The sequence below is a fragment of the Curtobacterium poinsettiae genome, assembly GCF_025677645.1.
Lineage (GTDB): Bacteria > Actinomycetota > Actinomycetes > Actinomycetales > Microbacteriaceae > Curtobacterium > Curtobacterium poinsettiae_A.
Genome location: NZ_CP106879.1, coordinates 909307 through 965096 on the forward strand (window position 1 = coordinate 909307; position 55790 = coordinate 965096).

A 55790-nucleotide genomic window follows, 5' to 3' on the forward strand; every position below is an offset into this window, starting at 1 on the left:
ACCCCCGACGGGCCGTCCAGCCCGGTCAGGACTCCGACGCGACCTCTTCGATGGTCAGCGCGGCCTGGATGAGCGCCAGGTGCGACAGCCCCTGCGGGATGTTGCCCATGAAGTCCCCGTCGACGGCACTGAGCATCTCGCTGAACAGGCCGACGTCGTTCGCCTGCGCGACCATGTCGTCCATCAGCTGCTTCGCGTCGTCGATGCGTCCGACACACGCGAGCGCGGCCGCGAGCCAGAACGAGCACGCCACGAACGGCGACTCCTCGTCCTCCATGCCGGAGTACCGGTAGACGAGCGGCCCGTGCTGCAGCTGCTCCTCGATGGCCCGGATCGTGGACTCCATCCGCGGCCCGCGGTCGAAAGCCGACATCGCGTGCAGCAGGATCGAGCAGTCGAGCGCGTCGGTGCCCGGGTACATGACGTAGTGGCCGAGCTCCTCGTTCCACCCGTTCTCGGCGACCCAGTCCTCGATGAGCTCGCGGTTCTCGATCCACTTCTCGCGTGGGCCGTCGATCATCCCCGCGTCGTGCAGCTCGACTGCCGCGTCGAGCGCCTGCCAGCAGCCGATCTTGCTCGTCGTGTAGTGCTGCGCCTCCTGCAGCTCCCACATGCCCGAGTCGGGCTCCACCCAGCGGTGGCACGCGTCGTCGGCCAGGTCCTGCAACACCGAAGCCGTCTTGCGGTCGAGCACGTTGCCGGCTCGGACGTACTGACGCATGATCTCGAACACGTCGCCCCAGACCCCGAGCTGCAGCTGGTCGCCGGCCCGGTTGCCGATCGTGACCGGCCCGATGCCGTTCCAACCCGGGACGTCGCGCTCCTCGACGGTGTCGCTCTTCGTGCCGTCGAGTCCGTAGAAGATCGGCATCGTCTCGTCGTGCTCGGCGATCGTGCGCATCACCCACGACACGGCGGCGTGCGTCTCCTCGCGCAGGCCGAAGCGGGTGAGTGCGTGCACCGTGTACGCCAGGTCACGCACCCAGGCGAACCGGTAGTCCCAGTTCTTCCCGCCGGTGCGGTCCTCGGGCAGGCTCGTCGTCGGTGCCGCGGCGATGGCGCCGGTGGGGGCGAAGATCAGGAGCTTCAGGGCGAGGGCGCTGCGCTGGACGGCGTCCGACCACGGGCCGTCGTAGCTAAACTCCTTCGACCAGGTCGACCAGTTCTCGATCGTGCGGTCGACCCCTTCGAGCGTGCGCTCCGGCTCGGGCAGGAAGATCGGCTCGTCGTACGTGCCGACGATGGTCAGGATCGACTTCGAGCCCTCGGCCGTCGTGAACCGCCCCGAGAACCGGGGCCCGTCGTCGTGCACCGGTTCGAAGCCCTGCTCGACGATCGCGATGGTCACGCCGTCGACGCCGATCACCGTGCCGTTCGCGGTGTCGAGTCGGCGCGGTTCCGCGGTGTTCAGGATCGTGCCGGGCACGACCGCCCACTCCATCTCGACCGAACCGTCGACCCCCTGCACGCAGCGGCCGATCTCGGCCCAGGGCAGCCGTCCGGCCACCCCGGTGACCATGGCGTCGGTCACGGTGGCCGTGCCGGACGGGGTCGTCCAGGTCGTCACGAGCACGTTCGTGCCCGGCAGGTAGGCGCGGGACGCCTGCGCCTGGTCGTCCACCGGCCGCAGCGCGACGTGCCCGCCGTGCTCCGCGTCGACGATGCTCGCGAACACCGGCGGTGAGTCCATCGACGGGATCGGCAGCCAGTCGATCCGGCCGTCGAGCGCGATGAGGGCGACCGTCCGCCCGTCGCCGATCGCGCCGTACGAACGGAGCGGGACGTACCCGTTGGTCCGTTCCTCGTTCTCGGTCGCGTCGGGGGTGTCTCGCGTGCGCTCGGTCATGCGTCCAGCCTGCCCCGGCCCCGGCGGTGACCATCAGGCGGACGTACCCCTCGTGGCGGACGCACCCCGGGCCTCCAGGCCGACACGCCCGCGCGACTTGCGCATGCCGGGCGTGTCGCACTAGCGTCGTCCTCCTGCCGATCGGCAGACCGCCCGTCCCGGGCGCACCGGAAGGACCGCGCATGCGCGCCGTGCAGCACAACGAGGAACGCGTCGAGCTCCAGCTCGCCGCGACCGCCGTGCTGTCCGAGCAGCAGTGGTCCTCCAGCTATCCCGCGTAGGCACGCGACGTCCCACGACGCCCCGTGCCCACCCGGCCCGGGGCGTTCGTCATCTCCGCCTCCTTCCGTCCGCCACGACTGGCGACGACCAGGAGGCCCGGCGTACGACCGTCTCGGACCGTCACCTCGACCGTCACGAAAGCGAGACGACTCCATGAAGAAGATCAACGACCGATTGCTCAGCTGGGCCTCGATGCTCGAGGACAACACCGAGCAGCAGGCCCGCACGACCGCGCGCATGCCGTTCGTGTTCCCGCACCTGGCCCTCATGCCCGACGCACACCTCGGCCTCGGGGCCACCGTCGGGTCCGTCATCCCGACCCTCGGCGCGATCATGCCGGCGGCCGTCGGCGTGGACATCGGCTGCGGCATGATCGCGGTCCGCACGCAGTTCACCGCCACCGACCTGCCCGCCGACCTGCAGGGGCTGCGCGAGCAGATCGAGCGCGCGATCCCGCTGTCGGCCGGTGCGTCGAACCGGAAGATCGTGGCGACCGCCGCACCCCGGATCGCCGAGCTCGAGGCGATGGCCGAGACCGCCGGGTTCGAGCCCGACGGCGTGCACGGCGGGTGGCGGAACCAGCTCGGCACCCTCGGGTCCGGCAACCACTTCATCGAGGTCTCCCTCGACGAGCAGGACCGGGTCTGGCTCTTCCTGCACTCCGGGTCGCGTGGCGTCGGCAACAAGATCGCGCAGCGGCACATCACGGTCGCCAAGAAGGCGATGGAGCGGTGGTGGATCCAGCTGGCGGACCCCGATCTGGCGTACCTCGTCGAGGGCACGCCGGAGTTCGACCGGTACATCGCCGAGCTCCGGTGGGCCCAGCACTTCGCGCTGCTCAACCGCGAGGAGATGATGGACCGCGTCGTCCGGCAGCTGTCCGAGGCCGTCGGCACGTCCGTCGACGAGCGCGAGCGGATCAACTGCCACCACAACTTCACGCAGCGTGAGACGCACTGGGGCAAGTCCGTGTGGGTGTCGCGCAAGGGTGCGATCCAGGCGAAGGCCGGTCAGCCCGGCCTGATCCCCGGGTCGATGGGCACCGCGTCGTACGTGGTCGAGGGACTCGGCAACAAGCCCTCGCTCGAGTCGTCCCCGCACGGTGCCGGCCGGCTGTTCTCGCGGAGCGCGGCCCGGCGGACCTTCACCCACGAGCAGCTGCGCGAGGCGATGACCGGCATCGAGTACCGCGACACCGACGCGTTCCTCGATGAGATCCCGGCGGCGTACAAGCCGATCGACCAGGTGATGGCCGACGCGTCGGACCTCGTGTCGATCCGGCACACCCTGCGGCAGGTCGTCAACGTGAAGGGCGACTGAGACGCGCCCACCGACGGACGGGAGGCCCGTGGCGGCACCGCCACGGGCCTCCCGTCCGCCGCGTGGCGGACCGCACGGCCCGGCGCGCCCCGGACAGGACGGCACGCGTCGGGCACGCTGGGGCGTGATGAGCGACACGGCGGAGCACGCAGCGAAGGAAACCGGACGACAGGTCCGGCGAGCAGCCGACAGCCGATGGTTCGAGGTCACGGCGCGCGCCGGGTTCGTCGGCAGCGGCATCGTCCACCTGCTGATCGGGTACCTGGCGATCCTGCTCGGGATCGGCAACGCGTCCTCCGGCGGCGAGACGGACCAGTCCGGTGCGTTGCAGCAGATCGCCGCGGTCCCCGGCGGGGTGTTCCTGCTCTGGCTGATCGCCGTCGGCACGGCCGCACTCACCGTGCGCCTGATCGTCGAGGCGATCGTCGGCGGCCGTTCCGACACCACCCGGGGGTGGCTCGCCCGGCTGAAGGACGTCGCGAAGGCCGTGGTCTACGGCGTGATCGCGTACTCGGCGGCCTCGTACGCGCTCGGTGCCGGGTCGAGCTCGAGCAGCTCGTCGCAGAGTGCCGCGGCGAAGACCCTGGCGACGCCCGGCGGGGTGTTCGTGCTGCTCCTCGCCGGGGCGATCGCGGTCGCGGTCGGCATCGGCCTCGTGGTGATCGGTTGCCGTCGGTCCTTCCGCAAGCAGATCACGCGACCGTCGGGCCAGCTCGACCGCGTGGTGACCGTGCTCGGTGTCGTCGGGTACGTCGGCAAGGGCATCGCCGTGGTCATCGTGGGCGTGCTCATCGCCGTCGCGGGGCTGCGGAGCGACCCCGACCAGGCCACCGGCCTCGACGCCGCGTTCGACGCCGTGCGGAGCATGCCCGGTGGGGTGTTCGTCCTCGTCGCGATCGGCATCGGGTTCCTGGCCTTCGGCGTCTACAGCTTCTTCCGCGCGCGGTTCGCCCGCCTCTGACCCGCCCGGCGAGACGGCGGGACCGGCGCGGACCCTCGCGCCGCGCGCCGCCGCCGCGCCGCCACGCCTGAGCGAGCACGGACCGCTCCCGCGGTAGACGGGGTCGATGAGCACCAACGCCACGACCGGCCCCGCGACCGTCTTCGCCGACGCCCGAGCGGTCCTCGCCGAGAGCATCGTCTGGGACCCGTCGGCACAGCTGCTCCGGTGGGCGGACATCACCCTCGGCACCCTCAACACCGCCGAGGCCGACGGCACCGTGCGCTCGAGCGTGCCGCTGCCGCCCCCGCTGGCGAGCTTCCAGCCCCGGGCCTCCGGCGGGTTCGTCGCGGCCCTCGGCGACACCGTCGTGGTGACGGACGAGCAGGGTTCCGTGGAGCGCGAGATCACCCGCGTCACCCACAGCACCTCGGGCAACCGGTTCAACGAGGGCAAGTGCGACCCGTTCGGCCGGTTCCTGGTCGGCAGCATGAACGTGACGACCGGCGAACCCGACGCCGCGCTCTACTCGATCGAGGCCGACGGCACCACCCGGGTGCTCCGCGGCGGCTTCGGCGTGACGAACGGCATGGAGTGGTCGGAGGACGGCAGCACGATGTACGTCACCGACACCAGTGCCTCGACGGTCTTCCGCGGGTCGTACGGCCCGGACGGCGAGCTCGGCGAACTCGAGCCGTTCATCGTCGGCCACGCGCACGACGGCCTGGTCCGCGACGACGAGGGCTGCTTCTGGAGCGCGGTCTACGGCGGCTCCCGCGTCGAGCGCTACGGGCCCGACGGCTCCCACCTGGAGACGGTCGAGCTCCCCGTCGCCAACCCGACGTCGGTGGCGTTCGGCGGGCCGGACATGTCGACGCTCTTCGTCGGGACGGCCCGCGAGAACCTCACCGAGCAGGACCTGGAGCAGGCGCCGCGGTCCGGTGCGGTCTTCGCGGTCCCGACGACGGTGCACGGGTTCCCCGCGAACACCTTCAGCGGCTGAGCACGTCGTCACCGCCCGGGAGGACGGCGGCCGGGTATCCTGGGCGACCGCCCGACCGGAGGAGACCCACGTGGACGACGAACGCCAGGCACCCCGGCCGGACCCGGCCGGCGAGCTCGCCCAGGCCGAGGACGCCGACGTCACGGTGCAGGTCGACCGGGTCGCCGTCGACGGCACCTACGTCCGGGTGAGCTCGATCGGTGCGCCCGGCGCACGGGCCTTCGTGCTGGTCGCGGGCCTGGGCATCGCGTCGACCTACTACGAGCGGCTCGCCCCGCACCTCAACGAGAACGGCCCGGTGCACGCGCTCGACCTGCCGGGGTTCGCCGGCGTCCCGCGGTTCCGCGGGAAGGTCACGATCGAGCGCTACGCCGACGCGGTCGAGCGGGTCGTCGACGACCTCGGGCTCGAGGACCCCGTCCTGGTCGGGCACTCGATGGGGACGCAGGTCGTGACCGAGGTCGCCGCCCGCAGGCCCGGGATCTCCGACCTCGTGCTCATCAGCCCGGTCGTCGACTCCCGTGCGCGGACCGTCCGGCAGTCGGCCTTCCGCTTCCTGCGGTCGGCGCTGCACGAGCCGTCCGCCGTCCGCTGGCACGCCGTCACGGCGTACGCACTGTGCGGCTGGCACTGGTTCCGGAAGGTCCTGCCGCGGATGATCGCGTTCCCGATCGAGGAGCGCGCCGCCCACGTGCAGGCCCGCACCCTGATCGTCCGCGGTGAGCACGACGCGATGGTGCCGCGGGACTGGGTCCGTCGGCTGGCGCGGGTGTTCCCGTACGCGGTCCTCCGCGAGGTCGTCGACGGCGCGCACTCGGTCATGCACGCACAGGCCGACGCGGTCGCGCGGCTCGCGGTGGCGCACGTCGACCGCCGGATCCCCGACCGGGGCGTGTCGTCGCTGCAGCGGGTGCGCGACGACTCCACGTCGTCGGACCTGGCCCGGCTCGGCCCCGGTGACGCCTGGCTGCTGGTGAAGTCGCGGTTCATCGAGCTGTTCGGGATGGCTCGGAACGACGACGAGACGCTCGAGGCAGCCAAGTCCGCGCACGCCGTCGCGATGGCGGACGGCGACGACCTGCCGGTCGACCCGGCGGACCGCCGAGCGGTCGTCGACGAGGTCGCGCCGGAGTCGAAGTAGCGAGCACGGCCGGAGCAGCGAGCACGGTCGGACCAGCGTCCGCCACGGTGTCCGGCTGACCGCCTGGAGGCCCGGTGCCGGTCCGTCGGACCGGCACCGGGCCTCCAGGCGGTCGCGACCACCGCGACGGGCGAACGGTCAGGGCGTGATGCGGCCCGGCAGCATGTCGGGCGTCAGCGCGTTCGCCTCGGCGAGGACCGTGCGTGCCTCGTCGGTCTTGTCCCACACGTTCCAGAGCAGCACGCCCCGGACCGTGTCGTCGTCGTCCAGGTAGTAGACGACGCCGGTCACGGTGGGGTCCTGCCAGTCCTCGACCGTGCGGAGCTTCGCGCTGACCTGCCCCACCGCCTCGTACCCCATGTCGAAGACGTCGGAGTAGAACATCGGCGTGTGGTCGTAGGTCTCGTCGGCGTCGGCCAGGTTGCGGCCTGCCTGCCGACCCTGCTGCTGGGCGTTGTCGACGTGCTCCACCCGGCGGGTGCCGAGGATCCGGTCCGGGTACTCGGCGACGTCACCGGCGGCGAACACGGAGTCGTCGTCGGTCAGCAGGGTGGAGCTGACCACGATGCCGTCGCGGACGGTGAGTCCGGCGTCGGCGGCGAGCTGCGTCGCAGGTTCGATGCCGAGCCCGGCGACGACCGCGTCGGCCTCGACCACGGAGCCGTCGTCGAGCGTCAGCCGCACGCCGTCCGCCGTCTCGGTGCCCTCGGACACCCGGCGGCCGGTGCGGAGCTCGACGCCGTGGTCGACGAAGCGCTGCTGGAACGCCCGGGCCAGGTCCTCCGGGAACATCCGGCCGCCGACGACCTCGTCCGGGTCGACCAGTGTGACGCGTGCGCCGTTCTGCACGATGCCCGCCGTGATCTCCTGGCCGATGTACCCGCCGCCGACGACGGCGACGTGTGCCCCGGCGTCCGCGAGTTCGCGCAGCCGTCGGTAGTCCGACGCGCTGCGGTAGTCGAGCACGCGTGCCGACGGGGGCAGCCCCGGCAACCCGCGGGGCTTCCCGCCGGTCGCGAGCAGGAGCCGCTCGTAGCCGTGGGTCGCGCCGTCGGCCGTCGTGACGGTCTTCGCGGCACGGTCGATCGCGGTCACCGCGGCGCCCAGGACGAACTGTGCCCCGGTCTCCTCGGTGTGCAGGTCGACCTTGTCGTCCCAGCTGAAGTCCGGGTCGGTCCAGAGCTTCTTTGACAGCGCGGGCCGGGCGTACGGCCGGTCGACGTCCTCACTGAGGATGCCGATCGACCCGTCGGTGTCGAGCTCGCGGACGCCACGGGCAGCGGCGTCGGCGACCATCCCGCCGCCGACGATGAGGTAGCGGAAGTCGGTCATGACGCCTCCTGGCGGTGCTGTGGTGCCACGATCAGATCGTGGCGACCGAGCCGGAGTCGACCCGGTAGTTGGCGCCGTTCACGAAGCTGGCCAGGTCCGAGCACAGGAAGGCCACGACGTTCGCGACCTCTTCCGGCTCGCCGCGTCGCTTGAGCTCCATGTACGGCCGCTCCTCGTCGAGGAAGCTGCCGATGGCCTCGTCGAACGAGGTCCCGCGCTGCTTCGCCCGCTTGTCCATCATCGCGTCGGTCATCGGCGTGTGGATGAACGCGGGGGAGACCGTGTTCACCAGCAGACCCTCGGAGGCGTAGGAGCGTGACAGGCCCTTCGCGAACGAGAGCACCCCGGCCTTGGCGGCGCAGTAGGGAAGTTCGTCGTCGTACGGCTGCGAGGCGTCCTCGGACACCAGGTAGACGATGCGTCCCCAGCCGCCCTGTCGCAGGTCGCCGATGAACTCGCGGGTGATCCGCACCGGCCCCATCAGGTCGATGTCGATCGTCTCCGCCCACCCGGCCTCGTCGATCTCGTGGAACATGCCCTGGGCGCCGGTGACACCCGAGGACTGCACCAGGATGTCGATCTCACCGACCGCTGCACGCACCTTCTCGTGCAGGGCAGCGAGGCTCTCGGCGCTCCGGACGTCGGCGGCGAAGGCGTGCAGCTTGCCGAGCGGCGCCTCGAGCTGGTCCGCACTGGTGTCCAGACGGCTCTGGTCGATGTCGGTGACGACCACGGTCGCACCCTCCGCCAGGAGGATGCGTGCCGTGTTCCAGCCGATACCGGAGTCGCCGCCGAAGACGAGTGCGGTCTTGCCCTGGATACCGAGGTCCACCCGGGCCCCTACGCGTGTGCCGACGCGTCGGCGACGGCGGGCGTGGTGGCGGAGGCCAGCGGGGTGCTGGGAGCGCGGTTCTCGGCGGAGACCATCCACGCGAGCTGCTCGAGGCGCTCGATGAAGCCGTGGAGCAGGTCCGCGGTCGTCGGGTCCTCGTCGTCGACCTCGTCGTGGACGTCGCGCATGGTGCCCGTCGCCTGGTACAGCCGGAGCGTGACCTGGTCGATGGCGTCGTGCGTGGTGATCTCGCCCGAGGGGAACGCGTCGAGGTGGCTGCCCGCGGAGACGGTCGCCGAGCGGCCGTCCGGCACGAGGTACAGCGCGCGCATGCGCTCGGCGGTGTCGTCGGCGAACTCACGGGCCGCGTCGACGATCTCGTCGAGCTGCAGGTGGAGGTCGCGGAAGTTGGTGCCCAGGATGTTCCAGTGGGCCTGCTTGCCCTGCAGGTGCAGGTCGATGAGGTCCACGAGGACCGCCTGGAGGTTCTTGGCCATCTTGTCCGAAGCGTGCATGGTTGTGGCTCCTTTCGCGTCGGTGTGACCGTTCCGGTCTACGCGGTGCCGCAGTGCACGTTCTCAGTGCGTTCGGAGGCAGCGTCCCCCGAGGCAGTCCGGCGCGGTGCTGCTCAGTGCGACGGCGCGGGGTCGACCTGGTCGACCGCGTCGCGCATCCGCTCCAGGAATTCGGCGACGATCCGCGCCTCGGACGCGGGGAGCCCCTCGGCGATCGACATCATCCGGCGGTGCATCACGCCGAGTGTGGCGCGGACCTCGTCGTCGGTCTCGGTCGTCGGCGTGATGACGAGGGCCCGGCGGTCGGTGGGGTGCGGGTCGCGACGCACGTGGTTCGACTTGACCAGGCGGTCGATGAGGATGGTCGTCGAGGCCGACGAGATCTTGAGGTACGCGGCGAGGTCCTTCGGGCCCACGGTCGTGCCGGAGCGCTGCGCCTGCAGCAGGAAGCGCACGGCGAGCAGGTCGGTCTCGCCCATGCCCATCGAGTCACGGGTCCGGCGGCGCATGGCCGTCTCGGCGGATCGGTACCGGCGCAGGGCGTTCAGCACGGCGACCCCGCGTTGGGTCGCGTCGTCGTCCGGGAACCAGTACCCGGACGCCTCGGTGATCTCCTGCGTGGACATGGCGTTCAGGGTAACCCGTCTCGTATCTCGGCCGTCTAGCGAACTCCCGGGTTCTGCGGTGACCGATGCGTCCGCACCGTCCGACGCGTCCCCACCTGTCGGACAGGAGGCCCGTGGCGGGGTCGCCACGGGCCTCCTGTCCGACGGTCGGTCGCGTTACGCGGCTGCCTGCTCGTCCGTGCCGGCTGCGGCCTCGGCGAGCGCGGTGAGCGCGCCCTGCACGAGCGTCGTGACCTCGGCGTCCTCGCGCGGGTGGGTCTCCGCGAAGCGGACGACCGACTGCGGGATGGCGACCTTGACGTCCTCCAGGACCTTCGCGCCGGCGATGCCGGCCGCCTTGCGGGCGTCGTCGTGCGCCCAGACGCCGCCGTACTGGCCGAATGCCGAGCCGATCACGGCGAGGGGCTTGCCGGACAGCGGTGAGGCGCCGAACGGACGCGAACCCCAGTCGAGCGCGTTCTTCAGGACGGCGGGGATGGTGCCGTTGTACTCGGGGGTGATCAGCAGGACGGCGTCCGAGGCGGCGACGGCGTCGCGGAAGGAGACGGCAGCGGCGGGCGGGGTGTCGCCGTCGATGTCCTCGTTGTAGAACGGCAGGTCGACGATGCCGTCGAAGGTGCGCAGCTCGATGCCCTCCGGCGCGTGGTGCGCGGCCGCCTCGGCGAGCTTGCGGTTGATGGAGTCGGCGCGCAGGCTGCCGACGAGGACGAGGACGTTCGTCATGGAGCTCCTTCTGTTGCGGGATGCTGTTGCTGGACGGAAAGGTGTCAGCGACAACCAATGCGATCGTACGGGGCGCTATTCCCAGCCCCCTGGGTACGGTGGCGACGTGACCACGCTTCGGACCCCGGCCAGCACGCCACGAACCACCGACCCGACCTGGTGGCGCGATGCCGTCGTCTACCAGGTCTACCCGCGCAGCTTCGCCGACACCGACGGCGACGGACTCGGTGACGTCGCGGGCATCACGAGCCGGGTGCCGTACCTGGCGTCGCTCGGCGTCGACGCGCTGTGGCTCTCCCCGTTCTTCCCGTCGCCGCTCGCCGACGGGGGCTACGACGTCGCCGACTACCGTGCCGTCGACCCGAAACTCGGGTCCCTCGACGACCTGGACGCGCTGGTCCGGGCCGCCCACGAGCACGACCTGAAGGTCATCGTCGACATCGTGCCGAACCACACCTCCGACCAGCACGAGTGGTTCCGGGCCGCACTGGCGTCCGCGCCGGGGTCGGCCGAGCGTGCGCGGTACGTGTTCCGTGAGGGCTCCGGTGCCTCCGGGGAACTGCCGCCCAGCGACTGGGTGTCGAACTTCGGCGGCAGCGCGTGGACCCGGGTGCCCGACGGGCAGTGGTACCTGCACCTGTTCGCACCCGAGCAGCCCGACCTGGACTGGTCGAACCCCGAGGTCCGCGCCGACTTCGAGGACACGCTGCGCTTCTGGTCGGACCGCGGCGTCGACGGGTTCCGGGTGGACGTCGCGCACGGGCTGGCGAAGGACCTGTCGACCCCGTACCGGCCGTCGAACGAGCAGGACCTGCCGCTCGACGGGTCCGATCCGCTGTACGACCGCGACGAGGTGCACGAGATCTTCGCCACCTGGCGCCGGGTGCTCGACGAGTACGACCCGCCCCGTGCCGCGGTCGCCGAGGCCTGGGCCCCGGCACCCCGCCGTGTCCTGTACGCCCGGCCGACGGAGCTCGGGCAGGCCTTCAACTTCGACCTGCTCGAGGCCCCGTTCGAGCCCGATGCCTTCCGTCGGATCATCGAGCGGAACCTGGCCGCCGCGGAGCAGTCGGGTGCGTCGAGCACCTGGGTGCTGTCGAACCACGACGTCGTGCGGCACCCCACCCGGTACGGCCTGCCGGACGGCACCGACACCGACGCCTGGCTCATGACGGACGGCACGACGCCGGAGCTCGACCGTGCACGGGGGCTCCGTCGGGCACACGCGGCGACGCTGCTGGTGCTGGCACTGCCGGGGTCCTCGTACGTCTACCAGGGCGAGGAGCTCGGGCTGCACGAGGCCGCCGCGATCCCGCGCGACCTGCTGCAGGACCCGAAGTGGCTCCGCACCGGGCACACCGTGAAGGGCCGGGACGGCTGCCGCGTGCCGATCCCGTGGACGCGCTCCGGGCCGTCGTTCGGCTTCGGGGACGTCGCACCGCACCTGCCCCAGCCGCAGGACTTCGGGGAGTCGTCGGTCGAGGCCGAGGACGGCGATCCCGGGTCGACCCTGTCGCTGTACCGCCGGGCGTTGGCCGCACGGCGTCGGCTGCAGCAGGGGGAGGCGCTGACGTGGCTGGAGTCCGGCTCCGAGGTCGTGGCGTTCGCCCGGCACGACGGCTGGCGGTCGGTCACGAACTTCGGCACCGCGCCGGTGCCGCTGCCTGCCGGGACGGTCGTCGTCGCGTCCGGGTCGCTCGACGAGGTCGCGGCGGGGCTGCTGCCTGGTGAGACGACGGTGTGGCTGGCCTGAGCGTTCCGCTTGCGTCGTTCTTCCTCCACAGCCCGGAGGCCCGTGGGGGCGTTCCACAGATCGTCCCGCCGCCGCCCGGGGGTGACGTCCCGGTCGCGAGCATCGGGGCATGACAGATCCCACTGCACCTGCACCAGCACCAGCTCCAGCCAAGGCCCCAGCTCCTTCCCGCGACCGGCGGTCGTTCCGGTCGCGGGCCGTCCGCCGCCTCGCTGCGGCCTGCGCCACGCTGACCGCGATCGGTGTGCTCGCGGCGCCCGCGGTCCTGCCGTCCGGGTCGAGTGCGGCATCCCTCGACTTCCCGTACGTCAACCAGTTCTCCAGTGCGTCCGGCGGCGCCCTGCACGGGGACGCCACGGTGTCGGGCGGCCGACTGCGGCTCACCGACGACGTCCGGAACCAGGCGGGAGCGTGGTCGACGAACGACACGTTCCCGTCGGACACCGGGCTCGAGATCGAGTTCACGTACGCGATGCACACCGAGAAGGACGACCCCGGGGCGGACGGGCTGCTGCTGTACCTGGCCGACGGCGCCGCGGCGCAGGGCGTCGGGTCCTTCGGCGCCGGGCTCGGGTACGCCTGCCGGAAAGAGGCCACCGAGGGCGGCGGCCGGGCGTGCGACCTGCCGGGGGTCCCCGGGGGTTTCGCGGCCGTCGCGATCGACCACTACGGCAACTTCTCGTCACGCATCAACGGGTCCGGTCCCGGAGCACAGCCCGACCACGTGGTGGTCCGGGGCTCGGGCAACGGGACCGAGGGCTACCGGTACGTCGCCGGAGCCGCGGCACCCGGGGGCACCGTGACGGCCGGTTCCACGCCCCGCACGGTCCGCATCACCCTGCTGCCCGACGACGACGGCGGGCTCGCGGTCACCGTCCGGCTGCAGGTCGGCTCGACCATGCGCACCGTGCTCGACTCGGTCCCGCTGCACGGCGACGGCCAGGCCTCGCTGCCGAGCACGCTGCGCCTCGGGTTCGCCGGGGCCACCGGCAGCCACGTCGACAAGCACGAGGTCGACGCGCTCCGGGTCTGGAAGCCGGCGGACCTGTCCGTCGAGCACGACCTGCCCGCGACCGCGACGGCGGGCGAACCGCTCCGCTACACCGTGACGGCGCGGAACCCCGGCCCGAACGCCGCCGACCCGAGCCCGCTGCAGGTCGACGTCCCCGACGGCATCGAGGACGTCACCTGGACCTGCGCGGCTGCGGACGGCTCCACCTGCGTCACCGGGTCGGGCACCGGTGACGTCGCGACCGACCTGTCGTTGCCCCGAGGGGGTTCTGCCGTCGTCACGATCGAGGGCCGGGTGGCCGAGGGCACGTCCGGAGCGCTGGAGAGCACGGCGACCATCGCCCCGCCGACCTCGTTGTCCGACACGAACGAGGCCGACAACGCCTCGCGGGCGACCACCACCGTGGCGGCACCGGTGATCACCGCCGACGTCGAGACGGACAAGTCGGTGTCGCCGTCGACCGTACGGCCCGGTGACGAGGTCGAGTACCTCGTGACGGCGAGGAACCGGGGGCCGTCGGTGGCGCAGCAGGTCGGGGCGGTCGACGACCTGCCCCAGGCCATGCGGTTCGTGGGCTCCGACGACGGGTGCACGGCCGAGGGGCAGCGGGTGACGTGCAGCTCGGACGTGGCGCTCGAGGTCGGGGAAACCCTGGACTTCCGGATCCGCGCCGAGCTCGACCCCGCGTACCAGGGGGACGGCTCCGACGTGGTGAACGTGGCGACGGCGACCTCGCCGACCGACCCGGACGGCGGCGACCCGTCGACCGGCGTGGCGATCGTCGTCGGCCCGGACGACGGGGGGCCCGCGCCGAGCCCCGCGCCGACGAGCGACCCCGTGCCGACGACCGGGCCGGCGCCGGACGACGGTGACGCCGGCGGGGACGGCTCCGCAGGCGACGACGGTCCTGGCGTCGACGACGGCGGAGCCGGTGACCCCGCAACCGACCGTCGGGCCGCGGCCCCCGTCGGGGCCCTGGCCTACACCGGCGCCGAAGGGCTCGGCCTCGCCGCCGCGCTCGCCGCCCTGGCCGCCGCCGTCGGATCCGGGTGCTGGTGGCTCGCCCGACGCCGTGCTCGCCGGGACGCGCCGACCGACGATCCCCAGCAGCCCTGACACCGCCGGGACGGCACCGGACGGTGGTGTCGTCCCGGCGCACGGGTGTGGACGTCCACAGGGGGACGAGTCCGCTCCGGTCGGGCGTCCACCCCACCGGCGGTAGGATCGGATCCACGATCCGCATGCCCGAAAGAGGTCTCGTGTCCGACACCGTGGACGACGCCACCACCGTGGAAGACGCGACCCAGCGCGCGCGGTACTGGCCGATCCCGATCCTCCGGGCGGTCCCCGCAGCGGTCGTCGCGATGGTGATCACCTTCTCGACCAACCACGCCGCGGGGTACGGGCTCCTGCTCTTCGGCGGCTTCGCCCTGGTCGAGGGCCTCGTGCTCCTGTTCGCCGGTCTCTCGCGACTGCCCCTCGACGGCCGTTCGAGTCGCACGACCCTGCTGCAGGCCGTCATCACCCTGCTGGCCGCGGTCGCCGCGTTCGCGTGCAACGGGTTCGGGCTGCCGGCCTTCATCACGGTCATCGTCGCCTTCGCGGTGCTGACCGGGGCCCTCGAGCTGTCGCAGGGGCTTCGGGCCCGGCGTCGCTCGCCCTTCGCTCGCGACTGGACCACGATCGGCGGCCTCACGCTGCTGCTCGCGCTCGCGTTCCTCCTCACGCCGCCGGACTACTCCCAGCAGCTCGGTGGCGTGGAGCAGGTCACCGGCACCCTCGACGCCTCGATCGTGCTCGTCGGCCTGCTCGGCGCGTACCTCGCCATCACGGCCGTCTTCCACGTGATCGCCGGCCTCTCGCACAAGTGGGGCACGGCCACGTCGGCCGTCGCCCCGGACGGAGCACCACACGCATGACCACCCCCAGCCGTCGAGACCGTCTGCGCCCGGTCGAGCTCCTCGGGATCTCCGCGATCGTCGCGGTGTTCACCGGGCTCGTCGTGCTGTTCTCGACGCGGGAACTGCAGCTGGCCGTGATCTTCCTCGGCGTCGCGTTCATCGTGGTCGTCGTCGTGCTCGCCATGCTGCAGCTCGCCTCGTCGAGCGAGCAGGACGACAACGACATGCTCGGCGGGCACGAGACGCCGGGCGAGGGCGACGGCGACGACTTCCACTGACGGCTGACGGTCGCGGCAGCGGTGACCGCATCCTGACGACGGACACGCCCGAGATCACGAATCCGGAACGGTCCTGTCAGGATCGCGGGTCCTACCGACACCTCTGGGTGAAGGAGGTGGGATGTGGACGTGACGACCGGCACCGACACGGACGAAGGACTCGTCCGTGCGATGGCGCAGGGAGACACCGGCGCGCTCGCCCGGGCGTTCGACCGGTACGCCGCCACCCTCACCCGCTACGCGTGGGCGCTGGTCGACGACCGGTCCGACGTCGAGGAGATCGTGCAGGACGCGTTCCTGACGCTCTGGCAGCGCGCCGCGACCCTCGAGCTGCCGGCGGACACGGTGCTGCCGTGGCTGCTCGTCGTGTGCCGCAACCACGCCTTCAACACCGGCCGCAAGCAGGCCCGGCGCCGCACGGACGAGCTGCCGGAGCACCTCGCCTCGCCCGCCGACCACGACGAGGCCCGTGAGACCCTGCGCTGGGTCCGGGCCGAGATCGCCGCGCTCCCCGACCTCGACCGCCGCATCTGCGAGCTCTGCCTGCTCGAGGGCCACTCGTACGCCGAGGCCGCCGAACTCCTCGGACTCACGGTCGGCGCGGTCACCCAGCGGGTGTCCCGCAACCGTCGACGACTCAAGAAGGTGGTGATGCACGATGAACACTGAGCCTCCGCAGGGCGACGACCTGCAGCGCATGCTCGTCTCGATGAAGCAGAACGTCCTCGAACGTGCCACCCCGCGTCCGAAGCGTCGTCGTGTCCGACCCGGTATCGCGCTCGGCATCGTCGGTCTGCTGGCCGTCGGCACCGCGACGGGCGCGGTCGCCCTGACGCTCTCGCAGCAGAACACCGACCCGGTCGCCGCTCCCACCCAGACCCAGCAGGCCGAGCCCTCGCCGTCCGCGACGACGCCGAGCTCCGCCCCGATCACGGGTGCCCCGATCCCGAAGCCCACCCCGACGTCGACACCGACCCCCGCCGCGGCGACGATCCCCACGGACTGTCGCGCGCTCGTCCCCGCCGAGGACTACGACCGCTTCTTCGGTGACATCCCGTACATCCGGGTCGAACCTCCGGAAGAGGGTCTCCCGCCGGAGTACACGAGGGCTCCGGGATCTGAGCCGGAGATCGGCCCGGAGACGGCACCGACGAAGCTGTACTGCTTGTGGAAGGACCCGCGGGCGGACATCTCAGGGCTCGCCATCACAGCCGGCACCGGAACGCCGGCGCAGCTCCAGCACGCCGAGGACGACTTCTACCAGGGGTGGACCCCGACCTGCGTCGACGCAGACGGCATCCGCACCTGTCGCCAGACCAAGAAGGACCCGCAGTACGGCACGGACTGGGCCCGGACGATGTACGTCCGTGGCGACACCTGGTTGCAGATCGACCAGTCGAACGTCCCGACCGACGGGCTCCTGCCCGCCGTCGTCGGGGAGATCTGGGGGGACTGACGGCCTGGAGGCACGTGGCGGACCCGACCCGCGCCTCCAGTCCGTCGGTGGTCAGATCGTGAGCAGGAACGGTCGCCTCGCGCACCGTGACGCGACCGTTCCTGCTCACGAAGCGAAGCGCGCCGCGCGGCGCACCGAAGCGCGCCCCGCATCACCCCAGCCGTGCCGCCACGATGTCGCGCGCCAGCGTCCGGACCGCGCGGCTCGGCTCCGGCGACGTCCGGACCGCAAGGCCGATGCGGAGCGGCTCGACCGGATCCCGCAGCTCGAGCACCGCCCCGTCGTACCGCACCCCCGAGTCCGGGACGACCCCGACGCCGAGCCCGGCCGAGGCGAACCGGATCACGGCGGGCATGTCGTTCATCTCCGCGACGATGCGCCGACGGATGCCGAGCCGCTCGAGTGCTCCGTCGAGGATGATCCGGTTGCCGAACCCGTGCGCCGTGTCGACGAACGGCTCGTCGGCGAGTTCGGCGAGCGACACCGACGACCGGCCGGCGAGCGGGTGGTCCGACGCGGTGAACACCCGGAAGGGCATCTCCCGCAGCGGCTCCACGACGACACCGGCTGGCACGGTGGGCAGGCCCGTGTAGGCGATGTCGAGCCGCCCGGCGACCAGGTCCTGCACGAGGCCGGTCGTCCCCGACGGTGAGGTCATCAGCTCCACGGCGACGAGCGGGTGCTGCCGTCGGAACCGCTGCAGCACGCCCGTCAGGTCGACGATGTCCATGCTCGTGAAGATGCCGAGCCGCACCCGGCCGCGCAGGTCGGCGTCGTCGGCGGTGGCCAGGTCGCGCATCCGGTCGAGCGCATCGAGCACCGCGCGGGCGTGGGGGAGCAGGTCCTCGCCCGCGGGCGTCAGGACGAGCCGTCGGCTGGTGCGGTCGAAGAGCCGCACCCCGAAGCTCCGCTCGAGCGAGGCGATGCCCGCGGACACCGTGGACTGCGCGGCCCAGAGCCGTTCCGCCGCCCGGGTGACGCTGCCCTCGGCCGCGACGGTGACGAACTGTTCGAGCAGCCGGGTCTCCATCGTCCGAGTATCGAGCAGATCGATGGTGCACATCAAGCGCATCCGTTGGACTCGATGCTCTCTGGGCACGATCATCGGAGCATGTCAACCGTGACCGACACCCCGACGAGCACCGTCCCCGCCACCACCGCCGCTCCCGCATCCGCGAGCGACCGTGTCGTCGCCCCGCGCGGGCGCCGCGTCCACACCCGTCGGCGCCACGGTTTCGGGTTCTGGGCCGTCGCCTTCGCGTTCCTCGCGGTGATGGCCTTCGCGACCGTCCCCGCACCCCTCTACGTCATCTACCAGGCCCGCGACGGCTTCCCGACGTTCACCACGACGGTGATCTTCGCGGCGTACGGGGTGGGGGTCGTCGGGTCGCTGTACCTGGCGGGACACCTCAGCGACGTGCACGGACGCCGTCCGCTCATCCTGGTGTCGATCGCCCTCGAGCTCGTCGCAGCCGTGCTGTTCCTGCTCTGGAACGACGTCACCGGTCTCATCGTCGCCCGGCTCGTGACCGGCCTCGGCGTCGGGACGCTGACGGCGACCGCGACGGCGCACCTCGGTGAGCTCCGGGTCCGTGCGACCGGGTCGAGCGACTCCGCGAAGGGCGCGAGCGTCGCCGCCGGAGCCGTGAACCTCGGTGGGCTGTCACTCGGCGCCCTGGTCGGTGGAGCGCTCGCCGAGTTCGTCGGGCAGCCCCTCATGGTCCCCTACGTGGTGTTCGTCATCGCGCTGGCGGTCGCGTTCGTGCTCGTGCTGGCCGCACCGGAGACGGTCGACCGCGCCGAGCAGCCCGTGGCCTACCGCCCGCAGCGCATGCAGGCTCCCGAGGGGCAGGGTGCCGCGTTCTGGGCCGCCGGTGCAGCCGCGTTCGCCGCGCTCGCCGTGCAGGGCCTCTTCACCTCGGTCGCGCCGAGCTTCCTCGGCACCACGTTCCACGTCACCGACCGCCTCGCCGCCGGAGCCACGACCTTCGGGGTCTTCGCCGCGAGCGCGCTGTCGCAGATCGTCTTCGCCCGACTGTCGCAGCGTGCGCAGATCCGGCTCGGCATGCTGCTCCTGGTCGTCGGACTGGTCGTCCTCGCCGTCGCCGCGGTCCTGCTGCAGGTCGCCGGGTTCATCGGCGGCGGGGTCGTCGCGGGAGCCGGCGTCGGCCTGCTGTTCCGCGCCGCGATCGGCAGCGCCGCAGCACTGGTCGGCCCGGAGCGTCGGGGCGGCGTGCTCGCCGCCACGTTCCTCATCGCCTACGCCGGGCTCACCGTGCCGGTCGTGGCCGTCGGGGCGGCGCTGCTGGTGATCCCGACGCTCCCCGTCCTCATCGGGTACGTGGTGCTCGTCGCCGTCCTGGCCGTCGTCGCCGGTACCCGGCTGGCCGCGCGCGCCTGACGCGTGGCGGGCCTCCCGTCCGCCCGTCGCATCCCGGAACCGGGTTCCGGACACCGACCCACGCGATCGCGCGGTGCCGTGTCCGGAACCCGGTTCCGTCGTGCGGTCGCACTCCCGGCATACTGGGCGCGTGCCCCGGAACCGCAACCGTCCCGTGATCACCGGCGTCGCGGCCGTGGTGGCCGCCGGTCTCCTCGCCGGCGGGTTGTTCCTGACGGCGCGGCAGGGCGCGGACGATCCGACCATCGGTGCCGGCGCGGCCTCACGGACGCCGAGCGACGCGCCGATCGCCTCCGGCGACGGCACCGTCACGATCACCCGCACCGGGCCGGACCTGCCCGGCGGCGCCGCCCTCGCACGGTGCGACTCCACGACCCAGGCGGCCGTCGCCCAGTACGACACCGAGGCGCTGGGCCGCGTCACCCTGCAGTGCGGCACCGCTGCCCAGGGCTACGAGCACATCCGGGTGCGGCACACCGCCGACTGGCGGGACGTCGTCACCGGGCACGGCTCCCGCGACTGGGACGACGCCATGCTCACCGCGGTGCAGACGGCGCTCGAGGACCCGCGCCCCGGGTTCCCGATCGACGCCGGTGACGGCAAGGTCTGCTACGCCGCACCCGTCCGGTTCGACGACGGTTCACGCCCCGACGACGAGCCCTGGGTCAAGGTGATCGTCTCGGCCACCATCGACCGGGTGATCACGGCGTACCCCACGCGCACCGACGACTGCTGACCCGCCACCCGCGGACACCCGTTCTGCGACAGACCACGCGTCGATCACCTGGTGGATCGTCGCGAAGCCGGGGCGACCCCGGCTGACGCACACGTCCCTACGCGTGCACCTCGTACTCGTGCCGCCGGTGCGACACCGGCTCCAACTGGAACGTCGAGTGCTCCACCGGCACGTCGAAGTGCTCCGCCACGCACCGCTGCAGCTCGTCGAGGATCGCCGGGGCGTGCGCCGTCGAGAAGCAGTGGTCGTCGACGACCACGTGCGCGGTCAGGTTCGGCACCCCGGTCGCCACCAGCGTCGCGTGCAGGTCGTGCACCGCGATGACGTGATCGAGCTCGAGGATGTGCCCACGCACGTCGTCGAGGTCCAGGCCCGGTGGCGTCGACTCGAGCAGCACGTTCGCGGTCTCGCGCAGCAGCCGGATCGCCCGGGGCAGGATGAGCAGGCCGATCAGGATCGCGGCGACGGAGTCCGCGCGCTCCCACCCGGTCAGCATCAGCACGATCGCGGCGATGATGACGGCGACCGAGCCGAGGGTGTCGTTGAGGACCTCGAGCCGGGCGGCGCGCGAGGTGAACCCCTCGCCCGAGGCCCGCAGCAGCACCGCGTAGGCCACCAGGTTGCCGACGAGTCCGACGATGCCGAAGACGAGCAGCGGCCCGGAGTGGATCTCCTCCGGCACGAACAGCCGCTGCACCGCCGAGATGATCACGTAGACCCCGACGGCGAGCAGGATCGAGGCCTGCGCGGTGGCCCCGAGGACCTCGGCCCGCTGGAATCCCCAGGTGCGCTGCGCGGTCGGCGTCCGGCGGGCGAGCCGTGTCGCGACGAGCCCGATGCCGAGTCCGCCGGTGTCGACGACCATGTGCCCGGCGTCGACGAGCAGCGCGAGCGAACCGGTGACCACGGCGCCGACGACCTCGGCGAGCAGGATGCCCGCCGAGATGCAGAACGCGATGAGCAGGGCGCGCTCCGAGGCGTGCCCGACGCCGTGCCCGTGGTCGTGTCCCATGTGCGACATCGTAGGGATCAGCACTGACGACATGCCAGGATCGAACCGTGAGCCGGTCGCCCTACGAGCTGTCCGCACCACCCGAGGTGCTGGCCCGGCTGCACCCCCGGCTCCGCACGTACTTCGGCCCCGTCCCGGCCGGTCACGTCGGCCGCGGCGAGGGCGTCTTCGACGTCGTCGGCACGCCGCGTCGGTGGCTCTGGCCGGTGCTCGCGGTGTTCGCCCGCGATTCCGTCGTGTTCCCGGTCTGGGAGCGCGACGTCCCCTTCACGGTCGAGAACCGCGCGGCTCGCGTCCGTCGTGGATCCGGTGCCGGCCTGGAGGCCCGCCCCGCCGTCCGCGCGCACCGCACCTTCCACTTCCGTTCCGGGGCCCGGACGATGGTGGACGCCATCACCGCCGAACCCGACGGCCTGGTCGACCACCTGGGTCGCCACGGGCGCGTCAGCGCCCGGCTCCGGGCGCAGGTCGACGCGGACGGTCCCGACGCGGGCGCCCTGCGCCTGGCCTCCACGCATGTGACGTTCCGTGTGCTGGGACGTGATCTGCGCCTCCCGGCCGCCCTGAGCCCGCGTGTGACGCTCGTGGAACGATTCGATGACGAAGCGGACGTGCAGCGCGTGTCCCTGGTGCTCGCGGCGCCGGTGCTCGGCACGCTGTACCGGTACGAGGGGGCGTTCCGGTACGAGATCGCGCCGGACACAGAACGGGGATGAGATGAGCGACCAGAAGGGCCGCGTCGTGATCGCGGGAGCGAGCGGCTTCGTGGGGCGGTACCTGCGGGACGCCTTCACGCAAGAGGGGTACCAGGTCGTCACCATCGGCCGGACCGGCGACGCCGTGTGGGGCAACACCATGCGCATCCGGGAACTCGTGGACGGCGCCGCCATGGTCGTGAACATGGCGGGCAAGAGCGTCAACTGCCGCTACGGCCGACGCAACCGCGCGGAGATCATGCGCTCACGCGTGGACACCACGCTCGAGCTCGCCGAGGCCATCCGCACGTCCGAGCGCCCGACGCCGCTGTGGATGAACGCCTCGACCGCGACGATCTACCGGCACGCTGACGACCGCCCGCAGGACGAGACGACGGGGGAGATCGGCGAGGGGTTCTCGGTCTCCGTGGCCCGTGCGTGGGAGGCCGCCTTCTTCGGCGCCGACCTGCCCGGCACCCGCCGTGTGGCGCTCCGGATGGCGATCGTGTTCGGCGACGGCAGCGCGCTGCTGCCGCTCCTGCGGCTCGCGCAGGCCGGCCTCGGCGGGCCGCAGTACGACGGCCCGTGGGTGCCGACGCGCTCCCGGCTCCGCGCCGGCACGTACCACCACCACCGGCCCACCCACGGTCGGCAGCGCTTCAGCTGGGTGCACATCGCCGACGTCCTCGGGTCGATCCGGTTCCTCCGCGACCACCCGGAGATCGAGGGGCCGGTGAACATCTCGAGCCCGAACCCGTCCGACAACCGCACCGTGATGGCGACCATCCGCGACGCCGTCGGACGCCGGTTCGGGGTGCCGACCTGGCGGTGGATGCTCGAACTCGGGTCGTTCGCGATCCGCACCGAGACCGAACTCGTGCTGAAGAGCCGGTGGGTGGTGCCGACCCGGTTGACCCAGGCGGGCTACGAGTTCCGGTACCCGCACCCGCGTGGGGCGCTCGCCGGGATCATCGCGGAGCGTCGCCAGCACCGGGGCTGAGTGCCGGGTCGAGATCGCGCGGACTGCCGCTCGCGATCGGTCCGGGCGGCACGTCGTGCGACCTCGGCGACACGACTGCGGCGGCTGCGGTGGCCGGCCGCGGCCCGCGGTCCCGCGCCGGACGTGACGACCACAGCACGGCGGCCACGACGACGGCGCCGGCGAGCACCTCGACCAGGTCGGGCACCTCGCCGAAGGCCGCCCACGACGCGAGCACCCCGACCACGGGCACGAGCATCGAGAACGGCGCGACCGTGCTCGAGGGGTAGGTCGCCAGCAGGCGCGACCAGATGCCGTAGCCCACCAGGGTCGCGACGACCACGATGTAGAGCAGGCCGAGGTCGGCCGGCAGTGCCGCCGCCGTGAACGCGGAGCCGAGCGCGGTCCCGATGCGGTCCGGGCCCTCGACCACGAGCGACAGCACGGCCATCGGCACGGGTGGCACGACCGACCACCACAGGGTCAGGTGCAGCGGGTTCGCGGCCCCCGCCCGTCGGGTCGCGACGTTGCCGATCGCCCACCCGAGCGCACCGCACAGCGCGAGCACGACGGGCAGCAGCGCGGCGGTCTGCGACCGGTGCAGGGCGATCGCGCCCAGGGCGGCCACGGCGACGGTGACCCCGACGACCTGCCGGCCGGTCAGCCGCTCGCGCAGGAACACCCCGGCCAGCACCACCGTGAACGGCGCGGAGGCCTGCAGCACGAGCGAGGCCAACCCCGACGGCATCCCGGACGCCATGCTGAGGTACAGGAACGAGAACTGCAGCACACCGAGCCCGAGGCCGACGAGCAGCAGTCGCCCGAACGGGATCCGCGGTCGCGGCACGAACAGCAGCGTCGGGACCGCCAGGATCGTGAACCGCAGCGCTGCGAGCAGGAACGGGGGGAAGTGCTCGAGCGCGAGCGCCGTCGCGGGGAAGTTCAGTCCCCAGACCACGGCGACGACGACGGCGAGGAGGCGGTCTCGAGTGGTCATGCTCCTCATCGTCCCGGGCTCGACGTTGTAGGTCCATCGAAACCTTCGCGATCCACGATGTAGGGTCCCTGCATGGTCGACTTCGACGTGCAGCTGCTGGCGGTCCTGCGGCAGCTCGCCGAGCGCGGCAGCGTCACGGCGGTCGCGGAGGCCACCCACCGCACGCCGAGCGCCGTCTCCCAGCAGCTGCAGACGCTGCAGCGGCAGGTCGGCGTCCCGCTGGTCGAACGCGTCGGGCGCGGCGTCCGGTTGACCCCGCACGGCGACGTGCTCGCGGGGCTGGCGTCCGGGATCGCGACCGCGATCGCGCGGGTGGACGCCGCCTGGCAGGAACACCTCGGCGGCACGACCGGACCGGTGTCCCTGGCGATCTTCCCGTCCGCGGCGGAACTGCTGCTGCCCGGCGTGCTCACCCGGATGCAGGCGCACCCGGGCATCGCGCTGACCCTGGTCGACGTGGACGTCAGCGAAGGGGAGTTCGCACCGCTCGCGGCCGACCACGACGTGGTCGTCGGGCACCGGTCGGACGGCGTCCGCCCGGCGGACCAGGGATCGGTCGACACCGTGCCGCTGCTCCGCGAACCCCTCGACGTCGCCCTGCCGCCCGGGCACGCCCTGGCAGGCCGTGCACGCGTGGGCATCGACGAGGTCGTCGGGGAACGGTGGATCGGCGTGCCGGAGGGGTACCCGATCGACCGGGTGCTGCACGCGATGGCCGCGGCGACGGACACCCCGCCGAGCGTCGCGTTCCGCACGATCCACCTGCCGGTGATCGAGAACCTGGTGGCGGCCGGTCACGGCATCGCACTCGTCCCGCGGTACACGTCGGGGACGCGGGCCGCCGGGCGCTTCCACCTGGCGGAGCTCGCCGACGTCCGTGCCGGACGCCGCATCGAGGCGCTGGTCCGCCCCGACCGTGCCGTCCGTCCCGTGGTGCGCACCGTCCTGGAGGCGCTGGTCGCCGTGGCCCTGGACGTCACCACCTGAGACGGTGGCGCCCACTGCCGGGCGCACGCCGTGCCTCCAGGCCGCGCGTCAGCGCACCTGGAACGTCAGCGCCCCTGGAACGTCAGCGCCCCTGGAACGTCAGCGCCCCTGGAACGTCAGCGCCCCTGGAACGTCAGCGCACCTGGAACGGCGTGCCGAGCGGCAGGAGCTCCGCGAGGGCCGTGATGTCGTCGTTGTGCATGCGGATGCAGCCGTGCGAGGCGGCGGTGCCGATGCTCGACGTGTCGTCCGTGCCGTGCAGGCCGATCTGCCCGGGGCCACCGCCGAACGAGTTGAGCACGTCCGAGAACGCGGTCGTGCCGTACGCGTAGGGGCCGTAGCCCTCGTTGGTCGGCGCGAGCAGCTCGGTCAGGGCGTACCGGCCCGTCGGCGTCGGGGTGCCGCCGGTGCCGGTGGCGACGGGGTACCTGTCGACGACCTTGCCGGCCTTGTACAGGTCGAGGGTCTTCGTCGAGCGGGTGACGACGACCGCGTACGGGTCCTCGGACAGGGTGACGGCACTGGTCGGCACCCAGCCCGTGCTGCCGTTCGGGCGCTGTGCGAGCTGTACCTCGGCCCAACCGTCCTGCTGGTCGACGACCCGGAAGACGAGCGGGGCACCGGACGCCTGCGGGTTCACGAGGGTCTGCGTCGCCGTGCCGCCCGCGCTCTCGCTGACCGGGACGGACGCGCCGGTGACGGCGGCGACCGTGGTGCTGACCGGAGCGTCGACCGCGTCGACCGGTGCTGCCGACCGGGTCGGCTCCGGCGTCGTCGTCGGGGTCGGTGTCGGTACCGCGACGGACCGGGTCGGTGTCGGTGCGGGCGCGGCTGACAGGGGACCGAGCGCGACGAACGCGACGGCCCCCGCACAGACGACGGCCACGGCGGCGGCGATCACAGTCGCACGCCGCCGTGGCTCGGTCGGGAGGATCGGCAAGATCAGCCCGTGAAGTTCGCCGTTCCGGGCACCGGGACGGCGACCGGTGCCGTGCCCGGGTCACCGGCAGCGGCCGGGTCGGCGATGAAGGAGCCGTCGGCCGAAGCGGTCTGGCTCGACGACCGGCCTTCGAGCGTGGCGGTGTACGCGCCGGCGCTCACGGCACCCTCGGGCAGGACCACCACGACGACGACGTCGCCCTCATCGTCCGCCACCGAAGCGTTGGTGCGGATCGAGTAGGTCGCGCCGCCCTGCGTGACGGTCGCGTCGACGGACTCGTTCGGGGCGAAGCCCGCACCGATCACCTGGAATCCGGTGAGGGTCTGCGAAACGCGCACGGACGTGGGCGCGTCGGCGGTCGCGGTGGGCTGCGGCGTGAAGTACGTCGTGGTGTCGTCGATGCGCAGCGCGGAGATCGAACCGCTGGCGTCGGCGGCGAGGGCTTGGCCGTTCGCCTCGAGCGGGGCGGCGAGGCTCTGCAGCTCGCTGCTGGGCAGCGCGCTCGGTGCCGGGGTGCCGTCGACGGTCGGGGCCGGGGTGGGCCCGTCGGTCGGAGCGGGCGTCTCGGTCGGCTCGGTCGTCGGCGGTGCCGTGGTGTCGGCGGCGACGTCGATGCCGACGTAGACGACGTACCCGACGACCTGTGCGTCGGCGGCCTCGAGGTCGGCGGTGAGCTCCGTCGTCGACTCGACCTCGCCGGTCGCGGGGTCGATCCAGTTGCTGGTGCCGTCGACGACGCCGACGCCGTCACCGGTCTCAGGTGCGTCCGTGGCGAAGACGACGGTCTGCGCGCTGGTGTCGCCGCCCTCCTGGACCGCGAGACCGAAGCTCGTCGCCCCGGTGGTCGTCATGCTGATGCCGGCTGCGAGGGCGGGGACGCTGCTCGCGGGCACGGGGGTGTTGAGGCCGCGGACCAGGCCGACGGCCTCGCCCTCGGAGACGGACAACCCGTCCTCGTCGAGCGTGGCGTGGTCGGTGATCGAACCGCCGCCGTCCAGGTCGGTCACGGACGCCCAGTACCACTGGTCGGTCAGCGGGAAGGTGCCGGTCGGCGCGGCGGTGAAGTCGTCGGCCGAATCGGTCCAGGTGACGATGGCCGAAGCAGCGGTGTTCGTCACGAGAGCGGTCGAGACCGTCGGGACGAGGGCGGCGGAGACGCCGAGCACGGTGGCGCCGACGGCGGCCGCGGTGATGCGAGAACGAAGCACGGTGTGGAGATCCATCCGGTCGGTGGACAGGGTGCATCCACTGCGACGCCCCCCGTGCTGAGATGTACTCAGCACCACGAACCTATCGAACTGCTCAGGAACGCGCACCCCCCCCAGGGCGCGGACCCGATGACGGACCGACGACTTCCGGCCGCCGGTCCGTCGTGCCCGTCGTGCTCAGACGTCGAGGTGGTCGACCAGCTCGTCCGCCAGGCCGGTGTACGTCGCGGGCGTCAGGTTGGTCAGCCGGGCCTTCGCGCCGTCGGAGATGTCCAGACGGTTCACGAACACGATGAGGTCCTGCTGGCTCACCCGCTTGCCCCGCGTGAGCTCCTTGAGCATCGCGTAGGGGTCCTCGATGTTCGACTGCCCGGCGGTGACCTCGGCGCGGATGACCGTCTGGATCGCCTCGGCGAGGACCTCCCAGTTGTGGTCGAGGTCGTCGGCGAGCTTGGCCTCGTTCACGGCGATCTCGCCCAGCCCGCGGCGCAGGTTGTCGAGCGCGAGCAGCGAGTGCCCGAACGCGACGCCGATGTTCCGCTGCGTGGTGGAGTCGGTCAGGTCGCGCTGCAGGCGGCTCGTCACGAGGGTCTCGGACAGCGTCGAGAAGAGCGCCGACGAGATCTCGAGGTTCGCCTCGGCGTTCTCGAACTTGATCGGGTTGATCTTGTGCGGCATCGTCGACGACCCGGTGGCACCCGCGACGGGGATCTGCGTGAAGTACCCCATCGAGATGTAGGTCCACACGTCGGTGGCCAGGTTGTGCAGGATCCGGTTGGCGTGACGCACCCGGTCGTAGAGCTCGGCCTGCCAGTCGTGCGACTCGATCTGCGTGGTGAGCGGGTTCCACGTCAGGCCGAGGCCCTCGACGAACTCGCGGGACAGCGCGGGCCAGTCGGCCTCGGGGTCCGCGGCGAGGTGTGCCGAGAACGTGCCGGTCGCGCCGGAGAACTTGCCGAGGTACTCGCCGCCCTCGATCTGGGCGAGCACGCGCTCGAGCCGGTACACGACGACCGCGAGCTCCTTGCCGAGCGTCGTCGGGGTGGCCGGCTGCCCGTGGGTGTGCGAGAGCATCGGCACGCTCTTCAGCTCGACGGCGAGCGTCCGGAGCTTCTCGAGCACGGCACGGAAGCCGGGGAGCCAGACCTGGTCGACGGTGTCCCGCACGGTGAGGGCGTAGGACAGGTTGTTGACGTCTTCGCTGGTGGCGGCGAAGTGGGTGAGCTCGGCGATCGCGTCGAGGCCGAGCTCGGACAGGCGGCGGCGCACGAAGTACTCGACGGCCTTGACGTCGTGACGGGTCGTCGCCTCGATCTCGGCGAGCTCCGCGATCTGGTCCTGGCCGAAGGTCGAGGCGATCGCGCGCAGTGCTGCCTTGTCGTCGACGCTGAGCGGCGAGGTGGTGAACATCGCGTGGTCGGTCAGGAAGATGAGCCACTCGACCTCGACCACGATGCGCGCGCGGTTGAGGCCGGCCTCGGAGAGGTGCTCGCCCACCGTGTGCACGATCGGGTAGTAGCGCCCGTCGAGCGGGCTGATCGGCTGCGGGGGAAGGGGGGTCATGGGGCTCCCTGACGGACTGCCGGCTCGAGCTGGTGGAAGAGCGCCCGGCAGGCCCGTTCGACGGTCGAGAGCACTCGGTCGAACTCGTGCCGGTCCGCGTAGTACGGGTCCGGCACGTCGGCCTGCTGGGGCCAGGCGTCGTCGTACCGCAACAGGAGCGTCACCTTGGCGGAGTCGTCCATGGTCGGGGCCCACGAACGCAGGATGCGCTCGTGGGAGCGGTCGAGTGCGACCACCAGGTCGAGGTCCGGGAACCGGTCCGGGTCGAACTGACGGGCGCGATGCCTGCTGCCATCGTATCCGCGCGCCGCCAGGGCTGCGATCGTGCGTTCGTCGGCGGGTTCGCCGACGTGCCAGTCGCCCGTGCCGGCCGACTCCACCTGGAACCGGTCGGCCAGGCCGGCGTCCGCGGCGATCTGCGCGAACACGACACCGGCCATGGGGGAGCGGCAGATGTTGCCGCTGCAGACGAACGAGACGCGGAACGGGGCGTCGACGTCCTGGGTCATGAGCACATCATGACGCAGGGCGCCGGTCCTCCGCGAGGTCCGCCGGGGTCACGCCCGCTGGCGGTTGAGCACCGGGCGGGCGAAGAGCCCGATCAGCCAGGCGAAGACCGCGAGCACGAAGGCGCCGACGATGCCCCAGCCGAAGGAGTCGACCTCGAGCCCGAAGCCGAACGCCTCGGAGATGCCCGCGACGATGAGCAGCAGGACGGCGTTCACGACGAACGAGATGAGCCCGAGCGTGAGGATGTAGATCGGGAACGCCACGATCCGGATGAGCGTGCCGATCACCGCGTTCACGAGCCCGAACACGAACGCCACGAGCAGGAAGGTGAGGACGGTCGCAGTGGTCCCGCCGTCACCGAACGGCGTCACGGAGACGCCGCTGACGATGAGCGTGGTGAGCCAGAGCGCGAGGGCGTTGACGACGAGGCGGACGAGGAATCGCATGCGCCCATGATGCCCTCGCTTCCCCTCGTGGGTGCCGTGGGCCTGCCGGTAGCCTGAACCCGTGAGCGAGCAGCGTGTGCACATCCGGCCCGAGGTGGCCGTCCTCCCCGCGTACAAGCAGGGGCGACAGGCGTCCGACTCCGCCTTCAAGCTGTCGAGCAACGAGAACCCGTTCCCGCCGCTCCCCGGGGTCGTCGAGGCCGTGCAGGCCCAGACCTCGTACAACCGGTACCCCGACGCCACCGCCCTGGCCCTGCGCGCCGTGCTGGCCAACCGCTTCGGGCTGACCGCCGAGCAGGTGCACGTCGCCCCGGGCAGTGTCGCGATCCTGCACGAGCTCGCCCGCGCGACCTCGGGCCCGGGCGACGAGATCGTCTACGCGTGGCGCTCGTTCGAGGCGTACCCCGGGGTCGTCACGGTCGCCGGCGCCACGAGCGTGCAGGTGCCGAACCGCGCGGACGGCGGGCACGACCTCGACGCCATGGCCGCCGCCGTCACCGAGCGCACCCGCATGGTGCTCGTCTGCTCGCCGAACAACCCGACGGGGCCGACCGTGACCGCTGCGGAGTTCGACGCGTTCATGGCCGCGGTGCCGCAGTCGGTGCTGGTCGTGCTCGACGAGGCATACGCGGAGTTCGTCACCGACGAGGCCGCCGTGCACGGCCACCCGCTGCTCGCCGCGCACCCGAACCTCGTGGTCCTCCGCACCTTCTCGAAGGCGTACGGACTCGCCGGCCTCCGGATCGGCTACGCGCTCGGTCCGGACTACGTGCTCGACGCCGTCCGTGCCTGCGCGATCCCACTGTCCGTGACCGCGCAGGGACAGGCGGCGGCGCTCGCCAGCCTGGAACGCGAGGACGAACTGCTCGAACGCGTGACCGAGATCGCGACCCTGCGCGACCGGATCGTCGTCGAGCTCCGGGCCCAGGGCTGGGACGTCCCCGACGCGCAGGGCAACTTCCTCTGGCTGCCGACGGGCGAGCGGACCGTCGCCGCGGCGGCGGCGTTCGAGGACGCCGGCATCATCGTCCGGGCCTTCCCGCCAGAGGGCATCCGCATCTCGATCGGCGAGCACGAAGCTGTGGAAACGCTCCTCCAAACAGCCCGCTCACTTGTGGGGGACCTCCAGGTGGCCGACTAGTGCCTGGCGCTACGCTGACCGGCATGTCATTCCGCGCCGCGGCTCCCGCGACGACCACCGTCCGGCTCCTCGACCCCCAGGGTCGGTTCGTGGAGACCGACGAGAACGCCGAGTTCGCCGCCGCCGCGCGGGCGATCCCGGACGAGACCCTGCTGGCGATGCACCGCCGCATGGTGCTCACCCGTCGGTTCGACCACGCCGGCCACAACCTCCAGCGCACCGGCCAGCTCGGCCTGTGGGTGCCCAGCCACGGGCAAGAGGCGGCACAGACCGGCTCGGCCTTCGCCCTGCGCGCCCAGGACCACGTGTTCCCGTCCTACCGTGAGCACGCCGTCACCATGCACCGCGGCGTCGAGCCGATGGAGATCATCGCGATGTACCGCGGGCAGACCCACGGCGGGTGGGACCCGGACCAGCGCGGCAACACGCACATCTCCACCCTGGTGATCGGCTCGCAGACCCTGCACGCCACCGGGTACGCGCTCGGCCAGAAGCTCGACGGCGACGTCGGCACGGGCGACCCGGACCGCGACGCCTGCTCCATCGTCTACTTCGGCGACGGTGCGACGAGCCAGGGCGACGTGAACGAGGCGTACGTGTTCTCGGCGTCCACCGGGGCACCGGTCGTCTTCTTCCTGCAGAACAACCACTGGGCGATCTCGGTGCCGGTGTCGGTGCAGTCCCCCACGCCGCTCGTCGACCGCCCGCGCGGCTTCGGGATCCCGAGCGTCCTGATCGACGGCAACGACATCCTCGCGTCCTACACCGCCTCCGTCGTCGCGACCGAGCACGCGCGCAGCGGCCAGGGGCCGGCCTTCATCGAGGCCGACACCTACCGCATCGGCGCGCACACCAGCTCCGACGACCCGAGCCGGTACCGTGCCGACGGCGAGCTCGAGGAGTGGGTCCTGCGCGACCCGATCGTCCGTTCCGAGGCGTACCTGCGCTCGAAGGGTGCGACCGACGAGCAGTTCGCCGCGTTCGACGAAGAGGGCGAGGACATCGCCGCCGACGTCCGTCGCCGCACGGTCGCCCTGACCGCACCGTCCGTCGACGTGATGTTCGACAACGTGTACCGCGAACCGCACCCGCGGATCGCCGAGCAGAAGGCCTGGCTCACCCAGTACGAGGCCGGCTTCGAAGGGGGCGCCCACGCATGAGCACCACCGAGCAGCTCTTCGACTACACCCTGCGCTCCCACCCGGGCGCCGGCGAGGTCCCGAGCGACCCCACCCCGACCCTGCCGATGGCCAAGGCCCTCAACGCCGGACTCGCCGCGGCCATGGAAGCGGACGACAAGGTCCTGCTGATGGGCGAGGACATCGGCCAGCTGGGCGGCGTGTTCCGCATCACCGAGGGCCTGCAGGACCGCTTCGGCGCCGAGCGCGTGCGAGACACCCCGCTCGCCGAGGCCGGCATCATCGGCACCGCGATCGGCCTCGCGCTGCGCGGCTACCGCCCGGTCGTCGAGATCCAGTTCGACGGCTTCGTGTGGCCCGGCTTCGACCAGATCACCTCGCAGCTCGCCAAGATGGCGAACCGGCTGCCGGCGCACATGTCGCTGCCCGTCGTGATCCGCATCCCCTACGGCGGCCACATCGGCGCCGTGGAGCACCACCAGGAATCCCCCGAGGCGTACTTCGCGCACACCCCGGGCCTGCGGGTCGTCAGCCCGAGCACCCCGAACGACGCCTACTGGATGATCCAGGAGGCCGTCGCGTCGAAGGACCCGGTGATCTTCCTCGAGCCGAAGTCCCGCTACTGGCCCAAGGGCCAGGTGGACCTCGTCGACGGCCACGTCCCGATGCACACGACCCGCGTCGCCCGCACCGGCACCGAGGTCACCCTGGTCGGGCACGGCGCGATGGTCGCCACCCTGATGCAGGCCGCCGAGCTCGCCGAGTCCGAGGGCACGAGCTGCGAGGTCATCGACCTCCGCTCGATCTCGCCCATCGACTGGGAGCCGATCCTCACCTCGGTCCGCAAGACCGGTCGCCTGGTCATCGCGCAGGAGGCCTCCGGCTTCGTCAGCGTCGGCAGCGAGATCGCCGCCACGGTCGCCGAGAAGGCGTTCTACACGATGCAGGCGCCGCCACTGCGGGTGTCCGGGTTCGACGTGCCGTTCCCGGTCTCGAAGTTGGAGCACCTGCACCTGCCGGACGCCGACCGCATCCTCGAGGCCGTCGACCGCGCCCTCGCCTACTGACCCGTCCGACCGAGGACCCGTCCGACCGAGCTCGACCAGATCCACGAAGGAGCCGTAGTGGCCGCCGCCGAATTCCCCCTGCCCGACGTGGGTGAAGGTCTCACCGAGGCCGAGATCGTGCAGTGGCGCGTCGCGATCGGGGACGAGATCGCCGTCGACCAGGTGCTCGTCGAGATCGAGACCGCGAAGTCGCTCGTCGAGCTGCCCTCGCCGTTCGCCGGCACCGTGACGGGTCTGCTCGTGTCCGAGGGCGACACGGTCGAGGTCGGCAAGCCGATCATCCGCGTCGACTCGGACGCCTCGGTCGCGTCCGGTGCGGCCCTCACGCCGCCTGCGGGACAGCCTGTCGAGCAGCCTGGAGGCGCGGCGCCCGTCGCCGAGACCGCACCCGTCTCGCCGGTGGTCGCGGCCACCCCGCCAGCACCCGCAGCGCCGTCGGCGCCGGTCGCGCAGACCCCGCCCGCTCCGGCACGCGCTGCTGCCCCCGCTCCGGTCGCGCCTGCCCCGGCTGCGGCGCCGGTCCAGCCGGTCGCCGTCGACGCCTCCGTCCAGGGCACCGACGAGTCCTCCGGCGCCGTCCTCGTCGGCTACGGCTCGGCGACCTCGTCGCCCTCCCGTCGCAAGCCGGGCGCCCGCCGGGCCGCAGCGCTCGCGGCCGAGGCGAGTCGCGCCTCCAGTGTGGACACCGCCGCGGCGGCCGAAGCATCCGTCGACCCGGGTGAGGAGAGCACCGCCGAGGCGATCTCCGCGCTCGGGTCGGGGTCCGGTCGCAAGCAGAGCGCCGCGACCAACGTGCTGGCGAAGCCGCCGATCCGGAAGCTCGCGAAGGACCTCGGCGTCGAACTGACCGAGATCGTCGCGACCGGTCTGGCCGGCGAGGTCACCCGCGACGACGTCATCCGGCACGCGAAGCAGGCCAGCGTCTTCCGGAACATCGAGACGCCCGAGTGGGGCGAGGTCCGCAGCGAGACGATCCCGGTCAAGGGCGTCCGCAAGGCCATCGCGACGGCGATGACCACGTCCGCGTTCACGGCACCGCACGTGTCGCTGTTCGTCGACGTCGACGCGACCCACACGATGGAGTTCGTCAAGCGGCTCAAGGCCTCGCCGACGTTCGCCGGCGTCAAGGTCTCACCGCTGCTGATCGTCGCGAAGGCCGTCATCTGGGCCGTCCGCCGCAACCGCTCGGTGAACTCGACCTGGACCGACCGCGAGATCATCGTCCATCACTTCGTGAACCTCGGCATCGCCGCGGCGACCCCGCGCGGGCTCATCGTGCCGAACATCAAGGACGCGCAGGACATGTCGCTGCTCGAGCTGGCACAGGCGCTCGAGGAGCTCACCCTGACCGCCCGCGACGGCAAGACCACGCCGAAGCAGATGGCGAACGGCACGGTGTCGATCACGAACATCGGTGTGTTCGGCATGGACACCGGGACCCCGATCCTCAACCCGGGCGAGGTCGCGATCGTCGCCATGGGCACGATCAAGCCGAAGCCGTGGGTCGTCGACGGCGAGGTCCGCTCACGCATGGTGACGACCATCGGTGCCTCGTTCGACCACCGGGTCGTCGACGGTGACGTGGCGTCCCGCTTCGTGCACGACGTCGCCTCGGTGCTCGAGGAGCCCGCGCTCCTGCTCGACTGAGCGCCGGTCAGGGGCTGTCTCGGCGGTCGTTCCGCTTCGTGAGCGGAAATGGTCGGGTTGCTCCGAGCGACTCGACCATTCCTGCTCACCATCTGCGGGCTTCCGCAAACGTCGCGTGGTGTTCACACGGATGTCGGGGGTCGGCGGCATGATCGGTGCATGGTCCACCAGCTCCTGACCCCCTCGCAGGAGATCCGAACGGATCGCCTCCTGCTCGCCCCGCTGACCCCGGCCGACATCGACGACGTGCATGCGCTCTTCTCGGACGCCCGCACGTGGCAGCACCTGCCCACGGGTCGGCACGTGGCGCGGAGCTCGAGCGTGGACATGGTGCAGCGCAAGATCGGCGGTCGTGCGCGCCACGGCCTCGGGTCCTGGGCGGTCCGCAGCGCCTCCGACCACGCCTTCGTCGGTGTCGGTGGGGTCGACATGACCGCCGGTGGGGTCTGGAACCTCGGCTACCGCCTGGCGCCCGCGGCATGGGGGCAGGGCTTCGTGTCCGAGATCGCCCTGGCTGCCGTCCGTGCCGCCGCCGACACTGCTCCTGACGTCCCGGTGACCGGCCGGGTGCTCACGAACAACCCTGCTTCTGCAGCCGTGCTGCGTCGTGCCGGGCTGTCATTGGTGTGGCAGGGGGCGCCGGCCGCGCAGAACCGTGCGGCCGCCGGCGTCGACGGGCAGGTCTGGACCGATCGGCTGCTCTCCGACGAGCAGTTCGCCTGGCTCGTCGCCAACGCCTGAGCACCGTCTCCGCCCTTCGTCACCGCGCACGTTGGTCTTCCCGGCCTGACTCGCTACTGTGATGGGAACTGGTCATGTCCGCGCATGACCACCGCCCAGGACCAGCAACGGAGCACGAGGGACGCATGACGAGCCGCATCACCGAGGGTGCCGAACCGAAGCACCAGCAGTTGCGGCGCATCCTGCTCGACCTCGTCACCACGCGCCTGGCTCCCGGTGCCGCGATCCCGTCCGAACGGCAGCTCATCGCCGAGTACGGCGTCTCGCGGATCACCGTGCGTGAAGCCCTCGGGCAGCTGGTCAACGAGGGCTACCTGGAGCGCGTCCGCGGCAAGGGCACCTTCGTGGCACACCGGCCCGTGCAGTCGACGCTCCACCTCGCCTCGTTCACCGAGGAGATGCGGGCGATGGGACACGAGCCGACCACCGTGGTGCTCGTGCGCGAGGAACGCGTGCCGCCGGCCGACACCGCCGCGGCCCTGCGGATCGAGCCGGACGTGCCGGCCTTCCACGTGAAGCGCCTGCGGATGGCCGACGGTGCCCCGGTGTCGATCGACGACGCCTGGCTCGTTGCCGATGCGTTCCCGGGCCTGCTCGACCACGACCTTTCCGGGTCGGTGTACTCGATCATCGCCACGGAGTACGGCACCCCGATCGACCGCGCGCAGCAGACCGTCGCGGCGAACCCGGCGGCCGACGACGTCGCGACGTTGCTCGGGACGAAGACCGGCGCGCCGGTGCTCGAGTTCGACCGGGTGTCGTACGCCGGGGAACGACCCGTGGAGCACACCCGCAGCTGGTACCGCTCGGACCGCTACCGCGTGCAGATGGAGGTCACCGCGACCCCCGCGGTCGCGTAGCCGCCGAGCAACGCGAAAGCGACCGTGTCCTGCGGTTGTTCTGCAGCACGCGGTCGCTCTCGAAGGGGGAAGTGGCCTCAGACCTCGAAGAGGATGTCGCCGTCGAGCACCGTGGTGCCGACCGTCCCCTGGTCGACGCTGTCCGGCGTCGAGCCGAGCACGACGACCGGGCAGATCGGCGAGTACCCGGCGGCCGAGATCACCGAGGGGGTGAACCGGACGACGGGGTCACCGGCGGTGACGGTGTCGCCCTCGGTCGCGAGGAGCTCGAAGCCTTCGCCCGACAGCTTCACGGTGTCGATGCCGACGTGCACCAGGACGTCGGTGCCGGCGGCGCCCTGCAGGGCGAACGCGTGGGGGTGCAGCTTGACGATGGTGCCGTCGACCGGGGCCACCGCGGTGACCGCGCCATCGACGCCCGTCGGGTCGACCGCGACGCCGGCACCGACCAGCTGCCCGGCGAACACCGGGTCGGGCACGTCGGCGAGGGCGACGACCGGGCCGCCGAACGGCGTACGGACGACGGTCACAGTTCGTCCTGGATGTCCTGGGCGAGGTTGTCGGCGACCGTGCCGACGATGACCTGCCAGCCGGTGCCGCCGCCGATCACGGCCTGGGCTCCGGCTGCCTGCAGGGCGGCCTTGTCGACCAGGTCCCCGTCCTCGACCTCGACGCGGAGGCGCGTGATGCAGCCCTCGACCTCTTCGATGTTCTCGGCACCGCCGAGTGCGGCGATGATGTCGGCTGCCTTGATGTCGGCCATCGTTTCCTCCTCGTTAAGGGTTTGCGTCGCGGGTTGACACCGGACCGCTCGCGGATCAGACTACGGAACTGGTCATGACCGGACAGGACCGGACCTGGCGACACCGCCGAGGTTACCTGCGCTGGCTGCACGACTCAACTCACCCCGACAGCTCCACCCAATGACGAGAGGACCTCCGATGAGCGCCACCACTGCCACGGATGTGCCGGAGAAGAAGAAGCCGAAGAAGCAGTCACGGCTGTTCGCGCAGGCCCAGCGCCTCGGACGGAGCCTGCTCCTGCCGATCGCGGTCATGCCCGCAGCGGGCATCCTGAACCGCATCGGCCAGCCGGACCTCCTCGGCGCGATCCCCGGCTTCGAGACCGGCGCGGGGGTCATCTCGGCCGCCGGCCAGGCGATCTTCACCTGGCTCCCGCTGCTGTTCGCGGTGGGCATCGCGATCGGGTGGGCCAAGAAGTCGGACGGCACCACCGCGCTCGCGGCGGTCGTCGGCTACATGGTCATGTACGAGGTGTTCGCCGTGATGTCGCCGGTCGTCCTGGCGGGGGTCAAGAACGCCAACGGCGAGCAGGCCACGATCAACTACGGCGTGCTCGGCGGCATCGTGATGGGGCTCGTCTCCGCTGTGATGTGGGAGAGGTTCCACCGCACGAAGATGCCCGACTTCCTCGGGTTCTTCTCGGGTCGCCGCCTCGTCCCGATCCTCACCGCTGCTGCCGGTCTCGTCATCGCCGTCGCGATGTCCTTCGTGTACCGCTACTTCGACATCGCGCTGACGGCAGCCGGCACCGCGGTCGCCGACAACGCCGTGATCGGCGGCGGCATCTTCGGGTTCGCGAACCGCATGCTCATCCCGATCGGGCTGCACCAGCTGCTCAACTTCTTCCCGTGGTTCCAGCTCGGCAGTTTCACCAACGCGGCCGGCGACCTCGTGCACGGTGACATCCCGCGCTTCCTCGCGGGCGATCCGACCGCCGGCATCTTCCAGACCGGCTTCTTCCCGATCATGATGTTCGCGCTGCCCGCCGGTGCCCTGGCGATCTGGCGCAACGCCAAGCCGCAGAACCGCAAGCTCGTCGGCGGCATCATGATCTCCGCCGCACTGACCTCGTTCGTCACGGGCATCACCGAGCCGCTCGAGTACTCGTTCATGTTCGTGGCGTTCCCGCTGTACATCATCCACGCGGTGCTCACGGGTACCTCGCTCGCGCTGGTGAACGCCCTCGGGATCCACGACGGGTTCTCGTTCTCGGCCGGTGCGATCGACTACGTGCTGAACTTCGGCAAGGCGGACGGAGCGATCTGGCTCATCCCGATCGGCCTGGGCTACGCGGTCGTCTACTACTTCCTGTTCAGTTTCGTGATCAAGAAGTGGAACCTCCGCACGCCCGGGCGTGAAGAGGACACGATCGCCGAGAACACGATCGACGCGGCCACCAAGCCGTAGACGCGAGCGTCTCCGAACGGGAGGCCCGGTGCCAGCTGGCACCGGGCCTCCCGTCCGTCTCCCGGTCGCGCTGAGAGCCCTCATAGCGGTTTTGACAATCGTTATCAGTAGGCGTTAGCGTCGTGCCATGCACAACCGCCTCCTCGCCCTCCCGCTCGTCGCCGGTGCCGCCGCGCTCGCCCTGACCGGGTGCGCCACCTCGTCCGCCTCGGGGGAGGCCAGCAGTGACGGCACGATCAACGTCGTCGCCTCCACGAACGTCTACGGCTCGATCGTCAAGACCATCGGTGGCGACGCCGTCACCGTGACGAGCATCCTGAGCGACCCGTCGCAGGACCCGCACTCGTTCGAGTCGAGTGCCCGCACGCAGCTCTCCGTGTCGAAGGCCGACCTGCTCATCGAGAACGGTGGCGGCTACGACGACTTCATGACGACGCTCGCGAACGCCTCGGACACCACGGCCGACACGATCAACGTCGTGAAGCTCTCCGGCCTCGACGAGGGCGGGAGTGCCGAGTTCAACGAGCACGTCTTCTACAGCTACCCGACGATGGTGAAGCTGGTCGAGGCGGTCACGAAGGACCTCAGCGCGCTCGACGAGAGCGGCAAGGACGCCTTCGAGAAGAACGCCGCCACGCTCACCACCGAGCTCGAGGACCTCGAGTCCCAGACCGCCGCCGTCAAGAAGCAGGACTCCGGCGATAAGGTCGCGTACACCGAGCCGGTGCCCGGGTACCTGTTCGACGCGATGGGGCTCGAGAACGAGACCCCGCCGGACTTCTCCGAGGCCATCGAGGAAGGCGACGACGTCCCGCCGGCGGCCCTCCGCGACACCCTCGCGCTGTTCACCGGCAAGCGCGTGCAGCTGCTCGCCTACAACAACCAGGCGTCGAGCCCCGAGACCGAACAGGTCCAGAAGGCGGCCGAGCAGAACGACATCCCCGTCGTCGGTGTCACGGAGACGCTCCCCGAGGGGCAGGATTACGTCTCGTGGCAGCAGGCGAACATCGACGCGGTGAAGGCAGCGCTCCAGAAGTGACGACCTCGACCGCAGCGGCGGCGACCCCCGGCCCGGCGACCACCACGGTGGACGACCGGGCTGCGGCTCGTCCGGTCCTCGCGCTCCGCGACGCCGGGTTGTCCTACGGCGCCCGGAAGCTCTGGGCAGGCCTCGACCTCGACCTCGCGCCGGGGGAGTTCGTCGCGGTCCTCGGCCCGAACGGCGCCGGCAAGACCTCACTGCTCCGTACCGTCCTCGGGCAGCAGCGGTTGACGAGCGGCACGATGTCGTTCCTCGGGCAGCCGGTGCACCGCGGCCACCGGAAGATCGGCTACATCCCGCAGCAGCGGTTGATGGAGGCGGGTACGCCCCTGCGCGCGCGCGACATGGTCGCCCAGGGCGTGACCGGGCACCGGTGGGGCATCCGACGGGCCTCGAAGGCCGACCGGATGCGGATCGACCGCGTGCTCGACGAGGTCGGAGCCACCGCCTTCGCGGACGCCCCCGTCGCCGAGCTCTCCGGCGGCGAGCAGCAGCGCACCCGCGTCGGCCAGGCCATCGCCGCCGACCCCGCCCTGCTGCTGTGCGACGAACCGCTCATCTCGCTCGATCTGCGGCACCAGCGCGGGATCACCGAGCTCATCGACCGTGAGCGCCGGCAGCGCGAGGCCGCCGTGCTCTTCGTGACCCACGACGTGAACCCGATCCTCGACGTCGTCGACCGGGTGCTCTACATCGCCGGGGGCAGGTTCCGGATCGGTTCGCCGGACGAGGTCCTGCGCGCAGACGTCCTGAGCGACCTGTACGGCACGCCCGTCGACGTCGTCCGCACCATGGGACGCATCGTCATCGTCGGCGCGAACGAGGCCCACGAGCACCACCCGGGCGAGGTCGACCCGCACGCCGACCAGCCGGACGAAGGGCGCATCTGATGGACCTGCTGTCGACCGTCTTCTCGTTCCAGGACTACGGCGAGCTCCTCGTGCTCGTGCAGAACTCGATCTGGGCCGGCGCGGTGCTCGGCATCGTCGGCGGGCTCATCGGCCCGTTCGTCGTCGCCCGGAACATGCCGTTCGCCGTGCACGGCATCTCGGAGCTCTCGTTCGCCGGGGCCAGCGCCTCGCTGCTGCTCGGGGTGAACGTCGTCTCCGGCTCACTCGTCGGATCGGTGATCGCCGCGCTGCTCATCGGCGTCCTCGGGTCACGTGCCCGGGAACGCAACTCGATCATCGCCGTCCTCATGCCGTTCGGCCTCGGGCTCGGCATCCTCTGCCTGGCGCTCTACAAGGGCCGGGCCGCCAACAAGTTCGGGTTGCTCACCGGGCAGATCGTCTCGGTCGACAACCCGCAGCTGACGTTCCTGATCGTGGTCGCCGCGATCGTCGTGGCCACGCTGCTCGTCATCTGGCGCCCGCTGATGTTCGCCTCGGTCGACCCCGACGTGGCCGCGGCCGCGGGGATCCCGGTGCGGACCCTCGCGATCGTGTTCATGCTCGTGCTCGGACTGGCCACCGCCGTGTCGGTGCAGATCGTCGGTGCGTTGCTCGTGCTGTCCCTGCTCGTCACCCCGGCGGCCGCGGCCCTGCGGCTCAGCTCGCACCCCGTCGTCGTACCGGTGCTGTCGACGGTGTTCGCGGTGACGTCGGTCGTCGGTGGCATCCTGCTCGCACTGGGCGGCGGCCTGCCGATCAGCCCGTACGTGACGACGATCTCGTTCGCGATCTGGGTGGTCTGCCGGATCATCGGGTCGCGACGCGACGGGCGGGGACGCAACCGCGTCGCCGGTCGGGCCCAGCGTGGCGGGGGCGAGCCGGGCCTCCAGGCGGGGACGACGTCGACAGCCGGTCGGAAGGAAGAGGTGTCAGCATGAACGCCGTGCAGAAGACCAAGCGGAACACGTGGCAGCGCGAAGCGGTGCGCGGTGCCCTCGACTCCACCGAGGGGTTCGTCAGCGCGCAGGCGCTGCACCAGCACCTGCGGGACGAGGGCTCGACCATCGGTCTGGCCACGGTCTACCGGGCGCTCGCGGACCTGGCCACCGAGGGCGACGCCGACTCGCTGCAGCAGGACGGCGAATCGCTGTACCGGGCGTGCACGACGGACGCGCACCACCACCACCTGATCTGCCGGAACTGCGGCCGGACCGTCGAGATCGAGGCGGACCCGGTGGAGCAGTGGGCGCAGGACGTCGCCGCCGCCAACGGCTTCACCAACGCCAGCCACGTCGTCGACATCTTCGGCGAGTGCGCCGTCTGCACGGCAGCCCGCGCGACCGCCACCACCGACGAGTAACCTGCCCCGCATGCACGTCATCCTGGTCCCCGGGTTCTGGCTCGACGCGAGCGCGTGGGACGACGTCGCCCCCGTGCTCCGCGAAGCCGGGCACTCGGTGCAGGCGGTGACCCGTGACGGCGACACGCTCGACGAGCAGGTCGCCGCGCTGGTCGCGGTCCTGGACGACGTCGCGTCGGCCGACGAACCCGTCGTCCTCGCCGGTCACTCGGGTGCCGGGCCGATCGCGTACATGGCTGCCGACCAGCGCCCGTCCCTCGTCGCGCACCTGCTCTACGTCGACACGTTCCCGGGGCCCGAGGGCGGGTGCGTGAACGACGAGCTGCCCGTGGTCGACGGGGTCGTGCCGCTGCCGTCGTGGGACATCTGGGAACCCGCCACCGTCCGGGGCATGACGCCCGAGGTTCGGCAGGGCGTCGAGCACCGGGCGATCCCCGAGCCGGCCTCGGTGCCGTCGGACCGGTTCCACTACGCCGACCCGGCACGGCACACGATCCCCGCGACGATCATCACCTGTGAAATCCCCGCCGCCGAGCTGCTGGCGATGGTGGCGGACCACCAGGCCTGGGCGGCCGAGCTCGTCGCGACCGAGGAGCTCTCCATCGTCGGGCTCGAGACCGGCCACTGGCCGATGTTCACGGCGCCGCAGCAGCTCGGCGAGCTGATGGTGCAGGCGCTCGCGCCCAAGCCGACGCAGGCGCCGTAGGCCACGCACACCGGGCGCGCGGCCTCGTCGTCGTCGCCGTCGAGTGCGCAGAAGGCGTCGGGTCCGCCTCCGGCACCCGGTGTCTCCTGCACACTCGAACGCCGGAGGGGGCGACCACGCGGGTGCGTGAGCGGCCCCGTCCGGCGGCCACGCGCCTCCAGGCCTGGCGGCGCGGCTTGCGACACGCCCGGTCCTCGCGTAACGTGGACCCCTGGTTCTCCGCGTCCGCGCGGCGGACCCGTTGTTCCAAGCCCTCCGACCGTCGCGAACGCCGCGGTCGCGCGGTGTCCGGGCCTCCTTCGACAGGGGATGCGGACCTGGGCGGTGTGCACAACCCCCTCGCACGGTCACTCCGGTGGCACTGCGCGTGCGCACCAGGCAAGTGAACTTGGGTGCGGCCGTCCGGTCGCACGGTACTCAGGAGGAAACCATGGCAGCAGTGTGCCAGGTGACCGGCGCCGTTCCCGGCTTCGGTCACAACATCTCGCACTCGCACCGCCGGACGAAGCGTCGCTTCGACCCGAACGTGCAGAAGAAGACGTACTACGTGCCCTCGCTTCGTCGTAACGTCACGCTCACGCTCAGCGCGAAGGGCATCAAGGTGATCGACGCACGTGGCATCGAGTCCGTCGTCAAGGATCTCCTCGCCCGTGGGGAGAAGATCTGATGGCGAAAAAGGGTCAGGACATCCGTCCGATCATCAAGCTCCGCTCGACGGCGGGCACCGGGTTCACCTACGTGACCAAGAAGAACCGTCGGAACAACCCCGACCGACTCGTGCTCAAGAAGTACGACCCGGTGATCCGCAAGCACGTCGACTTCCGTGAGGAGCGCTAAGCATGGCGAAGAAGAGCAAGATCGCGAAGAACAACCAGCGTGCCGTCATCATCGCGCGCTACGCCGAGCGTCGTCTCGAGCTGAAGAAGGCCCTCGTGGACCCGAACGGCACCGACGAGTCGCGTGAGGCCGCCCGCGTGGGCCTGCAGAAGCTGCCCCGCGACGCATCGCCCATCCGCTACCGCAACCGCGACGCCATCGACGGCCGCCCCCGTGGCCACCTCGGTGAGTTCGGCATCAGCCGTGTCCGTTTCCGTGACATGGCCCACCGCGGCGAGCTCCCCGGCATCACGAAGAGCTCCTGGTAAGCACTCGCAGTACACGACGCCCCGTCACCTCTTGGTGGCGGGGCGTTCGCTGTGTACGGGGTACATGTGAGCCGTCATTCGTCACATCTGCCCCTCCAGCACCCCCTCGGAGCCCCGACAACCCCGGAAATCCGGGCGAGTCGGCGGTTTTCACCCCCGGCGGCTGGTAGGTTCAACTCCGGTTCCGCCGGGCCCTCGGCCCACTGGCACCGTGGCACGGGGCACCCGCTCCGGGCGCCGGACGACACGTGCGTCCGACCGATACTGCAAGAAGTCCGAGGAGGACATCCATGGCTGACAAGTCACTGAACCGCACCGAGCTCGTCGCTGCCGTCGCCGCTGAGTCCGGCCAGAGCCAGGCCACCGTCAACGGCGTCGTCGACGCGCTCTTCAGCGTCGTCTCGTCGTCCGTCGCCGACGGCACGAAGGTCACGATCCCCGGTTGGATCGCCTTCGAGAAGACGCACCGCGCCGCCCGCACCGGCCGCAACCCGCAGACGGGTGACGCCATCGAGATCGCCGCGAGCGACTCGGTCAAGGTCAGCGCCGGCTCGAAGCTCAAGGCTGCGGTCAAGTAAGACCGTTCCGCGCATCGGGAGGGACGGCTTCGGCCGTCCCTTTCGTCGTTCCCGGGGCGCGTGCGTGGACGTGTGCTCGATCGGGCGCGCGTGGACGTGTGCTCGGTCGGGCGCGCGTTCGTTCGCCCGGTGCGCGCGTCCTGCCTGGAGGCCCGTGCCGGTTTGCACAGATCGGCTCGCCCCGTCCGTGGGCCGGGTGGGCACCGCCTAGGCTTGACGGGTGAATCGGATCGCGCGCATCGCCGGTCCCGCCGTGCTCCTGCTCGTCGGGTTCGTGGCGCTGCTCACGGCACTCGTCATCGGTGGGGGTGCGAACCCGGCACTCATCGCCGACCCGGGGCCCGTCGTGCGCTTCGGGCTGCCGATCGCCCGGCTCGTCGTCGACCTGTCGGCGGCCACCACGATCGGTGGGCTCGCCCTGGCGACCATCGGGCTCTCGCGTTCGGGCCCCGAGTGGAACCGCGCGCTCGACGTCGCCGCCGCGGCGAGTGGTGTCTGGACGGTCGCGTCGGCCGTCGCCACGTTCTGCACGTTCCTCAGCGTCGCCGGTTCGCGCATCAGCATCGACGAGCAGTTCGGGCAGTCGATGGGGGTCTTCCTCACCGGCACCGAACTCGGGCTTGCGTTGCTCGTGACCGTCCTCGTCGCCGCGGCCGTCACGGTGCTCTGCTTCGCCGTCCGATCGCGGGGGATGGTCGCCCTGACCGCCGGCGTCTCGATGATCGGCCTCATCCCGCTCGCGCAGCAGGGCCACGCCGCCGGTACCGCCAGCCACGACGCCGCCGTGACGGCACTGGGGCTGCACCTGGTCGGTGCGGCGCTGTGGGTCGGTGGGCTCGTCATGCTCGTGCTGCTGCGCGGGGTGCTGCCCGGCGACCGGCTGCCCGCGGTCGTGGCCCGGTATTCGAGCATCGCCCTCGGCTGCTTCGTGCTCGTCGCCGTCTCGGGCACGGCGTCGGCGCAGATCCGCGTCGGGGCACTGTCGAACCTGTTCACCCCGTACGGCACGCTCGTCCTGGTGAAGATCGGCGCGATCGTCGCCATCGGGGTCCTCGGCGCGGTGCAGCGCCGTCGGGCCATCCGTGCGCTGACCACCTCGCCCGGTGGGCAGCGGCCCTTCTGGACCCTCATCGTCGTCGAGCTCGCGGTGATGGGTGTGGCGTCGGGGTTCGCGGCGGCGCTCGGGCGGACCGCCACCCCGGTCGACCAGATCGCCCTGAGCAAGACCACCGACCCGAGCCCGGCGGAGCTCCTGACCGATGACCTGCTGCCCCACGCGCCCGGCGCGTGGGGCTGGCTGACCCAGTGGAACATCGACCTGTTCTGGCTGATGGTCGCCGTGCTCCTCGCCGCGACGTACGTGGCCGGCGTCGTGCGCCTGCGGCGGAGCGGCGTGCGGTGGCCGGTGCGACGGTCGGTCGCCGCAGCCCTGGGGATCGTGTCCCTGGTGGTCGCGACCTCGGGCTCGCTACACCAGTACGACCGGTTCCTCGTCTCGGCGAACGTCGGTGCCCACGTGCTGCTCGGCCTGGTGGTCCCCGCCCTGGTCTGGGCGGCAGCGCCCGTCGCCCTGATCCGCGCCGCCGTGCTCCCTCGGAGCGACGACAGCACGGGTGTGCGGGAGTGGACCGACGTCATCGTCGAGCACCCCTCCGTGCGGTACCTGGCCCAACCGTTCCCCGCGTTCCTGCTCGCGGCGGCCCTGTGGTGGGCCTTCTTCGCCACCGACGCCGTCCGGTGGTCGGTGAGCGACCCCACTGGCCGCACCGTCAGCGACGCCGTGTTCCTGTTGGTCGGGCTGCTGGCCGTCCCGACGCTCTGCACACCGATCCCCGCCGGGCACCGCCGTCCCACCACGGCTGCCGCGGCCGTCCGGATCGTCGGGGCCGTGGTGATCGCCGCGGGCACCGTCTCGCTCGGCTTCGCGATGCGCGGGCCGCTCGGGCTGCTGCAGGCCTCGTGGTTCGGCGCGATGGGTCGGACGTGGGGGCCGGACCCGCTCGTCGACCAGGCACGGGCCGGGCTCGTGCTGATCGTCGCCGGGGTGCTGCTCCTGGTGACCGTGGTCGTGGTGGTGCTCGTGCGGCTGCGGCGTGACGGGGCAGACCCGGTCGACGCGGCAGGTCCCGGTGCCGGGGCTGCCGTCGGGGCCGCCGCCGGCGCGACCGTCCTCGCCGAGCCCGCTGCCCAGGACGACCAGGACGACCTGGACTTCGACGACGGCAGCGACGACCTCGAACCCTCGCCCGGGGCGGACGTCCGATGAGCATCGAGCTGAGCGACGAACAGCGCGCCGTCTTCGAGTACATCGAGCACACCCGTGACCACGTGTTCATCACCGGCCGGGCCGGGACGGGCAAGTCCACGCTGCTCAACCACCTGTCGTGGAACACCGAGAAGCAGGTCGTCATCTGCGCCCCGACGGGGGTCGCTGCGCTCAACGTCGGCGGCCAGACGATCCACTCCCTGTTCCGGCTGCCGATCGGGCTCATCGCCGACGCCGAGCTGCGACAGGGCCCGGACACCCGCAAGCTCCTCAACACGATCGACACCCTGGTCATCGACGAGGTCTCGATGGTCAACGCCGACCTGCTCGACGGCATGGACCGGTCGCTCCGCAAGGCCCGCGGTCGACAGTTCGAGCCGTTCGGCGGCGTCCAGGTCGTGATGTTCGGCGACCCGTACCAGCTGCCCCCGGTGCCGGGCGACGCCGACGAGCGCGCCTACTTCACCGACCACTACCGGTCGATGTGGTTCTTCGACGCCAAGGTGTGGCTCGAGGCCGAGCTCAACATCATCGAGCTCGCCACGGTGCACCGGCAGCGCGACGACGCCTTCGCCGCGATGCTCACCGCGGTTCGGCACGGTCGAGTCACCGCGGACATCGCCGAGCAGCTGAACACCGCCGGGGCCCGTCCGGCTCCGGACGACGCCATCACCCTGGCGACCCGCAACGACACGGTCGCCCGGATCAACAAGGCGGCCCTCGAGCGGCTGCCCGGCAAGGTGAAGACCGCCAAGGCCGACGTGAACGGCGACTTCGGCGGACGGAACTTCCCGGCCGACGAAGCCCTCGAGCTGAAGCCCGGCGCGCACGTGATGTTCCTGCGCAACGACGCCGACCAGCGCTGGGTGAACGGCACCCTGGGCATCGTGACGGCCATCCGCGACACGGTGTGGGTCGACGTCGACGGTGAGTCGTTCGAGGTCCAGCCGTCGGTGTGGGAGAAGTTCAAGTACTCGTACGACGCGGACAAGAAGGAACTCAAGAAGGACACCGTCGGGGAGTTCCAGCAGTTCCCGCTCCGGCTCGCCTGGGCAGTGACCATCCACAAGTCGCAGGGCAGCACCTACGACCGAGCCGTGGTCGACCTCGGCAACCGGGTGTTCAGCGCCGGCCAGACGTACGTGGCGCTGTCGCGGCTGACCTCGCTCGAGGGGCTCTTCCTCACCCGGCCGCTCCGGCCGCAGGACATCATCGTCGACCTGGACGTCCGGCGCTTCATGTCCGAGGCGCCCCGCATCGTCGCCACCGAGCTCGAGGCCCCGAAGAAGCAGTCCGACGCCGACTCCGCCGCCGACTGACGCGTCCGACCTGCGGTTGCCGGGCGCCGTCGTCCGAGCGGGTTCCACCCGTTCCGCGTGGCGCGGTTCGAGCGGTCACGACACCCCGTCGCCCCTGCCTCGAGCGGTCGCGACCTGTCGCTCCGAGGCGCCTCGGCCGACGGTTCGTGACCGGCCGCCGGACCTGAGCGGGGAGTCGTGCCCGGCCGGCACCCGCCGGACCTGAGCGGGGAGTCGTGACCGGTCGGCGCCCGCCGGGCCCCCGCCGCCGCCCCCCGCCCGCACACAACGACGACGCCCGCCTGCCGGAGCGGCAGACGGACATCGGGAGTGCGAACGAGCGGGTGCGTCAGGCGCGCGCCGCACGCAGCGCGCGGAGGTTCTCCTTGTCGGCACCGATCGCGGTGAGGAGCAGGAGCACGCCGACGATCGCGTGGAACACGTTGTCCGTGGTGTTCAGGGCAAAGACGTTGGCCGAGGTGTCGACGAAGACGAAGCCGTACACCGCGAAGACGACGAGCAGGGCTCCGACGAGCAGGTTGCCGTTCCGCGATCCGATGGTGTTGCCGAGTCCGGTGATCAGCAGCACCACGGCGAGCAGCACCCACACCAGGCAGAGCGCCGGGTTCACGCCGAACGCGTTCCACAGCATGCCGCCCTGGCGGTTGAAGAAGCCGGGGTCGCCGTCGGCGGCGAAGAAGAAGCCGAGGACGCCCCAGAGTGCGAGGACGCTGCCGGCCGTGAGTGCGAGACCCCGGTTCGGCGAGGCGATGATGCCCGGTTCCTTGATGGCCACTTCGGTTTCCTCCTCGTACACTGCCGACGCGACGTGCATCGGTCCCGCGTGGTGCGACGGCCCGGCGGGGATCACCGATCCCCTCGTCTCAGCGCGCGGTGCACGGCCGACGGGGGTGCGGTTCCCAGCCTCCGGCCGGTGCTCCAACGGTATCGTGTCGGACCCCGACCGACCCAATCGCAGCGCCGCCGCCAGTCGTGCGACGAGCCCGACGACGACCACCCCGAGGAGGACCAGCCCGGTGACCTTGACACCCGAGCGCAGTGCATCCGAGTCGCGCGGACCGTGGGTCTCGCGGCGGGGGCGGTGGGCTGCGCTGGCGGCTCTGGGGTTCGTGATCGTGCCTCTCGTCTACGGGGTCGCGGTGCTGACCCCGGTCGGTCAGAAAGCGGAGGACGCCGCGCTCGGCGGGGTCCGGGAGTCCGACCTGTTCAGCTCGGACACTGCGCTCAACGTCATATCGGTGCCGGTGATCCTGTTGCTCGTCGTCGTGATCGTCGCCGTGGCGTTCGCCAGACGGCGGCTCTCGGTGGGGCTCGGCGCGGGGGTCGTGGTGCTCGCGTCGGCGGCCACCTCGACGCTCGTCAAGCGTATCGCCGTGCGCCCGGAGATCGCTCAGTCGACGACGCCGAACTCCTTCCCCTCGGGGCACGCGACGATCGCGCTGGCGGCGCTGTTCGCCGTCCTGATGGTCACGCCTCGTCGGTTCCGCCCGCTGGTGACCATCGTCGGTGCCGGGTACGCGGTCTTCGTGGCGAACCAGACCGTGGTCTACGGCTGGCACCGGGTCAGCGACATCATCGGGGCCTGCGCGATCGCGATGTTCTGGCTCGGGATCGTCCGCGCGGTCGGACCACGGGTCGACCGGGGGCTCCGGGGCGACCGTGACGGCCGGCGGGGGCCGGGGCGGGTGGTGAGCGTCGTGCTCCTCGTTGCGACCGGGGTCACGCTGGCGATCGGTGTCGCGGCGCTCGTGGTCGGCCTGACCGGCGCCGGCGCGTACGACCACGCCGCGATCCTGGTGGCGGGGCGGTTGGCGTCCAGCGCGAGCGTCCTCGCGGTCGTGACGACGGTGTGGTTCCTCGACGGGATGCACCACGCCGCACGCACCGACCCGGCCACGCTGCCCGCCGCCGGCTGATCCGGGGAGCCGAGCCGGGCCTCCCGGCCGCCCACAGGGCTGACCGCCCGGTCGCACGACCGGCGCGAGCCTGGCGGGAATGCCCCGCCGTGCGCTACGTTGTACCGAGCAAGTCGATGCAAACGCATCGAAATCGCGAAAGGCGGCGCATCATGCAGTTCGGCATCTTCACGGTCAGTGACGTCACGACCGACCCCACGACCGGCACCACGCCGGACGACACCCAGCGCGTCCGCGACATCCTGACGATCGCCGAGCACGCCGACCAGGCCGGGCTCGACGTCTTCGCGACCGGGGAGCACCACAACCCGCCGTTCGTGGCCTCGTCGCCGACGACGTTGCTCGCCTACCTGGCTGCGAAGACGAAGGACATCACCCTGTCCACGTCGACGACCTTGATCACCACGAACGACCCGGTGCGCATCGCCGAGGAGTACGCGATGCTCCAGGTGGTCTCCGACGGCCGCATGGACCTGATGATGGGTCGCGGCAACACCGGCCCGGTCTACCCGTGGTTCGGTCAGGACATCCGCCAGGGCGTCAACCTGGCGATCGAGAACTACGCGCTCGTTCGCCAGCTGTGGGAGAACGACGTCGTCGACTGGCAGGGCAAGTTCCGCACGCCGCTGCAGGGCTTCACCTCGACCCCGCGTCCGCTCGACGGGGTCCCGCCGTTCGTCTGGCACGGCTCGATCCGCACGCCGGAGATCGCCGAGCAGGCCGCCTACTACGGTGACGGCTTCTTCCACAACAACATCTTCTGGCCGATCCAGCACACCGAGCAGATGGTCGGCCTGTACCGCCAGCGCTTCGAGCACTACGGGCACGGCCGCGCCGACCAGGCGATCGTCGGGCTCGGCGGGCAGTTCTTCGCCCGGAAGAACTCGCAGGACGCGATCAACGAGTTCCGGCCCTACTTCGACAACGCCCCGGTCTACGGTCACGGCCCCTCGATGGAGGACTTCACCGCCCAGACCCCGCTCACCGTCGGCTCGCCGCAGCAGGTCATCGACCGGTACGCGGCGATGAAGGACCACGTCGGCCACTACCAGCGCCAGCTGTTCCTCATCGACCACGCCGGTCTGCCGCTCAAGACGGTGCTCGAGCAGATCGACATCCTGGCGACGGACATCGTGCCGGAGCTGCGCAAGCTGAACGACGAGGGTCGCCCCGCCGACGTGCCGTCGGACCCGCCGTCGCACGCGGCACGTGCCGCTGCCGCGATGGCGGCCGGCACGGTCGGCAGCGACCACGTCGCTGCCGAGGACGAGTGGACGGGCGCGTCCGTCTGACGCACGCTTCGTGAGCAGGAACGGTCGGGTCCCGTGAGGCGACCCGACCCCTGCTGCTCACCATGTGCGGTGGGCGTGACCGACGGACGGACGGGAGGCCCGGTGCCAGCTGGCACCGGGCCTCCCGTCCGTCTCGGCGCGCGTCCTCGGGCCCGCGTCGCGACAGCGACAGTCCTGCGGACGGCGCTCCCGTCAGCCCCGCGGAAGCGACAGGTTTTCGCCGATCATCCGCGGGATGCTGTCGCTCTCGCGACATGGGCTGGGGCGGCGGGCTCCGCGGCGGGGTGGGCCGGCACGAGCTTGAGGCCGACGACGCACCCGACGATGCCGGCGATGAACAGCAGGCGCAGGACGGTGACGGGCTCCGCGCCGGTGGCCATGCCCCACAGCACCGTGAGGGCGGCGCCGGTTCCGGTCCACACCGCGTACGCCGTGCTGATCGGGATGTGCTTGAGGACGTAGCCGAACGCGACCAGGCTGATCACGATCGTGACGGCGAACACGATGGTCGGTCGGGGCTGGGTGAAACCGTCGCTCTCGCCGAGGGCGGTGGCCCAGACGGTCTCGAGCGCGGCGCTGACGAACAGGACGATCCACGCCACGTCAGCTCACCACCTTGAGGCCGATGACGCACGCCACCAGGCCGAAGACCAGGGCGAGGCGTGCGAAGGACGCGGCCTCCTGCCGGCGCAGGATCGCGACGACCACGGTCAGGGACGCCCCGATGCCGACCCAGACCGCGTAGGCGGTGCCGACCGGGATGCTCTTCATCGCGAACGCCAGCCCCACCATGCTCAGGGCCATCCCGGCGACGAACACGATCGAGGGGACGACCTTCTTGAAGCCGTTCGAGGCGCTGAGGGCGGTGGCCCACACGGCCTCGAGCACGCCGCTGAGCACGAGGATTGCCCACGCCATGACGATGTCCTTTCCTGCGGAGTTGTTCGAGGTCTTTGTCGTACGACTGTGCGACAACGACCTCGACGGTAGCACGAGTTCGTACGACTGTGCGAGTATGGCGTCGTGGCCAGGAGCATGGACGTCGACGAACGCCGCCGCACCGTGTCCGAGGCGGCGTGCCGGGTGCTCACCCGCGACGGCCTCGGAGCGCTGAGCGTGCGGAACGTCGCCGCCGAGGCGGGGCTGCCGCCGAGCACGGTCCGCTACACGTTCCCGACGCAGGCGAGCGTCCGCGAGCACACCATCGCCCTCGTGTTCGACCGGACGCGGGAGCGCATCGACGCCATCCCGGCTGACCTGACACCGACCCGACGGGCACGCCGGATCGTGCTCGAGCTGCTGCCCCTCGACGAGGAACGGGTCATCGAGCTCGAGGTCTACCTGGCACTCGGCAACGCCGCGCTCACCGACGTCGCGCTCCGGCCGACGCTCGACCGGACCGTCGCGGCGATGCGGACGTGGTGCGAGGAGGTCCTCGGGTTGCTCGGTGTGCCGGCGGACGACCGGGAGTACGAGGCCTGCCGTCTGCACGCGCTCCTGGACGGGCTCGCGATGCAGGTCGTCCGACTGGCCCCGGGGGAGTCCGGCGACTGGGCGATCGACGTGCTCGACCGACACCTGGACGGCGTCACCGCCGGCTGAGCGCACTGCTCCCCCGCACCGTGCGAGGGGGGCGTACGGGTCGTGCGAGGTTCCGTACGCGGTGTGAGGCTCGCGACCCTGCACCGAGTACAGAACCTCGCACCGAACGATCCATCGGCCGTCCCCTCGCACCGTGCGAGGGGGCGCGCGCAGCCCCGGGTAGGACGCGTCACCTATCCTGTCCCGGTGACGACGACCACGCGGCCGCCGCAGCGCACCCGGAGCCTCACCGGCCCCGGCCTGGTGCTGCTCGCCGTCGTCGTCCTGCTGGGCATCCGGCTGTTCTCGCCGAGCATCGGGTCGACCGGGCTGCCGGACGTCGTGCAGGACTTCCTCACGCTGGCGATCAGCGTCGTCGTCGAGTCCCTGCCGTTCGTGGTGCTCGGCATCGTGCTGTCGATCGTCGTCGAGGTCTGGGTGCCGGTCGGCGCGCTCGAGAAGGTCCTGCCGCAGAACGCCTTCGGCCGGCGCGCCGTGATCTCCCTGATCGGCATGCTGTTCCCGGTGTGCGAGTGCGGCAACGTCCCGCTCGCCCGCGGCCTGATGATGCGCGGGTTCACGCCGGCCGAAGCCGTCACGTTCCTGGTCGCGGCCCCGATCCTCAACCCGCTCGTCATCATCAGCACCGCGCAGGCGTTCGGCTGGTCCGGGTGGATCCTGCCGGTACGCATCGTCGGCGGGTTCGTCATCGCGAACCTCGTCGGCTGGATCGTCGCCGCGCACCGCCGTCCGGCCGACCTGCTGCTCCCCGCCTTCGAGGCCCGGTGCCGTGCGGCCGTCGGAGCGCCCCGCGGCCTGCACCGCTGGCGGCAGAGCGCCGCGCAGTTCGGCGGCGAGACGGCGACGATGATGCCGGCGCTGTTCGTCGGCGCCGGCCTCGCCGCGGCGATCCAGGTCGCCGTGCCCCGTTCGACCCTGGTGGCCGTCGGCTCGAACCCCGTGCTGTCCGTCGCGGCGATGATGCTGCTGGCGATGACGGTGTCGCTCTGCTCGAACGTCGACGCCTTCTTCGCGCTCTCGTTCGCGTCGACGTTCCTGCCCGGTTCGATCACGGCCTTCCTGATCATCGGGCCGATCATCGACGTCAAGATGATCGCCCTGCTGCGCACGACGTTCCGGGTCCGCTTCCTGGTGCTGCTGTCCGTCGTGTGCGTCCTGTTCGCCGGAGCCGTCGGGTTGGTGATGAATGTCCTCGTCTGATGCACGCAGCAACGCGGCCGCCTACCTGGGTCTCGGGTCGGTGCTGGCCGCGGCCCTCTGCACGCTGTGGCTCGCGCTGGTCGGGCACCTCGACCTGTACATCAACCCGCGCTACTCGGTGTTCACGGTCGTGCTCGCCGCCGTCGGGGTGCCCGCGTCGATCGCCGGGCTGGTGGCCACGGCCCGCGGGTACGGCCACACGCACGGCGACGAAGCGGACGAACACCACGCCGACGGCGATGCCCACCGGCACGACGCCGACGCCGAAGCCCACCAGCCGCGCCCCGGGCGCGGTCGCGTCGTCCGCCTCGCCCTCGGCGGAGCCGCCGGCGTCGTCACGATCGGTGTCACCGTCGCGATGCTCGTCCTGCCCCCGACGACCCTGTCCGCCCGGACCGCCCAGCAGCGGAGCGTGGACTCCGCGACCCTGTCCAACGCGACCGGCTCGGAGTCGGCGGTGCAGCTGCTCGGCAGCGAGGGCGTCGACACGTCGGAGTACGGCGTCAAGGACTGGGCCGCGCTGATCCGGCAGACCACGGACACGACGGCCCTGGTCGGCAAGCAGGTCGAACTGACCGGCTTCGTGGTGCCGGGCGACGACGGGTCCTTCACCCTCACCCGCTTCGTGATCAGCTGCTGCGCCGTGGACGCGCAACCGGTCGGCCTCGGTGTCGTCACCGGCGACGGCGACGGGACCGTCCCCGACGAGGGGCAGTGGGTCACCGTCCGCGGAGCCCTGGCCGCCAACCCGGACCAGTCCGCCGACGCCCGCATCGTCGTCAAGGCCGCGGAGATCACCGACATCGCGCAGCCCGAGGACCCGTATGAGTTCTGAGCGTCACGGTGACCAGCGCCCCGGGGACCAGCTCCGCGGAGGTCAGCTCCGCGAGCGCCGCCCCGTCGCACACCGCTTCCACCGCCGGTACGTCGCCGTCGTGGTGGTCCTCGCCGTGGTCGCCGCGCTCGCCGCGGTCGTCGGCTCGCAGCAGGGCCCGCGGCTCCGCGACGTGTCCTACGACGCGACCGGTCTCGTCACCCGTCCGGCCCAGCGGGTCATCCTGACCGCGAACCAGGCGCTGCAGAAGGTCGCGGCCGCCGACGTCCGGGTCAGCCCGGCTGCGGCGCACACCGTGACCTCGAGCGGCAACACGATCGCGGTCGAGTTCGCCGGGCCCCTGGCGTACGACCGCGAGTACACCGTGACGGTCGCGGGCGTGCGGGCACCCGGGCAGCACGCCACGTCCGACCTGACGGCGGCGATCCGCACCGGCAGCACCGACGTGCTCGCACTCGTCCCGGGGCAGGCCGGGGCGAAGGACCGCATCGTCCGGCGATCCCTCGACGCCGGCGGCGCCACGACGGTCTACGAGGGCACGGCGATCTCGGAGTACGCCCGGCTCGGCCGCTCCCTCGTGGTCGTGAGCGGCACGGACGCGAGCTCGTCCGTGGACATCGTGGCGCTGAGCGGTGGCGTGCAGGACGCCGATGCCCCCGTCGAACACCTCACCCTGCCGACCGCCGAGGGCCGCGTCACGGCGCTCCACGTCGCCGACGACGGCGCCTCGTTCGGGTTCGAGTACGCCGACACCTCGACCGGGCAGTCCCGGAACACCGGCCTGTACGTGGTCGACATGACCGGTACCCACATGCCCACGGCGATCGCGGCGAACGGCAAGCCGAAGACGGGGGCCGTGCCGATGACGGTCGGGCAGTGGGCGTACGTACCGCGCACCGAGAGCGCGCTGGTCCGGACGGGCAGCGACGACCTGGTGCTCGTCGACATGAGCGGGCGGGTCGACCCGGTCCGGCTCGGCAGCGCCACCTACCTGCACGGCTTCGTCGGCACCGGCACCACGGCCGTCGTCGAGACGGGCACCGGCATCGAGCGGCTGGACCTGACCGACGGGTCGAAGTCGGCGCTGCAGGCGCCCGCCGCGAGCACCGATGCGGCCGTCCTCGGCCGCATCGCCCAGCTGTCCGACGACACGTACCTGCGGGTGCTGGGGGACGTGCGGTCGGACGGCACCATCGCGGCACGGATCGTGCGCGTGGACGGGGGACGGGCCTCCCGGCTGCCGGTGACGATCCCGGACGACGCGAGCGTCACCGCGGTCTGCCCGTCCCCGAACAGCCAGTTCGTCGCGGTCGCGACGAAGTCGGCGACCGGCGAGCTCGTGAGCATCGTCGACGCGGCCTCCGGCGCGCTCGAGGCGAGCATCGACGCGGGCTCCGTCG

General features: G+C 71.6%; 58 protein-coding genes (1 of these 58 running past the window's edge). 39 read left to right on the forward strand and 19 right to left on the reverse strand.

Annotation, left to right across the window (positions count from 1 at the left end):
• Positions 1 to 25: 25 nt before the first annotated feature.
• On the reverse strand, positions 26 to 1846 hold the full coding sequence (locus OE229_RS04550; protein ID WP_262139947.1) for a glycoside hydrolase family 15 protein: 1821 nt from the start codon (positions 1844 to 1846) through the stop codon (positions 26 to 28).
• 435 nt (positions 1847 to 2281) lie between these two features.
• On the opposite strand from OE229_RS04550, the gene OE229_RS04555 reads away from it, so the two are divergent.
• The 4 genes from OE229_RS04555 to OE229_RS04570 all read left to right on the forward strand — a co-directional run bounded on the left by OE229_RS04555 (position 2282) and on the right by OE229_RS04570 (position 6532).
• Entirely contained in the window at positions 2282 to 3448 is a 1167-nt protein-coding gene (locus OE229_RS04555) for an RtcB family protein (RefSeq protein ID WP_262139949.1), read from the forward strand.
• A 127-nt stretch (positions 3449 to 3575) separates the two neighbouring features.
• On the forward strand, positions 3576 to 4409 hold the full coding sequence (locus OE229_RS04560) for a DUF1206 domain-containing protein (RefSeq protein WP_259581287.1): 834 nt from the start codon (positions 3576 to 3578) through the stop codon (positions 4407 to 4409).
• Positions 4410 to 4515: 106 nt separating this feature from the next.
• Positions 4516 to 5391, forward strand: a complete 876-nt coding sequence (locus tag OE229_RS04565) for an SMP-30/gluconolactonase/LRE family protein (RefSeq protein ID WP_262139951.1) — start codon at positions 4516 to 4518, stop codon at positions 5389 to 5391.
• A gap of 70 nt (positions 5392 to 5461) precedes the next feature.
• Positions 5462 to 6532 (forward strand): alpha/beta fold hydrolase, encoded by a 1071-nt coding sequence (locus OE229_RS04570; protein ID WP_209132878.1) that lies wholly within the window; start codon positions 5462 to 5464, stop codon positions 6530 to 6532.
• A gap of 138 nt (positions 6533 to 6670) precedes the next feature.
• Here the strand turns inward: OE229_RS04570 and OE229_RS04575 are convergent, their stop codons facing one another.
• The 5 genes from OE229_RS04575 to OE229_RS04595 form a co-directional block, all read right to left on the reverse strand.
• Positions 6671 to 7864, reverse strand: coding sequence for an NAD(P)/FAD-dependent oxidoreductase (locus tag OE229_RS04575; protein ID WP_262139953.1), 1194 nt, complete (start codon positions 7862 to 7864; stop codon positions 6671 to 6673).
• A 31-nt stretch (positions 7865 to 7895) separates the two neighbouring features.
• Positions 7896 to 8696, reverse strand: coding sequence for an SDR family NAD(P)-dependent oxidoreductase (locus OE229_RS04580; RefSeq protein WP_262139955.1), 801 nt, complete (start codon positions 8694 to 8696; stop codon positions 7896 to 7898).
• Between the two features lie 8 nt (positions 8697 to 8704).
• The gene (locus OE229_RS04585) at positions 8705 to 9211 is read right to left on the reverse strand and encodes a Dps family protein (RefSeq protein WP_071404882.1); all 507 of its coding nucleotides are present in this window, start codon (positions 9209 to 9211) and stop codon (positions 8705 to 8707) included.
• A gap of 113 nt (positions 9212 to 9324) precedes the next feature.
• The gene (locus tag OE229_RS04590) at positions 9325 to 9837 is read right to left on the reverse strand and encodes a MarR family winged helix-turn-helix transcriptional regulator (RefSeq protein ID WP_262139957.1); all 513 of its coding nucleotides are present in this window, start codon (positions 9835 to 9837) and stop codon (positions 9325 to 9327) included.
• Positions 9838 to 9993: 156 nt separating this feature from the next.
• Positions 9994 to 10560 (reverse strand): NADPH-dependent FMN reductase, encoded by a 567-nt coding sequence (locus OE229_RS04595; protein ID WP_259581296.1) that lies wholly within the window; start codon positions 10558 to 10560, stop codon positions 9994 to 9996.
• Between the two features lie 106 nt (positions 10561 to 10666).
• Between OE229_RS04595 and OE229_RS04600 the strand changes: the two genes are divergently transcribed.
• From OE229_RS04600 to OE229_RS04625, 6 genes are all read left to right on the forward strand, one after another.
• Positions 10667 to 12313, forward strand: coding sequence for a glycoside hydrolase family 13 protein (locus OE229_RS04600; RefSeq protein WP_259581298.1), 1647 nt, complete (start codon positions 10667 to 10669; stop codon positions 12311 to 12313).
• Between the two features lie 109 nt (positions 12314 to 12422).
• Entirely contained in the window at positions 12423 to 14441 is a 2019-nt protein-coding gene (locus tag OE229_RS04605; RefSeq protein ID WP_259581300.1) for a lectin-like domain-containing protein, read from the forward strand.
• Positions 14442 to 14584: 143 nt separating this feature from the next.
• Positions 14585 to 15244 carry a DUF308 domain-containing protein gene (locus OE229_RS04610; RefSeq protein WP_259581302.1) on the forward strand — a complete coding sequence of 220 codons (660 nt, stop codon included), beginning with the start codon at positions 14585 to 14587 and terminating at the stop codon, positions 15242 to 15244.
• The gene (locus OE229_RS04615) at positions 15241 to 15504 is read left to right on the forward strand and encodes a hypothetical protein (protein ID WP_262139958.1); all 264 of its coding nucleotides are present in this window, start codon (positions 15241 to 15243) and stop codon (positions 15502 to 15504) included. Before OE229_RS04610 ends, OE229_RS04615 begins: the two co-directional genes overlap by 4 nt.
• A 129-nt stretch (positions 15505 to 15633) precedes the next feature.
• On the forward strand, positions 15634 to 16173 hold the full coding sequence (locus tag OE229_RS04620; RefSeq protein WP_017886488.1) for an RNA polymerase sigma factor: 540 nt from the start codon (positions 15634 to 15636) through the stop codon (positions 16171 to 16173).
• Positions 16163 to 16960, forward strand: a complete 798-nt coding sequence (locus tag OE229_RS04625; RefSeq protein ID WP_262139959.1) for a hypothetical protein — start codon at positions 16163 to 16165, stop codon at positions 16958 to 16960. Before OE229_RS04620 ends, OE229_RS04625 begins: the two co-directional genes overlap by 11 nt.
• A 151-nt stretch (positions 16961 to 17111) precedes the next feature.
• On the opposite strand, the gene OE229_RS04630 is transcribed toward OE229_RS04625, so the two are convergent.
• Entirely contained in the window at positions 17112 to 18023 is a 912-nt protein-coding gene (locus OE229_RS04630) for a LysR family transcriptional regulator (protein WP_262139961.1), read from the reverse strand.
• A 48-nt stretch (positions 18024 to 18071) separates the two neighbouring features.
• Here OE229_RS04630 and OE229_RS04635 point away from each other — a divergent pair, with 48 nt between their 5' ends.
• Together OE229_RS04635 and OE229_RS04640 are read left to right on the forward strand one after the other, a co-directional pair.
• On the forward strand, positions 18072 to 19361 hold the full coding sequence (locus OE229_RS04635) for an MFS transporter (RefSeq protein ID WP_262139962.1): 1290 nt from the start codon (positions 18072 to 18074) through the stop codon (positions 19359 to 19361).
• Between the two features lie 130 nt (positions 19362 to 19491).
• Complete coding sequence (locus OE229_RS04640) at positions 19492 to 20097, forward strand: hypothetical protein (protein ID WP_262139964.1); 606 nt, start codon at positions 19492 to 19494, stop codon at positions 20095 to 20097.
• A gap of 97 nt (positions 20098 to 20194) precedes the next feature.
• Here OE229_RS04640 and OE229_RS04645 read toward each other — a convergent pair whose 3' ends face one another.
• Entirely contained in the window at positions 20195 to 21109 is a 915-nt protein-coding gene (locus OE229_RS04645) for a cation diffusion facilitator family transporter (protein WP_262139966.1), read from the reverse strand.
• Between the two features lie 47 nt (positions 21110 to 21156).
• On the opposite strand from OE229_RS04645, the gene OE229_RS04650 reads away from it, so the two are divergent.
• Both OE229_RS04650 and OE229_RS04655 read left to right on the forward strand, forming a co-directional pair.
• On the forward strand, positions 21157 to 21825 hold the full coding sequence (locus tag OE229_RS04650) for a DUF4166 domain-containing protein (protein WP_182066223.1): 669 nt from the start codon (positions 21157 to 21159) through the stop codon (positions 21823 to 21825).
• A 1-nt stretch (position 21826) separates the two neighbouring features.
• Entirely contained in the window at positions 21827 to 22804 is a 978-nt protein-coding gene (locus tag OE229_RS04655) for an epimerase (RefSeq protein WP_262139968.1), read from the forward strand.
• Here OE229_RS04655 and OE229_RS04660 read toward each other — a convergent pair.
• Complete coding sequence (locus tag OE229_RS04660) at positions 22773 to 23780, reverse strand: EamA family transporter (RefSeq protein ID WP_262139969.1); 1008 nt, start codon at positions 23778 to 23780, stop codon at positions 22773 to 22775. The genes OE229_RS04655 and OE229_RS04660 overlap by 32 nt on opposite strands.
• A gap of 72 nt (positions 23781 to 23852) precedes the next feature.
• Between OE229_RS04660 and OE229_RS04665 the strand changes: the two genes are divergently transcribed.
• Entirely contained in the window at positions 23853 to 24767 is a 915-nt protein-coding gene (locus OE229_RS04665) for a LysR family transcriptional regulator (RefSeq protein WP_262139970.1), read from the forward strand.
• 133 nt (positions 24768 to 24900) lie between these two features.
• Here the strand turns inward: OE229_RS04665 and OE229_RS04670 are convergent, their stop codons facing one another.
• The 5 genes from OE229_RS04670 to OE229_RS04690 all read right to left on the reverse strand — a co-directional run bounded on the left by OE229_RS04670 (position 24901) and on the right by OE229_RS04690 (position 29434).
• Complete coding sequence (locus OE229_RS04670) at positions 24901 to 25668, reverse strand: L,D-transpeptidase family protein (RefSeq protein ID WP_262139971.1); 768 nt, start codon at positions 25666 to 25668, stop codon at positions 24901 to 24903.
• Positions 25669 to 25709: 41 nt separating this feature from the next.
• The gene (locus OE229_RS04675) at positions 25710 to 26915 is read right to left on the reverse strand and encodes a hypothetical protein (protein WP_262139973.1); all 1206 of its coding nucleotides are present in this window, start codon (positions 26913 to 26915) and stop codon (positions 25710 to 25712) included.
• A gap of 177 nt (positions 26916 to 27092) precedes the next feature.
• The gene (purB, locus tag OE229_RS04680) at positions 27093 to 28478 is read right to left on the reverse strand and encodes an adenylosuccinate lyase (protein WP_111123552.1); all 1386 of its coding nucleotides are present in this window, start codon (positions 28476 to 28478) and stop codon (positions 27093 to 27095) included.
• Positions 28475 to 28987 (reverse strand): low molecular weight protein-tyrosine-phosphatase, encoded by a 513-nt coding sequence (locus tag OE229_RS04685; RefSeq protein ID WP_194628360.1) that lies wholly within the window; start codon positions 28985 to 28987, stop codon positions 28475 to 28477. The genes purB and OE229_RS04685 overlap by 4 nt, the downstream gene beginning before the upstream one ends.
• Positions 28988 to 29035: 48 nt before the next feature.
• The gene (locus tag OE229_RS04690) at positions 29036 to 29434 is read right to left on the reverse strand and encodes a phage holin family protein (protein WP_182066216.1); all 399 of its coding nucleotides are present in this window, start codon (positions 29432 to 29434) and stop codon (positions 29036 to 29038) included.
• Positions 29435 to 29495: 61 nt separating this feature from the next.
• On the opposite strand from OE229_RS04690, the gene OE229_RS04695 reads away from it, so the two are divergent.
• The 6 genes from OE229_RS04695 (at position 29496) to OE229_RS04720 (ending at position 36029) form a co-directional block, all read left to right on the forward strand.
• Positions 29496 to 30575, forward strand: coding sequence for a histidinol-phosphate transaminase (locus OE229_RS04695; RefSeq protein ID WP_262139977.1), 1080 nt, complete (start codon positions 29496 to 29498; stop codon positions 30573 to 30575).
• Positions 30576 to 30598: 23 nt separating this feature from the next.
• Positions 30599 to 31735: a thiamine pyrophosphate-dependent enzyme gene (locus tag OE229_RS04700; protein ID WP_182066214.1), complete on the forward strand. Its 1137-nt coding sequence runs from the start codon at positions 30599 to 30601 to the stop codon at positions 31733 to 31735.
• An 86-nt stretch (positions 31736 to 31821) separates the two neighbouring features.
• Positions 31822 to 32781: an alpha-ketoacid dehydrogenase subunit beta gene (locus tag OE229_RS04705; protein ID WP_262140083.1), complete on the forward strand. Its 960-nt coding sequence runs from the start codon at positions 31822 to 31824 to the stop codon at positions 32779 to 32781.
• 57 nt (positions 32782 to 32838) lie between these two features.
• Positions 32839 to 34428 (forward strand): dihydrolipoamide acetyltransferase family protein, encoded by a 1590-nt coding sequence (locus OE229_RS04710; protein WP_182066213.1) that lies wholly within the window; start codon positions 32839 to 32841, stop codon positions 34426 to 34428.
• Between the two features lie 159 nt (positions 34429 to 34587).
• Positions 34588 to 35169: a GNAT family N-acetyltransferase gene (locus OE229_RS04715; RefSeq protein ID WP_262139978.1), complete on the forward strand. Its 582-nt coding sequence runs from the start codon at positions 34588 to 34590 to the stop codon at positions 35167 to 35169.
• Between the two features lie 125 nt (positions 35170 to 35294).
• Entirely contained in the window at positions 35295 to 36029 is a 735-nt protein-coding gene (locus OE229_RS04720) for a GntR family transcriptional regulator (RefSeq protein ID WP_209132910.1), read from the forward strand.
• Between the two features lie 77 nt (positions 36030 to 36106).
• On the opposite strand, the gene OE229_RS04725 is transcribed toward OE229_RS04720, so the two are convergent.
• Positions 36107 to 36559: a PTS sugar transporter subunit IIA gene (locus tag OE229_RS04725; RefSeq protein ID WP_182066210.1), complete on the reverse strand. Its 453-nt coding sequence runs from the start codon at positions 36557 to 36559 to the stop codon at positions 36107 to 36109.
• A complete protein-coding gene (locus OE229_RS04730) occupies positions 36556 to 36792 on the reverse strand; it encodes a PTS transporter subunit EIIB (RefSeq protein WP_027464959.1) in 237 nt (78 codons plus the stop codon). Before OE229_RS04730 ends, OE229_RS04725 begins: the two co-directional genes overlap by 4 nt.
• Before the next feature lie 178 nt (positions 36793 to 36970).
• On the opposite strand from OE229_RS04730, the gene OE229_RS04735 reads away from it, so the two are divergent.
• The 12 genes from OE229_RS04735 to OE229_RS04790 all read left to right on the forward strand — a co-directional run bounded on the left by OE229_RS04735 (position 36971) and on the right by OE229_RS04790 (position 47545).
• On the forward strand, positions 36971 to 38239 hold the full coding sequence (locus OE229_RS04735; RefSeq protein ID WP_182066209.1) for a PTS transporter subunit EIIC: 1269 nt from the start codon (positions 36971 to 36973) through the stop codon (positions 38237 to 38239).
• Positions 38240 to 38366: 127 nt separating this feature from the next.
• Entirely contained in the window at positions 38367 to 39278 is a 912-nt protein-coding gene (locus tag OE229_RS04740; protein ID WP_209132914.1) for a metal ABC transporter solute-binding protein, Zn/Mn family, read from the forward strand.
• A gap of 47 nt (positions 39279 to 39325) precedes the next feature.
• A complete protein-coding gene (locus tag OE229_RS04745) occupies positions 39326 to 40171 on the forward strand; it encodes a metal ABC transporter ATP-binding protein (protein WP_209133266.1) in 846 nt (281 codons plus the stop codon).
• Complete coding sequence (locus OE229_RS04750; protein WP_209132916.1) at positions 40171 to 41109, forward strand: metal ABC transporter permease; 939 nt, start codon at positions 40171 to 40173, stop codon at positions 41107 to 41109. The genes OE229_RS04745 and OE229_RS04750 overlap by 1 nt, the downstream gene beginning before the upstream one ends.
• A complete protein-coding gene (locus tag OE229_RS04755; RefSeq protein WP_182066206.1) occupies positions 41106 to 41531 on the forward strand; it encodes a Fur family transcriptional regulator in 426 nt (141 codons plus the stop codon). Before OE229_RS04750 ends, OE229_RS04755 begins: the two co-directional genes overlap by 4 nt.
• A 10-nt stretch (positions 41532 to 41541) precedes the next feature.
• On the forward strand, positions 41542 to 42237 hold the full coding sequence (locus OE229_RS04760; RefSeq protein ID WP_262139980.1) for an alpha/beta fold hydrolase: 696 nt from the start codon (positions 41542 to 41544) through the stop codon (positions 42235 to 42237).
• A 430-nt stretch (positions 42238 to 42667) separates the two neighbouring features.
• Positions 42668 to 42904, forward strand: a complete 237-nt coding sequence (gene rpmB, locus OE229_RS04765) for a 50S ribosomal protein L28 (RefSeq protein WP_027464952.1) — start codon at positions 42668 to 42670, stop codon at positions 42902 to 42904.
• On the forward strand, positions 42904 to 43074 hold the full coding sequence (gene rpmG, locus OE229_RS04770; protein ID WP_017886456.1) for a 50S ribosomal protein L33: 171 nt from the start codon (positions 42904 to 42906) through the stop codon (positions 43072 to 43074). The genes rpmB and rpmG overlap by 1 nt, the downstream gene beginning before the upstream one ends.
• A gap of 2 nt (positions 43075 to 43076) precedes the next feature.
• Complete coding sequence (gene rpsN, locus OE229_RS04775; protein WP_017886455.1) at positions 43077 to 43382, forward strand: 30S ribosomal protein S14; 306 nt, start codon at positions 43077 to 43079, stop codon at positions 43380 to 43382.
• A gap of 290 nt (positions 43383 to 43672) precedes the next feature.
• The gene (locus OE229_RS04780) at positions 43673 to 43960 is read left to right on the forward strand and encodes an HU family DNA-binding protein (RefSeq protein WP_017886454.1); all 288 of its coding nucleotides are present in this window, start codon (positions 43673 to 43675) and stop codon (positions 43958 to 43960) included.
• 220 nt (positions 43961 to 44180) lie between these two features.
• A complete protein-coding gene (locus tag OE229_RS04785; RefSeq protein WP_262139982.1) occupies positions 44181 to 46226 on the forward strand; it encodes a bifunctional copper resistance protein CopD/cytochrome c oxidase assembly protein in 2046 nt (681 codons plus the stop codon).
• On the forward strand, positions 46223 to 47545 hold the full coding sequence (locus OE229_RS04790; RefSeq protein WP_262139984.1) for an ATP-dependent DNA helicase: 1323 nt from the start codon (positions 46223 to 46225) through the stop codon (positions 47543 to 47545). The genes OE229_RS04785 and OE229_RS04790 overlap by 4 nt, the downstream gene beginning before the upstream one ends.
• 328 nt (positions 47546 to 47873) lie before the next feature.
• On the opposite strand, the gene OE229_RS04795 is transcribed toward OE229_RS04790, so the two are convergent.
• Positions 47874 to 48320 carry a DUF4383 domain-containing protein gene (locus OE229_RS04795; RefSeq protein ID WP_182066202.1) on the reverse strand — a complete coding sequence of 149 codons (447 nt, stop codon included), beginning with the start codon at positions 48318 to 48320 and terminating at the stop codon, positions 47874 to 47876.
• A 241-nt stretch (positions 48321 to 48561) separates the two neighbouring features.
• On the opposite strand from OE229_RS04795, the gene OE229_RS04800 reads away from it, so the two are divergent.
• Positions 48562 to 49461: a phosphatase PAP2 family protein gene (locus tag OE229_RS04800; protein WP_262139986.1), complete on the forward strand. Its 900-nt coding sequence runs from the start codon at positions 48562 to 48564 to the stop codon at positions 49459 to 49461.
• Between the two features lie 152 nt (positions 49462 to 49613).
• A complete protein-coding gene (locus OE229_RS04805; protein WP_262139988.1) occupies positions 49614 to 50753 on the forward strand; it encodes a CE1758 family FMN-dependent luciferase-like monooxygenase in 1140 nt (379 codons plus the stop codon).
• A gap of 224 nt (positions 50754 to 50977) precedes the next feature.
• Here the strand turns inward: OE229_RS04805 and OE229_RS04810 are convergent, their stop codons facing one another.
• Both OE229_RS04810 and OE229_RS04815 read right to left on the reverse strand, forming a co-directional pair.
• A complete protein-coding gene (locus OE229_RS04810) occupies positions 50978 to 51355 on the reverse strand; it encodes a DMT family transporter (RefSeq protein WP_262139989.1) in 378 nt (125 codons plus the stop codon).
• Between the two features lies 1 nt (position 51356).
• Entirely contained in the window at positions 51357 to 51671 is a 315-nt protein-coding gene (locus OE229_RS04815; RefSeq protein WP_182066199.1) for a DMT family transporter, read from the reverse strand.
• Between the two features lie 105 nt (positions 51672 to 51776).
• Here OE229_RS04815 and OE229_RS04820 point away from each other — a divergent pair, with 105 nt between their 5' ends.
• The 4 genes from OE229_RS04820 to OE229_RS04835 form a co-directional block, all read left to right on the forward strand.
• Entirely contained in the window at positions 51777 to 52355 is a 579-nt protein-coding gene (locus tag OE229_RS04820; protein ID WP_259362869.1) for a TetR/AcrR family transcriptional regulator, read from the forward strand.
• A 186-nt stretch (positions 52356 to 52541) separates the two neighbouring features.
• On the forward strand, positions 52542 to 53555 hold the full coding sequence (locus tag OE229_RS04825) for a permease (RefSeq protein ID WP_071246228.1): 1014 nt from the start codon (positions 52542 to 52544) through the stop codon (positions 53553 to 53555).
• Positions 53542 to 54390: a TIGR03943 family putative permease subunit gene (locus OE229_RS04830; protein ID WP_262139994.1), complete on the forward strand. Its 849-nt coding sequence runs from the start codon at positions 53542 to 53544 to the stop codon at positions 54388 to 54390. Before OE229_RS04825 ends, OE229_RS04830 begins: the two co-directional genes overlap by 14 nt.
• A protein-coding gene (locus OE229_RS04835; RefSeq protein ID WP_262139996.1) for a hypothetical protein crosses the window boundary here: on the forward strand, positions 54380 to 55790 show its 5' portion. 41 nt of this gene lie beyond the right edge of the window; the window shows 1411 of its 1452 coding nt (coding positions 1-1411); its start codon is at positions 54380 to 54382; its stop codon lies beyond the right edge, outside the window. The genes OE229_RS04830 and OE229_RS04835 overlap by 11 nt, the downstream gene beginning before the upstream one ends.

Bases quoted from the DNA above. Each gene is read 5' to 3' on its own strand.
- OE229_RS04735 (WP_182066209.1), top strand. From the start codon at position 36,971: ATGAGCGCCACCACTGCCACGGATGTGCCGGAGAAGAAGAAGCCGAAG.
- OE229_RS04665 (WP_262139970.1), top strand. From the start codon at position 23,853: ATGGTCGACTTCGACGTGCAGCTGCTGGCGGTCCTGCGGCAGCTCGCC.
- OE229_RS04780 (WP_017886454.1), top strand. From the start codon at position 43,673: ATGGCTGACAAGTCACTGAACCGCACCGAGCTCGTCGCTGCCGTCGCC.
- OE229_RS04630 (WP_262139961.1), bottom strand. From the start codon at position 18,023: ATGTGCACCATCGATCTGCTCGATACTCGGACGATGGAGACCCGGCTG.
- OE229_RS04705 (WP_262140083.1), top strand. From the start codon at position 31,822: ATGGCCAAGGCCCTCAACGCCGGACTCGCCGCGGCCATGGAAGCGGAC.
- OE229_RS04615 (WP_262139958.1), top strand. From the start codon at position 15,241: ATGACCACCCCCAGCCGTCGAGACCGTCTGCGCCCGGTCGAGCTCCTC.
- OE229_RS04790 (WP_262139984.1), top strand. From the start codon at position 46,223: ATGAGCATCGAGCTGAGCGACGAACAGCGCGCCGTCTTCGAGTACATC.
- OE229_RS04625 (WP_262139959.1), top strand. From the start codon at position 16,163: ATGAACACTGAGCCTCCGCAGGGCGACGACCTGCAGCGCATGCTCGTC.
- OE229_RS04605 (WP_259581300.1), top strand. From the start codon at position 12,423: ATGACAGATCCCACTGCACCTGCACCAGCACCAGCTCCAGCCAAGGCC.
- OE229_RS04660 (WP_262139969.1), bottom strand. From the start codon at position 23,780: ATGACCACTCGAGACCGCCTCCTCGCCGTCGTCGTCGCCGTGGTCTGG.
- OE229_RS04805 (WP_262139988.1), top strand. From the start codon at position 49,614: ATGCAGTTCGGCATCTTCACGGTCAGTGACGTCACGACCGACCCCACG.
- rpsN (WP_017886455.1), top strand. From the start codon at position 43,077: ATGGCGAAGAAGAGCAAGATCGCGAAGAACAACCAGCGTGCCGTCATC.
- OE229_RS04740 (WP_209132914.1), top strand. From the start codon at position 38,367: ATGCACAACCGCCTCCTCGCCCTCCCGCTCGTCGCCGGTGCCGCCGCG.
- OE229_RS04555 (WP_262139949.1), top strand. From the start codon at position 2,282: ATGAAGAAGATCAACGACCGATTGCTCAGCTGGGCCTCGATGCTCGAG.
- OE229_RS04830 (WP_262139994.1), top strand. From the start codon at position 53,542: ATGTCCTCGTCTGATGCACGCAGCAACGCGGCCGCCTACCTGGGTCTC.
- OE229_RS04690 (WP_182066216.1), bottom strand. From the start codon at position 29,434: ATGCGATTCCTCGTCCGCCTCGTCGTCAACGCCCTCGCGCTCTGGCTC.
- rpmB (WP_027464952.1), top strand. From the start codon at position 42,668: ATGGCAGCAGTGTGCCAGGTGACCGGCGCCGTTCCCGGCTTCGGTCAC.
- OE229_RS04590 (WP_262139957.1), bottom strand. From the start codon at position 9,837: ATGTCCACGCAGGAGATCACCGAGGCGTCCGGGTACTGGTTCCCGGAC.
- OE229_RS04730 (WP_027464959.1), bottom strand. From the start codon at position 36,792: ATGGCCGACATCAAGGCAGCCGACATCATCGCCGCACTCGGCGGTGCC.
- OE229_RS04595 (WP_259581296.1), bottom strand. From the start codon at position 10,560: ATGACGAACGTCCTCGTCCTCGTCGGCAGCCTGCGCGCCGACTCCATC.
- OE229_RS04655 (WP_262139968.1), top strand. From the start codon at position 21,827: ATGAGCGACCAGAAGGGCCGCGTCGTGATCGCGGGAGCGAGCGGCTTC.
- OE229_RS04585 (WP_071404882.1), bottom strand. From the start codon at position 9,211: ATGCACGCTTCGGACAAGATGGCCAAGAACCTCCAGGCGGTCCTCGTG.
- OE229_RS04550 (WP_262139947.1), bottom strand. From the start codon at position 1,846: ATGACCGAGCGCACGCGAGACACCCCCGACGCGACCGAGAACGAGGAA.
- OE229_RS04635 (WP_262139962.1), top strand. From the start codon at position 18,072: ATGTCAACCGTGACCGACACCCCGACGAGCACCGTCCCCGCCACCACC.
- OE229_RS04575 (WP_262139953.1), bottom strand. From the start codon at position 7,864: ATGACCGACTTCCGCTACCTCATCGTCGGCGGCGGGATGGTCGCCGAC.
- OE229_RS04720 (WP_209132910.1), top strand. From the start codon at position 35,295: ATGACGAGCCGCATCACCGAGGGTGCCGAACCGAAGCACCAGCAGTTG.
- OE229_RS04750 (WP_209132916.1), top strand. From the start codon at position 40,171: ATGGACCTGCTGTCGACCGTCTTCTCGTTCCAGGACTACGGCGAGCTC.
- OE229_RS04715 (WP_262139978.1), top strand. From the start codon at position 34,588: ATGGTCCACCAGCTCCTGACCCCCTCGCAGGAGATCCGAACGGATCGC.
- OE229_RS04760 (WP_262139980.1), top strand. From the start codon at position 41,542: ATGCACGTCATCCTGGTCCCCGGGTTCTGGCTCGACGCGAGCGCGTGG.
- purB (WP_111123552.1), bottom strand. From the start codon at position 28,478: ATGACCCCCCTTCCCCCGCAGCCGATCAGCCCGCTCGACGGGCGCTAC.
- OE229_RS04685 (WP_194628360.1), bottom strand. From the start codon at position 28,987: ATGACCCAGGACGTCGACGCCCCGTTCCGCGTCTCGTTCGTCTGCAGC.
- OE229_RS04565 (WP_262139951.1), top strand. From the start codon at position 4,516: ATGAGCACCAACGCCACGACCGGCCCCGCGACCGTCTTCGCCGACGCC.
- OE229_RS04560 (WP_259581287.1), top strand. From the start codon at position 3,576: ATGAGCGACACGGCGGAGCACGCAGCGAAGGAAACCGGACGACAGGTC.
- OE229_RS04755 (WP_182066206.1), top strand. From the start codon at position 41,106: ATGAACGCCGTGCAGAAGACCAAGCGGAACACGTGGCAGCGCGAAGCG.
- rpmG (WP_017886456.1), top strand. From the start codon at position 42,904: ATGGCGAAAAAGGGTCAGGACATCCGTCCGATCATCAAGCTCCGCTCG.
- OE229_RS04815 (WP_182066199.1), bottom strand. From the start codon at position 51,671: ATGGCGTGGGCAATCCTCGTGCTCAGCGGCGTGCTCGAGGCCGTGTGG.
- OE229_RS04700 (WP_182066214.1), top strand. From the start codon at position 30,599: ATGTCATTCCGCGCCGCGGCTCCCGCGACGACCACCGTCCGGCTCCTC.
- OE229_RS04645 (WP_262139966.1), bottom strand. From the start codon at position 21,109: ATGGGACACGACCACGGGCACGGCGTCGGGCACGCCTCGGAGCGCGCC.